The following is a 57,671-nucleotide window of genomic DNA, read 5'->3' as shown; positions in this document are numbered from 1 at the left end:
CGTGCTGGGCGGTGACGGTGATGGGCTCGTCCAACACCGTCGTTGCCGACACGGTGATCAACGACATCACCGTCTACGGTTGGGATCAGACGGTGTTCTTCAAGAACGGCGATCCGTTCATCTGGGATCGCGGCCGCGAACTGGGTATGGTCAACCGGCTCCAGCGAGTGGGCCCCTAAGGAATCGAGGAGCCTATGCGCGCTCATGTCCCCACCTCGCGGCTGTCCGCGATAGCTCTGACACTGGCCCTCGGTGCAACGGCCACCGGGCTGGCCGGCTGCAGCTCGACGGCCAATCCCCCGCCGGCCACCAGCAGCTCCGGAAAGCCCACAACCGCGACGAGCAGCGGAACGGCGGCGCCGTCCACGTCCAACGGGCCCCCGACGACCGCGTCGATCGAGATCGGCAACATGCTGAACTACGGATCGATCGGGACCACCGCCACCCTGGACTGCGCCGACGGCAAGTCACTGAATGTCGCCGGCTCGGAAAATACCCTCACCGTCAACGGCACCTGCTCGACGGTGACCATCGGCGGCACCAACAACAAGATCACCTTCGACAAGGTCGACCAGCAGCTGAGCGTGCTGGGACTCAACAACACCATCACCTACAAGAACGGTGACCCGCAAGTCGACAACATCGGATCGGGCAACACCATCAACAAGGGCGGCTGACCAGCCGCCGCCGTTCAGCTCACGCCGGCGCGCCGTGGCGGCCGGCACCTCCCGCGAAGCGTGCGGCCCCCGTCGAGGCCTCTGCCGCCACCCGGGAGATGCTGGCGAATTCCAGATCGACCGCCGCCGACTCCGGCAGTCCCCATTGGTGCAGCGCCGACAACCGATCCGACCGCAGACACTGCTGAGGTAGGGCGGCCAATTCGGCCGCCAACGCCTCGGCCGCCTGCCTCGCCTGCCCCTTGGGCACCACCCGATTGGCCAGTCCCATCGCCAGCGCCTCATCGGCCGCCACCGCCCGGCCGGTAAGGATCATGTCCATCGCCCGGCTGTGCCCGATCAGCCGCGGCAATCGCACCGTGCCGCCGTCGATCAGCGGTACTCCCCAGCGACGGCAGAACACCCCGAACACGGCATCCTCCTCGGCCACTCGCAGGTCACACCACAACGCCAATTCCAGACCACCGGCTACGGCGTAGCCACTGACAGCGGCGATCACCGGTTTGGACAGCACCATTCGCGACGGGCCCATCGGACCCGGGCCCGTGCGGTGCACGGCATTGGCCTCCGCTGTGCCGAAAGCCTTCAAATCGGCTCCGGCGCAGAAGGTTCCGCCGTTGCCGCACAACACCGCCACCGCAGCCGCGTCGTCACGGTCGAACTGCTCGAACGCCGAGTAGAGCGCGGCGGCCGTCGGGCCGTTGACCGCGTTGCGTGCCTCCGGCCGGTTGATGATCACCGTGGTCACCGGACCGGTGTGCTCCACATGCACCAGATCGCTCATGTCGCCTCCAGGAGTTGGGATGTGTCAAGGCGTTTCGCCAGCTCGGTGGCGAAGTCGTGGTATGCCTCGCGCAGCCGGGTCCCCGGCCAGTGAGCGGGCAGCAGTTCGGCGGGCAGCATCGGGTCGGTCAGCAGCTGACGGACCATGGCGGCGGCCACCACGAAGCGACCGGGAATGTCTGCGGCGTGGGTCAGTTGGGCCATTTCGTCGAGTAGGTGCTGGCCAGCGTCGACCCACTCGGGGAGATCCCATAGTCGCGCCGCCAACTCAGCGGGCGCCTCATCGCGCGTTGTCAACACCCGTACCCGGGCACGCATGTCAGGGGCCAGTTCCAGCTCGAGGTTGTCGGGACGAAGCCATACCCCTTCACGCAGTTCACCGAACCGCTTTTCCTGCAGTGTATTTCGCAATGCGGCGCGGGTGCGGGCGTCATCGCCGACACTGATGACGACGATCATGTGCCAGTAGCCGTGCCAGGCCCGTACCGGCGGACGCATGGCCTCATCCTGGCGCCGCTGGCGGGCCAGCAACCGATCCGAAAGCCGATACCCGTCGGCGGACCGGACCAGATCGCCGGCGCTCACCATGCGGGTCAGCGCCACCCGCAACGCCGTTTCCTTGATACCGAAATCGGCTGTAAGCCTGATTAATTCGCTGGCGCTGGCCCACGCGGGATGCGCGCCGAGCAGCACGCTGAGCACCACTGACCGGGCGGTCATGCGCGCCAGCGATTTCGACATGAAGCTACACTCCGGACGCTTTCCGGCCGTAGTCCCCGAACCGCTCGTCGCGGTGTTTCACCGCATCCCGGAAGCCGTGCTCGACCGCGTCGGCGACGAAGGCGTGTCCCTCGGGCGTGTGCCGGGCAATACCGTCGAACACCGTGCTGACCATCCTGCTGGTGGCCACACCCTGTTGCAGCAGAGCCGAATTGAGCGCCAGCTTGATCATGACCAGCTGATTGACCGGCAAGGCGGCAATCCGCTGCACCAGCCGCTCGGTGCGTTCGTCGAGGTCTTTCGGATCCGGCGCCTCGACGGCGAGGCCCCATTCGGCCGCTTGGGCGCCGGTGATGCAATCGCCGGTGAACAGCAGGCGTTTGGCACGCTGGTCGCCGAGCCGGTGTGCCCACAAGCCAGCCGCGGGTACACCCCAGACTCGGGTCGGCGGGTAGCCGATCTTGGCGTCGGCGGCGGCGATCACCTGATCGGCGTGCAGCGCGATGTCGGTGCCGCCGGCCACGCAGTAGCCATGGATCTTGACCACCGTCGGCTTGTCGGCATGCATCAGGCTGGAGAACCCGCGCACGAACCGGCTCATCATCTGGTAGTCGATCATCGGGTCCCAGGGCTGGTTGGGCAGGTGGTTGACGGCCTGGGTCTTACCATCCAGCACCGTGCCCTGGTATGCGCCGGTGCCGCCCGCCGAGCCGGTGCCGTCCGCGTAAGCGGACAGGTCGAAGCCGGCGCAGAAACCGTCGCCGCGTCCCGAGACCAGAATGACGTGCACGTTGGGATCGAGGTCGGCTCGCTCCACCAGCACCGACAACTCCAGCGGGGTATCCGCGACGATCGCGTTGCCCTTCTCGGGCCGGTTGAACGTGATCCGCGCTACCCGATCGGTGACCTCGTAGGTCATCGTTTTCAGATTGTCGAAATCGACCGGTCGGATCGCGTCTGTCATCCCTTGACTAAAGCACGTTCGAGGATGGGCGCCAGATCCAGTCCGGTCGGCAGGGTGCCGAAGGCCCCGCCCCACTGGCCGCCGAGCCGGGTGGCCAGGAACGCCTCGGCGACGGCCGGATGCCCGTGGCGCGCCAGCAGCGACCCCTGCAGCGCCAGGCAGATGTCCTCGGCTATCTTGCGGGCCCTGTATGGGATGGTGTCCAGATCGCTCAGCTGTTCCCGCAGCCGCTCGACATGGCCGTCCAGCCGGGCATCTTGTCCCGCGCTCTGCGCCAGGTCGTCGAACAGCACCTCGACGCATTCGGGCCGAGTGGCCATGGCGCGCAACGTGTCCAGTGCGCTGACATTGCCCGATCCCTCCCAGATGCCCATCAGCGGCGCCTCCCGGTACAGCCGGGGCATGCCGGAGTCCTCGACATAGCCGTTGCCGCCCAGGCATTCCAGCGCTTCGGCGGCGTGTGGGGTGGAGCGCTTGCATACCCAGTACTTGCTGGCCGCGAGGCCGATGCGGCGCAGCAGCGCTTCTTTCTGGTCGCCGCGTGCGGCGTTGTCGGTGGCCCCGGCCATCCGCATCGCGACGATGGTGGCGGCCTCGGCTTCGACCGCCAGATCGGCCAGTACGTTGCGCATCAGCGGCTGGTCGATCAGGTAGGCGCCGAACGCCTTTCGGTGCTGGGCGTGGTGGATTGCCCGGGTCAGACCGGTACGCATGCTGGTGGCGCTGCCCAGGGTGCAGTCCAGCCGGGTGAGGTTGACCATTTCGATGATGGTGGGGACTCCGCGGCCCTCCTCGCCGACCAGCCACGCGATGGCGCCGTCGTATTCGACCTCGCTGGAGGCGTTGGCGTGGTTGCCGAGCTTGTCCTTGAGGCGCTGCAAAAACATCCGGTTGCGGGTGCCGTCGGGCAGGATCCGCGGCAGCATGAAGCAGGACAACCCCTTTGGGGCCTGCGCGAGCACCAGAAAGATGTCGCACATCGGCGCGGAGGTGAACCACTTGTGGCCGGTCAGGCTATAGGTGCCATCAGCATTCGGGGTCGCCTCGGTGGTGCCGGCGCGCACGTCGGAGCCGCCCTGCTTCTCGGTCATCGACATGCCCGCGGTGATACCGCGTTTCGTGGTGGCGAGCTTGAGCTCCGGATCGTACTCGCGGCTGGTCAGCAGCGGCTCGTAAACGCTGGCCAGCTCGGGGTTGTGGCGCAGTGCCGGCACGATGGCGTAGGTCATCGAGATCGGACAGATGTGGCCGGGTTCGACGGTCCACACGGACGTCTTGGCGGCGCGCACCACGTGGGCTCCCGGCCGGTCGTCGGCCCAGGGGGCGGCGTGCAGCCCGTGGGCGATCGCGGTGCGCATCAGTTCGTGGTAAGCCGGGTCGTATTCGACCTCGTCGATGCGGTGGCCCACACGGTCATGGGTGTGCAGGACGGGCCGGTTGCGATCAGCCAGCTCACCCCAGCGCTGGGCTTCGTGGCCGCCGGAGATCGCCCCGAGCTCGTTCACCTCGTCCAGCCCCCACTGTCCACCCTCGCGGATCAGCGCTTCGACAAGCATCGGAGAGGTAGCGGGATTGTGGTTCTCCAGCGGCGGGACCTGATTGGTGACGACATGGGTGTCTGGCATGCCACCAATATTACATTTTCCCAACAACCGTACAAGTGGTGTAATAGTCTTGCTCAGCGGGGATGGGCGGCGAAGAACTCCCACAACATTTCGGTGGCCACCGATGGCCACTCATGGCCGCCGTCGTCAACGGTGACCAGCACCACGCTGCGGTTGTTCGGGCATGCGGCGTTCGACGTGGTAATCCGACCACTGGTCGTGGTGGCAGGGCGGACACATTGATCAACATTGCGCCAGAACGCATTCAGCTCCTCGACTGGGGGCCCGTCGATCTGGGCGAAGCCGGCCCCCGGCCCGCCGAAGTAGCGGACAAGCGGATCCCCGGTGCCGTGAATATGCATGACCGACACCGGATGCGGGGATGCGCACGGGTCCAGTTGCGTTCCCGAAACCGGGCCGATCGCGGCGAAGATCCCGGTGTTGCACGCCAGGGTATAGGCCATGATGGCACCGTTGCTCATCCCGGTGGCGTAGATCCTGGCCGGGTCGATGGGCACGTTCGCGGCGACGTCGGTAACCGCCGTGCTGACAAAGGCGACGTCGTCGACGCCTTCGCGTGCGGACCGGCCGCAGCAGCCGCCGCCGTTGGCGTTCCACGCTCTGTTCAGACCGTCGGGGTAGGCGACGACGAACTTCTCTGAATCGGCCAATTCGTCCCAGTCGTAAGATCTTTCAGCCTGTCGGGCGCTGCCGAAACCACCGTGCAGCATGACGACCAGCGGTGCCGACGAGGGCAGTCCCGCAGGCTTATAGAGCCGGTAGGAGCGCTGGACTCCGCCGACGTCGATGGTGTGGAAGCTGGTGCCGTTTCCGAAGCCGGCGGGCGGCGGCGCCGGAGCGTGCGCGCAGCCAACGAGCATCCCCACGACGCCCAGCAGGGTGACGAACCGGCGAACCATAGGTTAACGGTAGGCCCGTGACGCTTCCGTAACGAGCTTTAATGAGCCATGAAATCAGCCGTTGACTTTTTCCCGCAGGAACGCGATGTCGTCCTTGCGGCCCTCGTCGGCAGTTTCGCAGATCACCGGGGCATCGGCGGCCTTGACCACCGCGACGAGGTGGTCGGGATCGATCCGACCGTTGCCGATATTGGCGTGCCGGTCGGCACCTGACCCGGCGGCGTCCCGCGAGTCGTTGCAGTGCACCAGGTCGATGCGGCCAGTCAGGGCCTTGATCCGGTCGACCGCGTCGATCAGCTGCTCACCCGCGGCCCACGCGTGGCAGGTGTCCAGGCAGAAGCCGATTCCCTTGTCGCCGATACGATCCCACAGTCTGCCGATGGTGTCGAAGTAACGGGCCATCGCGTGGTCGCCGCCCGCGGTGTTTTCCAGGTACACCTGCACGTCTGTTTCGAGGTAATCCAGCGCCTTGACCCACCGCTCGAAGCCGGCCTCCATGTCGTTGTCGTCGGCGTGGCCGCCGTGCACGATCACCGCCGTGGCGTTGATTGCCGCGGCTGCGTCGCAGGTGTCCTGCAGGATCTTGCGCGACGGGATGCGGATGCGGTTGTTGGCCGATGCGACGTTGATCAGATACGGCGCGTGGACGTACAGCGGAATGGTCGACGCCTTCAGCGTCTCGGCGTCGTCCCGCGGCTTGGGCTTCTTCCAGCTCTGCGGGTTGCCGAGGAAGAATTGCACCACGTCAGCGCCGTCGGCCTGGGCGGCGGCCAGGGGATCGTCCGAGTGGACATGGGAACCTATCAGCACCCGGCCCAGTGTAATGGGCCGCCTTTCTGTGGCGAGCAGTCGCAAAAGTCCCCGACACGCCGGGCGTGGGGGCGCTTTTGCGACTGCTCGCCGCGCTACGCAGGTGGTAGTTGATTCGGTCCGCGAGACCCACGGGGTCGCCGCGGATGTCGTCGACCGTCATGGGGATACTGGTCCAGCCGCATTCCTGCAGCCGTGCGGTTTTCAGCCGGTCATGTACCAGGGCGTCGCGGCCGACGTGCCACTGGATGCTGTCGTACTCGGCGACGACCATCGCATCCGGCCATGCGAAGTCGACGCGCCAGACTTTGCCGTAGCGGTCCACGATGGCGTACTGCAGCTGCGGCATCGGTAATCTGCCGTCGACAAACACCAGCCGCGCCTCGCTCTCCATAGGGGACTCGGCACGACCGTCGGCGTAGCCGATCAACTCCCGGACGCTGACAATGCCGCGGCGGCCTCGGTGTTCGCGGATTACCGCGTCCAGTTCCGCTCTGGTGCACGCACCGACGTGCAGGGCCGCATCGAGGGTCGCCAACGCGCGGGGCCGGCGCAATACCCGCGCGACTTCGATCACCGTCCACGCCGGCGCTGTCGCAAGTCGGCCTGCTACCCGTCGCAATGGTGCACCGGTTCGTTGATGCACCATCAGGCCCGCCGACGGGCGCATCCGTATCCCTGGATCAAGAATGTGAACCCGCGACGTGTTCTCGGTGTCGAAGCCATACAGCGCGGCCGCGGTTCCCATACAGGCGACTATCGGCTTGCCCGCAAAAAGATCCAGGGCAGCCAGCTTTCCCAATACGTCGAGTTCGCTCGTCGCATAGACACCATGGCATACCCGAATCAGCTTCCCCGCGTTGACCAATCCGGCCAGGCGTTTGCGGCTGATGACGGCGAGCAGTTGTTGGGTGGTGGCCAAACCCCCGTTAGCTGCGATCAATTCGTCGACGGGCATGCACCGATGCTGTCCTGGGCCGGCCGGGAGCGAAAGTCAGCGCTGTGCATAGCTGCCGAGCAGACGTAAAAGCCCCCGACACGCCAGGCGTGCGGGGGCTTTTACGTCTGCTCGCGAAACTACCGGTAGTCGCTGTAGCCGTAGTCGTCCAGCGGAACCGCGGCTCCGGTGGCCTGGCCGAAGTCCGGGCTGTAGTACTGATCCTCGTACGACGGGATCGTGTACGCCGCCGCTCGGGCCTCCTCGGTCGGCTGCACCGCGATGTTGCGGTAACGGTTGATACCGGTACCGGCCGGGATCAGCTTGCCGATGATCACGTTCTCCTTCAGACCGTTGAGCTTGTCGCTGCGGCAGTTGATCGCCGCATCGGTCAGCACGCGCGTGGTCTCCTGGAACGACGCCGCACTCAGCCACGAGTCGGTGGCCAGCGACGCCTTGGTGATACCCATCAGCACCGGGCGACCGGCGGCGGGCTCGCCGCCCTCGGCCACCACCCGGCGGTTCTCCGCCTCGAACTCGGCACGGTCGATCAACGAACCGGGCAGGAACTCCGTCGAGCCCGAATCGATGATGGTGACCCGGCGCAGCATCTGGCGAACGATCACCTCGATGTGCTTGTCGTGGATCGACACACCCTGCGCGCGGTAGACCTCCTGGACCTCGCGGACCAGGTGGATCTGCACCTCGCGCGGTCCCTGCACACGCAACACCTCGTGCGGGTCGGCCGAGCCTTCCATCAGCTGCTGGCCCACCTCGACGTGATCGCCATCGGCGAGCACCCGTTCGGAACCATCCTCGTGCTTGAACACCCGCAGCCGTTGCCGCTTGGAGAGCTTGTCGTACACGACCTCCTCGCTGCCGTCGTCGGGCACGATGGTGATCTTGTAGAAACGCTCACCGTCTTCCAGCCGGACCCGGCCGGTGACGTCGGCGATCGGCGCCTTGCCGCGTGGCACGCGGGCCTCGAACAGCTCCTGCACCCGCGGCAGACCGCCGGTGATGTCCTCACCGACACCACCCTGGTGGAAGGTGCGCATGGTCAACTGGGTGCCCGGCTCACCGATGGACTGGGCGGCCACAATGCCGACCGCTTCACCGATGTCGACCAGCTTGCCGGTGGCCATCGAGCGCCCATAACACGTCGCGCACACGCCGGTGCCGGTGGTGCAGGTCAGCACCGAACGCACCTTCACCTGCGTGATCCCCGCGGCCAGCAGCGTATCGATCTCCGGGTCACCCAAATCCTCGCCGCGCGCGACCACCACGTTGCCCGCCTCGTCGACCGCGTCGATACCCAAAGTCCTTGCGTAGGCCGAGGTTTCGATGTACGGGTCGCGGATCAGCGTGGCCTGCCCATCAACCCCGGGCTGACGCTCGGCCAGCTCGACGACGATGCCGCGCTCGGTGCCGCAGTCGTGCTCGCGCACGATGACATCCTGGGACACGTCCACCAGACGACGGGTCAGGTAGCCCGAGTCGGCGGTACGCAACGCGGTGTCGGCCAAGCCCTTTCGAGCACCGTGGGTGTTGATGAAGTACTCCAGCACGGTCAGGCCCTCACGGAACGACGACTTGACCGGACGCGGGATGAACTCACCCTTGGGGTTGGTCACCAGACCCTTCATCCCGGCCAGCGTCCGGGTCTGGGTGAAGTTACCCGTGGCACCAGAGTCGACGATGGTGATGATCGGGTTGTCGCTGGGATAGTGCTCCCGCAGCGCCTGGCCCACCTCGTCGGTGGCTTCCTTCCAGATTTCCACCAAGGCCTCGTTGCGTTCGTCGTGGTTCAAAGCGCCACGCTGGAACTGCTTTTCGACCTTGTCGGCGCGATCCTCGTAGCGGTCGAGGATCTCCTTCTTGCGGGGCGGAACCAGCACGTCGGCCATCGAGACCGTGACACCGCTTCGGGTTGCCCAGTAGAACCCGGCGTCCTTGAGCTTGTCGACGGTCTGCGCCACCACAATCATCGGGTAGCGCTCGGCCAGGTCGTTGATGATGGCGGCCTGAACCTTCTTGTGCATCTGCTTGTTCACGAACGGATAGCCCGGCGGCAGCAACTCGTTGAACAGCACGCGGCCCAGCGTTGTCTCGGCAATCCAGGGCTCGCCCGGACGCCAGCCGTTGGCCCCGAACAGCTCGGCCTCGATCTCGGCCGACGGACGCAACTGGGTCAGCCGCACCTTGATCTTGGCCCGCACCGAGAGCACACCGCGGTCGGCCGCCATGATGGCTTCGGCCGGCGAGGAGTACACCCCCGTCTCGGGACGGTCGGCTGCGGCCGGCTGGTATTCGCCGGTGTCGCCGTCGACCTCGGTGGTCAAGTAGTACAACCCGGTCACCATGTCCAGACGCGGCATGGCCAACGGGCGACCGGAAGCCGGCGACAGGATGTTGTTGGACGACAGCATCAGGATGCGGGCTTCTGCCTGTGCCTCGGCGGACAGCGGCAGGTGCACGGCCATCTGGTCACCGTCGAAGTCGGCGTTGAACGCCTCACACACCAGCGGGTGCAGCTGAATCGCCTTGCCCTCGATCAGCATCGGCTCGAACGCCTGGATACCGAGCCGGTGCAGGGTGGGCGCCCGGTTCAGCAACACCGGGTGCTCGGCGATAACCTCCTCCAGCACATCCCACACCTGGGGACGCTGACGTTCAACCATCCGCTTGGCGCTCTTGATGTTCTGGGCGTGGTTGAGGTCGACCAGACGCTTCATCACGAACGGCTTGAACAGCTCCAGCGCCATCAGCTTGGGCAGACCGCACTGGTGCAGCTTGAGCTGCGGACCGACCACAATAACGGACCTGCCCGAGTAGTCGACACGCTTGCCGAGCAGGTTCTGCCGGAATCGGCCCTGCTTGCCCTTGAGCAGATCGCTCAGCGACTTGAGCGGACGGTTGCCCGGCCCGGTGACCGGTCGGCCGCGGCGGCCGTTGTCGAACAGCGCGTCGACCGACTCCTGCAGCATCCGCTTCTCGTTGTTGACGATGATCTCGGGTGCGCCGAGGTCGATCAGTCGCTTGAGCCGGTTGTTGCGGTTGATCACCCGGCGGTACAGGTCGTTGAGGTCGCTGGTGGCAAACCGGCCACCGTCGAGCTGCACCATCGGACGCAGCTCCGGCGGGATCACCGGGACGGCGTCGAGCACCATGCCCATCGGCGAGTTGCCGGACTGCTGGAAAGCGGCGACCACCTTCAGGCGCTTGAGGGCGCGCAGCTTCTTCTGCCCCTTGCCGCTTCGGATGACCTCACGCAGCGACTCGGCCTCGGCGTCGATGTCGAAGTTCTCGATGAGCTTCTGGATCGACTCCGCACCCATGGCGCCGGTGAAGTATTCGCCGTAGCGGTCCTGCAGCTCGCGGTAGAGGTTCTCATCGACGATCAGCTGCTTGGGCGCCAGCTTGGTGAAGGTGCTCCAGATGTCCTCCAGCCGGTCCAGCTCGCGCTGGGCACGGTCGCGGAGCTGGCGCATCTCGCGCTCGCCGCCATCGCGAACCTTGCGCCGGGCGTCGGCCTTGGCGCCCTCGGCCTCCAGCTGGGCCAGGTCGGCCTCCAGCTTTTGGGCACGCGCTTCCAAATCCGCGTCACGCTGGTCCTCAACGGCCTTGCGCTCCACCATCATTTCGGCCTCGAGCGTGGACAGCTCGTTGTGCCGCATCTCCTCGTCGACCGCGGTGATCACATAGGCGGCGAAGTAGATGATCTTCTCGAGGTCCTTGGGTGCCAGGTCCAGCAGGTAGCCCAGGCGCGACGGCACGCCCTTGAAGTACCAGATGTGGGTGACGGGTGCGGCCAACTCGATGTGGCCCATCCGTTCCCGGCGCACCTTGGCGCGGGTCACCTCGACACCGCAACGCTCGCAGATGATGCCCTTGAAGCGCACCCGCTTGTACTTGCCGCAGTAGCACTCCCAGTCGCGAGTCGGCCCGAAGATCTTCTCGCAGAACAAGCCATCCTTCTCCGGCTTGAGCGTGCGGTAGTTGATGGTCTCCGGCTTCTTGACCTCGCCGTAGGACCACTGCCGGATGTCCTCCGCGGTGGCCAGGCCGATGCGGAGTTCATCGAAGAAGTTGACGTCTAGCACGTAACTCCCTTTCCCCTTGCGGGTTTAGTTACTTCCAAGAAGGTTCAGGCCAAGTCCTCGACAGAGGCGGATTCGTTGCGGGACAAGTTGATTCCGAGATTCGCCGCCGCGCGCTCCAGGTCCTCGTCCTCGCCTTCGCGCAGCTCGATCGCCGCGCCGTCGGACGACAGCACCTCTACGTTGAGGCACAGCGACTGCAGCTCCTTGAGCAGCACCTTGAACGACTCGGGGATGCCCGGCTCGGGAATGTTCTCGCCCTTGACGATCGCTTCGTAGACCTTGACCCGGCCGACGGTGTCGTCGGACTTGATGGTCAACAGCTCCTGCAGCGTGTACGCCGCGCCGTAGGCCTGCATGGCCCAGCACTCCATCTCGCCGAACCGCTGGCCACCGAACTGCGCCTTACCGCCCAGCGGCTGCTGGGTGATCATCGAATACGGGCCGGTGGAGCGGGCGTGGATCTTGTCGTCCACCAGGTGGTGCAGCTTCATGATGTACATGTAGCCAACGGTCACCGGGTACGGGAACGGCTCGCCGCTACGGCCGTCGAAGAGGACCGCCTTGCCGTCGCCGTCGACCAGCACGTCGCCGTCACGGTTGGGCAATGTCGATGACAACAGCCCCTGCAGTTCGGCCTCCTGGGCGCCGTCGAACACCGGAGTCGACACGATCTGGTTCGGCTCGGCGCTGCGCAACGCCTCGGGCAGGTTGGCGGCCCAGTCGGGTGAACCCGCGATCTGCCACCCACTGTGCGCGCACCACCCCAGGTGGGTTTCCAGGATCTGGCCGATGTTCATCCGTCGCGGCACACCGTGGGTATTCAGGATGATGTCCACCGGGGTCCCGTCCGGAAGGAACGGCATGTCCTCTTGCGCCAGGATCTTGCCGATGACGCCCTTGTTGCCGTGCCGGCCGGCCAGCTTGTCGCCGTCGGAGATCTTGCGCTTTTGGGCCACGTAGACGCGGACCAGCTCGTTGACGCCGGCGGGAAGCTCGTCATCGTCCTCGCGGGAGAACACCCGGATGCCGATCACCTTGCCGGACTCGCCGTGCGGCACCTTCAGCGAGGTGTCGCGGACCTCACGGGCCTTTTCGCCGAAGATCGCCCGCAGCAGCCGCTCCTCGGGCGTCAGCTCCGTCTCCCCCTTCGGGGTGACCTTGCCGACCAGGATGTCGCCGTCGCGAACCTCCGCGCCGATGCGCACGATGCCGCGCTCATCCAGGTCCGCCAGCACCTCGTCGGAGACGTTCGGGATGTCCCGGGTGATCTCCTCGGCGCCCAGCTTGGTGTCGCGGGCGTCGATCTCGTGCTCCTCGATGTGGATCGAGGTGAGGATGTCCTCCTCGACGAGCCGGTTGGACAGGATGATGGCGTCCTCGTAGTTGTGGCCCTCCCATGGCATGATCGCCACCAGCAGGTTCTTGCCCAGCGCCATCTCGCCGTTCTGGGTACACGGACCGTCGGCGATGACCTGGCCGGCCTCCACCCGGTCTCCGGCGTCCACGATCGGAGACTGGTTGGCGCAGGTGCCGTGGTTGGAGCGGGCGAACTTGCGCATCCGGTAGGTGTGCCGGGTGCCGTCGTCGGCCATCACGGTGATGTAGTCGGCGGACACCTCCTCGATCACCCCCGACTTCTCGGCGACGACGACGTCGCCGGCGTCGATGGCCGCACGCAACTCCATGCCGGTGCCCACCAGCGGCGCCTCGCTGCGCACCAGCGGAACCGCCTGGCGCTGCATGTTGGCACCCATCAGAGCCCGGTTGGCGTCGTCGTGCTCGAGGAACGGGATCATGGCCGTGGCCACCGACACCATCTGGCGCGGCGAGACGTCCATGTAGTCCACCTCCGACGAGGCCACGTACTCGACCTCACCGGCCTTGCGGCGCACCAGCACGCGCGGCTCGACGAACCGGCCCTGAGCGTCGATCGGCGAGTTGGCCTGCGCCACGACGTGGCGGTCCTCCTCGTCGGCCGTCAAGTAGTGGATCTCATCGGTGACCAGCCCGTCGATCACCTTGCGGTACGGCGTCTCGATGAAGCCGAACGGGTTGACCCGTGCGTACACCGACAGCGAGCCGATCAGACCGATGTTGGGACCCTCCGGGGTCTCGATCGGGCACATCCGGCCGTAGTGCGACGGGTGCACGTCACGCACCTCCAGGCCGGCACGCTCACGGGACAGACCGCCCGGCCCCAGCGCGGAAAGCCGACGCTTGTGGGTCAGGCCCGACAGCGGGTTGTTCTGGTCCATGAACTGGGAGAGCTGGCTGGTGCCGAAGAACTCTTTGATGGCGGCGACCACCGGACGGATGTTGATCAGGGTCTGCGGCGTGATGGCCTCGACGTCCTGAGTGGTCATCCGTTCCCGGACCACCCGCTCCATCCTCGACATGCCGACCCTGATCTGGTTCTGGATCAGCTCGCCGACGGTACGCAACCGGCGGTTGCCGAAGTGGTCGATGTCGTCGGTTTCCACCGGCACCTCGACCCCGCCCGGTACGGTCATCGTGGCCTGGCCCTCGTGCAGGCGGACCAGATACTCGATGGTGGCCACGACGTCTTCTTCGGTCAGCGTCGTCGTGGTGATCGGATGATCGGTGTTCAGGCCCAGCTTCTTGTTGACCTTGTATCGGCCGACACGGGCCAGGTCGTAGCGCTTTTCCTTGAAGAACAGGTTCTCCAGCAGGGTCTGGGCGGACTCCTTGGTCGGCGGCTCGCCCGGGCGCAGCTTGCGGTAGATGTCCAGCAGCGCTTCGTCGGTGCCGGCGGTGTTGTCCTTTTCCAGCGTCGACATCATGATCTCGGAGAACCCGAACCGCTCGGTGATCCGCTCGCTGGTCCAGCCGAGGGCCTTGAGCAGCACGGTGACCGGCTGCCGGCGCTTGCGGTCGATGCGCACGCCGACGGTGTCACGCTTGTCGACGTCGAACTCCAGCCAGGCCCCCCGACTGGGGATCACCTTGACGCTGTGCAGCGTCTTGTCGGTGGACTTGTCGATGGTCTCGTCGAAGTAGACACCGGGCGACCGGACGAGTTGGCTGACCACCACGCGCTCGGTGCCGTTGATGATGAACGTGCCCTTCTCGGTCATCATCGGGAAATCACCCATGAACACCGTCTGGCTCTTGATCTCGCCGGTGTTGTTGTTGATGAATTCGGCCGTCACGAACAACGGGGCCGCGTAGGTCATGTCCTTGTCTTTGCACTCGTCGACCGGTGCCTTGACCTCGTCGAAGCGGGGGTCGGAGAAAGACAGCGACATCGACCCGGAGAAGTCCTCGATCGGCGAGAGCTCGTCGAGCACCTCTTCCAGGCCGCCGATCGGGTTCATCCCACGTGCGCCCTCGCCTCGGGCGATAGCGGAGTCCCGCCAGCGCTGGGAGCCGATCAGCCACTCGAACGAGTCGGTCTGCACGTCAAGCAGCCCCGGAACCTCCAGCGGTTCGCGGAGCTTGGCGAAGGAAACCCGATTAGGCGCTCCGGGCACGGAGCTGTTTGAAGAACTTTGCGGGCGACTCTGAGCGGGACTAGCGTCTGTTTTGCTTTGGCGGAAATCAGCCAAGATGCGTCCTTCCAGCACCTCGTGCGACTACCTGGAGCCGGCGGTCACCGGACCTGTTCGCCGCAGATAATTGTGTCGGTTAGGCCGGCGAACGAACTGTCCGGATCTCACGCACGCAACCAAACAACTGAGCCGGAAACTGGGCTCAGGCTTAGACCACGATGTCAAGTGGCGGGTGAGGTGGGCAGGAGGTAGCCAGCGCAACGTCCTACACTAGCGCAGGACGGCGCATTCCTCAAATAGCTACCGATATGTGTCCCCGGGAAGCGGCGCTGGCTGGCATTTCGACTTGCCCTGGTACAGGTACAACACATGCTGCCCAACAGATTGACCCGTTTACGCCCCGTCGTCAAGGGGACGGGCGGCAAGTTAGCGTAAGTTAGCGTGAATTCTTGCACACCGGCCGCCCGCGGACACGGCCACTGTTAGTTACGTCACCGTGCATGAGATTGACCGAACAGCCGCCGTCACCTGCGAGGTGCGGGCGCTTCGGCGCCGCCCCCCGCAAGTGACGCCAGCGCTAGCCGCCGAACTCGCTCGCGTGATACTTGTGCGTGCCCTCGAGATCGTCGAGGATCGCTTCCTGGGCCTTCTTCGGCAAGGTGTGCAGCATCGCCCGCACTCGGGCCTGACGCCGCGCCACCGCTTTGCGCTCCGGCATGCCCGGCGTCGCGATGATCTGCGGCGGCACGCCCTCGATCTCCTCGACGCCGCCCGCCTGGTGACCGGCGTCGAGCAGGGCCTGCTCTTCGGCCATGGTGGCCTCGTCCTTCTCCTCGGACATGCCGATCGGCCCGATGCGCCGGCCGTTGAGGAACTGTCGCACCACCGGCTCGTCGCTGGTCAGCAGCACTTCGCGGGGTCCGAACATGACCAGGTGCTTGCGGAACAACATGCCCATGTTGTCGGGCACCGTACGGGCGATGTTGATGTTGTGGGTCACGATGAGGATGGTCGCGTCAATCTGGGCATTGATGTCCATGATCAGCTGGCTCAGGTACGCCGTACGGACGGGGTCCAGACCAGAGTCGGGCTCGTCGCACAGAATGATCTGCGGATCGAGAACCAGCGCCCGGGCCAGGCCGGCACGCTTGCGCATACCGCCGGAGATCTCGCCGGGGAACTTCTTCTCGTCACCGCCCAAGCCGACCAGCGCTAGCTTCTCCATGACGATGTCACGGATCTCTTTTTCCTTTTTCTTGGTGTGCTCGCGCAGCGGGAAAGCGGTGTTGTCGAAAAGGTTCATCGACCCGAACAGCGCACCGTCCTGGAAAAGCACACCGAACAACGTCCGGATCTCGTAGAGCTCCTTGGCCGAGCACTCGATGATGTCGGTGCCGTCGATGACGATCGAGCCGCGTTCGGGCCGAAGCAGGCCGATGAGGGATTTCAGGAACACGGACTTGCCGGTACCCGACGGTCCCAGCAACACGCTGACCTCGCCGGCGGGAATCGTGAGCGCGACGTCCTCCCAGATCCTCGAGGAACCGAAGGACTTCGTGAGTCCGTTGACCTCGATAGCGACGCCCATGGGAAATCCTTTCGACGCTCAACATTTGCACGATGCCCGCCACCTGCCACTTTATGTGGCTTGAGTCACTGTAGCGCACCGCTGGGGCGCGGCATCAGGGTTGGATACATAACAATCCTCGCCGAGGCCGGCCGGCGGTGTCGGGTCGCCTCAAGGAGTCGCCGGCGCCCAGTTGCCATGGAAGCCCATCGGGACCCGCTGCGGCAGGTGCACAGTGGCCATCAATTCGCACGTCTGGGCGTCCAGCAACAACAGCTGGCCCTCGTCGCGGTCGCGGTGGTAGCCGTACCCCATGAGGATGCCGTCGTCCTCCGCCCTTTCCCCGGAGGCACCCGGTGGGTTCGGGACGAAGCACATCTCGCCGATCAGCAAGGCAGCATCCAGCGGGGCGACCTGGCAGGATCGGGTATCGTAGTCGTGCTTGTACAGCGACGTGGACATTTCCGTGGTTCCGCCGGTGAGGTAGCCGCCGTCCACGCCGAGGGTGTAGCCGAACCGATGCCGACCGCCCAGCAAGCTCTCGTTGATCCGGGGAAACTCCTGCGGCCGGTCGTCGCGACATTCGGTGGTGACGGCACCGGTGGCCAGGTTGATGGTCCAGCGATCCAATGACGGACGGGTGTCGCCGGGGCCGTGCCGGTCGTGGTCGAACATTCGCGCATAACGCACCACGTCGAGTATCAGCAGCTCGGACCCGTCTCGGGTTTCGGTGTAGGCGTTGAGTGGGTGGTAGACGTAGCAGGGTTCGATGTCGAACCACCGGACGTCCTCATTACCACCGTCTCGGGGCATGACTCCGATGCGGGCCGGATAGTCGGCGTTCCAGGCGTAGGGCATCCGATCAGACGGCTTGGGGTTGCGGTTCATCATCGCGGCGATCGGGCCGGGGACCCGGACGTGACCGATCACCGCCTGCATTACCAGTTGCGCGGGCAAACTCAGCCAGCGCGGCAGCTTCGCGGGTAGCACCTGTGACGCGTCGAAGGTGACCGGCAGGTCGTAGATCACCACGTACTTGTCGGTCAAGGAGAAGTCGTGCATCATCGGCGACCCGGCCACCTCGATATCTACGGTGCGCCGGGCCCGCCCTTGGGCGTCGATCACGGAGTACTGCACGGTCCGTCCGCGAGCAAACGAGTACGACACGGCGTGCAGTTCGCCGGTCCGCGGGTCGCGGTGCGGGTGGGCGGTGTAGCCGCCGGTCAGAGTGCCGTCGAAGTCGCATGTCCCGACGGTGTCGAGGTCCTCGGTGAGCTCGTAGTTGGCGACGCCGCCCTCGACGAGCGCCAGGGTTCGTCCGGCGTGGGTCAGCACGCTGGTGTTGGCGCCCAGGGACAACATGCCCGCCCGGGGATCGAGCCTGCTCGGCGCCGGCTCTCCGAGGGCCGCGCATACCGGCAGGCTGCGCACCCAGCGGTTGCGATACCAGCTGGCTCGCCCTTGACGAAGGGCGACCCCGTGGACCATCCCGTCACCGCTGAACCAGTGATAGACAGCGGGATCGACCTCGGCGACGGGGTTGGGCCCATTGCGCAGATACCGTCCGTCGAGATGCTCCGGGATCTGGCCGGTGACCTTCAGGTCGGTCGCGGTCACCTCGTGGCGCACCGGCGCCAGCAGACCTTCGAGATATGGGTTCCCGGATTGGGCAGTTCGCATTGTCGTCACGGCCGAACTCCTATAACGTCGTTATTTCAGTGTTATTCGGACCGTACGCCTGCGATGAGACGACGGCAAGGGATGACGAGGAATGACTGACCAAGCCCAACACGGCATTCGCAGAGTTCGCGAGGAGATGGTGCATGCTGCCGTCGCCCTGCTCGACGAGCAGGGGCCCGATGCCCTGCAAACCCGCAGGGTGTCCGGGGCAGCCGGGACCTCGACGATGTCGGTCTACACCCATTTCGGGGGAATGCGGGAACTTATCGCCGAGGTGGCCGAGGAGGGATTGCGGCAGTTCGACGCCGCGCTCGCGGTGGCACCGACGACTGATCCCGTTGCCGATCTATTGGCCATCGGAGCGGCGTATCGACGCTATGCCATCGAGCGGCCGCACATGTATCGGCTGATGTTCGGCAGTACCAGCGCACACGGCATCAAGGCACCGGCCCGCGATGTCCTGACGCTGACGGTCGTAGAGATCGAGCAGCACCACCCCAGCTTCGCGCACCTGGTGCGCGCGGTGCACCGCTCGATGCTGGCGGGACGAATCACCGTGGGTTCGACGGGCGACGGCGACGTCCCCGACCAGGTGGTCGTTTCCACTGCCGCCCAGTTCTGGGCGTTGGTCCACGGCTTCGTGATGCTCGAACTGGCCGGCTTCTTCGGCGAGGAGAGCGCGACGGTCCCACCGGTGCTGGCCGCGATGACCACAAACCTGCTCGTGGCGCTGGGCGATGCACCCGAGCGGGTGCGGCTGTCGCAGCGCTCCGCGTTCGGCTGAGCGCACCAAGCCCCCGGTTTCGGTAACGGGGGCTTGGGCGTGCGGACTTACTTGACGGTGACGGTGGCGCCGGCAGCCTCGAGCTTGGCCTTGGCCTCGTCGGCGGCCTCCTTGGCAACCTTTTCGAGCAGCGGCTTGGGCGCGCTGTCGACGAGGTCCTTGGCCTCCTTGAGGCCCAGACCGGACACGATCTCGCGGACAACCTTGATGACGCCGATCTTCTTCTCGCCGGCGGCCTCGAGGATCACGTCGAACTCGGACTGCTCCTCGGCGGCCTCGGCCGGCGCGCCACCGGCGGCAGGACCGGCCGCGGCGACGGCGACCGGTGCGGCCGCGGTGACCTCGAAGGTCTCCTCGAACTTCTTGACGAAGTCGGAGAGCTCCAACAGGGTCATTTCCTTGAACGCGTCAAGCAGTTCGTCTGTCGAGAGCTTGGCCATGGTGTGGGTCCTTCCTGGTTTCGGGTAGTGGGGTTATTCGGCTGATGCTGGTTCTGGAGCCGGGGTTTCAGGGGTGGCGGGCGGTGCGTCTGCGGCAGGTTCTGCCGCGGCCCGCTTCTCCTGCAGCGCCGCCGCCAACCGAGCAACCTGCGAGGCGGGCGCGTTGAACAGCCCGGCGGCCTTGGCGAGGTTGCCCTTCATCGCGCCGGCAAGCTTGGCCAGCAGCACCTCGCGCGACTCCAGGTCGGCGATCCGCTCCACCTCGGCGACGGTCAACGGGTGGCCGTCCATGTAGCCGCCCTTGATGACCAGCGCCTTGTGTTCCCTGGCGAAGGTCTTGAGGGCCTTGGCCGCGTCGACCGGTTCACCGGTGACGAACGCGATCGCCGTCGGGCCCGCGAACAGCTCATCGAGGCCGTCGATACCGGCCTCGGAGGCCGCTCGCTTGATGAGGGTGTTCTTGGCCACGGCGTAGGTGGCCGACTCGCCCAGCGATCGGCGCAGCTGGGCCAGGTTGGCCACCGTCAAGCCCCGGTATTCGGTGATGACGGTCGCGGTCGAGGCCTTGAAGCGCTCTGCGATGTCTGCAACGGCGGTGGCCTTGTCAGCCCTGGCCATGCATACCTCCTACAAGTGTGCGACGTGGCGTCTGCGGCCACCTCGGAACGTCGAAGAACGTTGAAAGAACGTCTAAGAACGACGAACGCCCCGGCGCAGGAAGCGGCACGGGGCGTAACTGATGCACCGACGCTCGCGCCGGCGCTGATGCCTCGTCCTCCTGCGTGGGCCGCCGGGCTGTTCCCGGACCTTCAACCGATTGCTCGGTGACCGACGGTCTTCGGTGGATCGGCAACAACAATAGCGTTACCGGTTCGATCAGCCAAAACCGCGTGGAGCCGGCGCACCGGCGGCATCGAGTGTGCTCCCGCGGCTCCGGATGAGCATGCCGGGCGGCGACACGCCGACGTCGCCGACCAGGTTCTACAGTCGAAGCCAACGACTCGCGCTCGACGGACATTTGGCGTGCAACGGCCGAACCTGGTCCGTCACGGCGCCCGGGCTAGCCGGGCCCCACCAGCCGGGCCGCGCCGACCAGCCCGGCCGCACCGCCGAGCTGGGCCGGCACCACCCGCAGCCCGGCCAGGAAATCCAGCCGGGCATAGTCGGCCAGCGCCGCGCGCAGCGGGTCGAACAGCAGGCGCCCCGATTTGGCCACTCCCCCGCCGATGACCACGAGGTCCAGATCGCACACCGCGCCGACGGATGAGATCATCGCCGCCAGAGCGGTGGCGCCCCGGCGGAAAGCGGCCAGCGCCACCGCATTTCCGGCCACCGCTGCCTCGGCGAGCTCCTTGGCGCCGGCGCCGCGCGGCGCGGACCAGCCGTTGTCGCGGGCCCAACGCACCATCGACGGGCCGGACGCGATGGTCTCCACGCAACCGCGGCCACCGCACGCACACCGGGCGCCGTCCTGGTCGACCACGACGTGACCGACGTGACCGGCGTTTCCGGTGCGGCCGGGATATGGAGCACCGTTGAGCACCAATCCGCCGCCGACACCAGTGGACACCACCATCCCCAGCAGGAATCGGGCGCCCCGTCCGGCGCCGAGCCAGTGCTCGCCCAACGCCATACACACGCCGTCGCCGCCCAGCTCCACCGGCGCGCCGGGCACCACCGCCGAAACCCGGTCGCGCACCGGAAACCCCCGCCACGACGGGATGTTGATCGGGCTGACGGTTCCGCTGTGCCGGTCGATCGGACCGGCTGACGCGATGCCCACACCACGAACGGCGCCACCGGCGACGAGCAATGCATCGGCGATCATCGCGGCGACCACGTCCCAAATCCGTTCGGCTCCTTCGGCTGCCGGGGTCGGACGTTCGGCGGCGTGCACCAGGGAGCCGCCTGGGTCGGCAAGGCCTACGGCGATCTTGGTGCCGCCAATGTCAAGGCAGAGGGTATGCATCAGTGCCGGTGGGTGTTGTCGGGCTGTCGCGGGTCGGCGGGATGCTCATACCCCGGGGCCAACCGCACCGATGCGGCCCGGCGGGCATCCAGCCAGATTCGAAACGCGCGCCGCCGGGCGGCGGCCAGCAGATGCCCGGTGATCGCCGGGCGCACCTGCTCCAGCGGCGGACCGGCAACCGCGGGAATGCGCCAGCCGTGACCACCGGGACGCGGCGGGGCGAACCGCAGCGGGTTGCGCCGATGGTAGTCGGCAACCTGGTCGTCGGTGACCACGACCGCGGCGGTGACGTCGGCGAACAGCGCCCGCGCGTACGGATCGGCCAGCACCGCCGCGGCGACGCTGCCGATCTCCAATCGCGCCGCCACGTCGGGCAGCAACTCGACCTCGGTCGGAGCGGCTGCCGCGGTGAGGTCGCACGCGGCTACCTCGGCGGCGATTACGCGCTCGGTGACGATCAGTTGAGTCAGCCAGCGCCGCAGCTGGCGTCCCTCGCTGGTGTCGCTCGGCGGCAGGGCGGCCGCACGCGGACCGTTGCGTAACCATGCTTCCCGCGCGTCGACCTCGCCGACGTGGACGGGAACGCCGGCGACCGTCGCGACCGGGTCGGCACTCATGTCACCGTCACCTTCACCGCCGGCGAGTAGACCAGCCCACCGGCGCAGCCGACCCGCACCAGCGCCCACCACTGGCCGGGTTCCAGCCACGGCGGCGGGATTACGTCGAATGCAAGCTCGACCGTGCCGCCGGCGGGCAAGACAGCAGCTCGTACGGCCGGACCGAGCCACTCCCAGGTGCCCCAGGGGCTGATCAGGTGGGCCTCGACTGCCACGTCGGCTCCGGCACGGCTGCCGAGGGTGACGGTGAGGCGAGCCGAGCCGCCGGCGGCCACGTCGACGTCAGCCGGCCCGTCGAGGAGGTAGGCCAGCTCCTGCTGAGGTGTCCCGACCGCGACGACGCACACGTCCTCGACCACCTGCCGCCACGCGGCCGGCGCCTCCCGGTCGGTGACGGCCAGCCGGGCCCGGACCGGATACAGCCCCTGAGGCGTGTCGGCCGGGATCATCACAACGACATCGGCTTCCAGGTATTCACCGGCGCCCAAGGTGAACGGCAGCCGGGCCGGCGCCACCGACCAGCCGCCGGGACACACCACATCCACCGTGCCGCCCAATGCGGAGTCGCTGCAGTCGCTGGCGGCGGTGAGGCGCAACACCACCTGGTCTCCCGCCTCGGCGTTGACCAGCCGGGGATGTAGGTGGGCGACGGCCGGCAGTCCGCCCAGCGGAGCCGGGCCGCGGTTGTGCAGCCAGTAACGGGCATACAGCGGCTGCGCCGTTTCGGCTTGCGGCGCGAGCTCGGGGTTGCCGAGGGTCCCGCTGATGTCGAGCCGGGCCACCACGGTCGCGACCTGGTAGCCGTGCAGGTCGATTGATCGCTTGCGCTGCTGCGGGGCTTCCAGCAGGTCGGCCATCCGGAATCCGGCTACCTTACCGACGTCGGAGCCGATCCGGACGCGGGTGGCGGCCCCGGTGGTCTCCACCAGCCGCAGCGCCACCACCGCGGGATCGACGCGCCGGGCGCTGCCGGCCGTCAACGGGTTGCCCGCCGCTTTAAGCGCTCCCAGGTGAACCGCATCGGCGGGGTCGACCCGCAGCAGCGAGCCGGCCGACGGCAGCGTTGCCGCCGATTCTCGCGGGGTCACCGCGATGAGGGGATGCGAGAACTGCGCGCTGCTCGTGGGCAGGCCGGCCCGGCGCCAGTCGCCGTCTGCGCAGACCAGGGCGTAGTCGAAATCGTGTGTCCAGTGCTGGAGTTGGAAGTTGGAGCCGTCGGGCGCGGTGCGGCGCGGTTCGTCGATCCAGACACCGGACGGCCAGCCGGTGCAGGAGCGCATCAGCGCGGTATGCAAGGTGCCCTCGGTGTCGACGGCGAAGCTGGGCACCCCGCGGTTGAGCAGCGCCACGGTGCGGGCCTCGAACGGTTGCATCGCAGGCGGTGCCTGTTGACTGACCTCGATCTCGGCGTCGCCTAGGTCGGCGATCACCGAGGTGATCGCCGCGGCGAGGTTGGCGTCGTCGCAGCCGTCGATCACCAGCACCGGCAGCGCGCCCGGCGCGCGCAGGTCCGCCCCGTTCACCCAGACCGCCGGCAACGGCGCCGCGGCCGGCACCCACACCCTGGCCTGGCCGGTCTCGGTCAGCTGCCGCCGGAGTTCGGCGGTGTATGCCGGGTCGGCCTCGGCCAACACCGCCTTGGTGAACACATTGCGGTCGGGCCCGCCCAGCGCGATCCGGGTATCCGGCAGGTTGGAGTCCACGTCGAGGTTGCCGTAGCGCGGTTTGTCGGCGCCGCTGCAGGTGGCCGTGACGCCGGCGCGAACCAGCGCGACCATCAGCTCGCGAGCCATCGGGCCCGATATCTTCTCACCGGGCGACACCACCTCGGCGACCGATACCGCCCGGACGGCGTTACTGCCGGCGCGGACCCGCGCCGCCGACGACAAGCCGAACCAGCCGTAGGCCGGGTTGTCCAGCGTCCACGGGTGGTCTGCGGTGTCGACCGAGCGGTGCCCCGATTCACCGGCGCTGTGCAGCAGCGCGAAACCACGCCCGACCACGGCATCGCCCACCTCGCTCACCGGCATGGCGCCCGGAACCGGGCACGGCCAGCGCAGCCGCAGCAAGCGGTCTTCGCCGGTGAACTCGTCGACCGTGGTGCGGCAGTCGACGCGGGGCACGCCGTTCCACAGGGTCAGGGTTTGGGTGTAGCGCAAGACCGTGCCGATCCGGCCGCGCACCACCAGTCGCTGGCCCAGCGGGCACCGGTAGGCCCGCACCTGCGCCGGGGATTCCGACGAGCAGACCACCGGCCCCTTGGGCAGCAGGTGCCACGGACCCTCACCCTGCGTCGGGTGCGCGGGGTATTCCTCGTAGACGGCAAGCTCGTTGCCCACCCGGCCGTCGGCGATGAGCTGACGACTGTCCTGAACCAGCGAGGCCACCGCTCCGCCGCGCGCGGGATCGACGGTCAAGCGGTAATGCTCGTTGACGATCGCCGTACCTGCCGCCGGTTGCCAGCCGGCCGGGCCGTCGGTCGCGTCCAGTCGGTAGCACCGCCAGCCCAGCGACGGCACATCCCGCGCCAGCCAGGTGACCGTCCGCCCGTCGTGCTCGACGAGTGCGGGAACCTCGGCGCCCTCGGAGTCACGGACGCGCACCCCGGCGAACTGCGGCGCTTCGAGCCGCACCGTGACGATGTCGGTGCGCCGGTGGGTCAGCGGATTCCACACGACGACGGCGCCCTCGGCAGCATCGACCAGGCCGGAAATCGCTGTCAGCGCGTTGTCGCGGGCGGTGCGGCCCAGTTCCCACGCGTCACGCCAGCCGGTCAGCAGATCGAGGTAAACCTGGTCGGATTCCGACCCGGTGATCGCGTCGTGGTGAGCGCCATAAGCCAATTGCACCCAGGCTTTGGCCAACGCCGCCTGCGGATACCGGGCGCCGGTCAACACCGCGGCGAACACGGCGAATCGTTCGGCGTCCAACACCGCGTTCTCGGCGGCCCGATTGGCTTGCTTGGTGTCGATGTACGAGACGTCCTTGCCGGTGTAGATCGGGTTCATGTCGCGGGTCTGCGGCGACGGCACGGCACCGCGCTCGGCGAGTTCGGCGCGCACCGCCGCGAAGAACTCCCGCGGCAGCCCGCACACGAACCGCGGCCAGGTGTAGCGCGCGGCCCAGTCGCGGTGGATCTCGGTCACCCACTTGTTCGGCGGGGTGTAATCGGTGCCGACCGGCAGCAGCACATTGCGGGTCAGCGCAACGCTTTTGAGCTGGTCGAAAAGCGCGTACGTGGCCTCCTCGGCCTCGGCCAGCGAGGTCGACGAGTCCATCCACCAGCCCGCCGAATAATGCACCGGCATGTAGTGGGTGAGCAATCCGCGGCCCGACGGCGAAATCCACTCGAACTCGCTGGAAAACTGCATCCGGTCGACCGGGCCGCCTTGGGCCGGGCCCCATTGATGGTGTGGCCCACGAGCCCAAGAACTCGACGTCAGCCCCGCGTCGGCGGCCATCCCGGGAAATTGCGGGTCGTGTCCGAACACGTCGAGCTGCCAGGCGGTGGCCGGATCGGCGCCCAGTACGTGACGTTGAAACCCACTGCCGTGCACCAGATTTCGAATTGTCGTCTCGGGACCGGTGAGATTGGTGTTGGGCTCGTTATACGTGCCGCCCATCACCTCGACACGGGCCTCGGCGAGGAACCGGCGCAGGTCGGCACGGTCCTCGGGGTGGGTGTCCCAGTACGGCTTGAGGTAGTCGACTTCGGCGAGCACGAACTTGTAGTCGGGATCGCGGCGTGCCAGCTCCAGATGGGCGCGCACGAGCTCGAAGCCGTTGGCCTGTCGGGCTCTCCCCGGCGGGTCTTCACGCCACTGGCTGGTGTAGCCGCCCTGGGTGTTCCACCACACCGGGTCGTAGTGGAAGTGGCTGACCATGTACATGGTCCAGCCCGGCTCGGCCACAACGAACTCGAAAGCCAGGCCGGCCCTAGGGGCGCGCACCCGCGCGGGCAGCCGCGCCCCCACCACCGGCCGGTCCACCGAGACCGCGATCTCGACCACCTCTTCGCCGGAAGCCACGACCGCCTCCCCGCGCAGGCCGTCACCGTCGACGCGCAGCGGTGTCGGCTCGGCGCATCCGGCGACAGCGACGCGTACCAGTTGCAGCGGCTGGTCGGGCGGGCCTACGAACAGCTCGGTCGATGCCGCCGAAACCAGTTGCATGACCGCACCTTACGGTGCCTTACCCGCACGACGAAGACGTTTGCCCACCGCACCCGCCGCCGCCTGCACCTCCGCCGGCTCCAGCACCTCGAACTCGGCACCCACCGTCGCGAAGTACAACACCATCCGGTGGGGATCGTCGCCGCCTGCCGTGACCACGCAGGCCTCGTCGCCGTCGGGTTCGACCGTCATCGATTGCGGCGAGAAGTGGCGCGCGACGACGGATGCGGGCACCTGGTAACGCACCCGCGCCACGTAGCGGTAGGGCGCGGCGCTGATCGCGTGCCGCAGACAGACCGCCACCGCCACCGCCTCATCCGGATCGAGCAGCAGCGGCGGCAACGTCGCGCCTGTGCCGAGCCGGTAGCCACCGGCGGGGCCCTTGCTCGCTTCCACCGGATAACCAAGCTCGCGCAGGCGCTCGACGTCGCGCGGCACACTGCGGCCGGTCACCGACAGCTGTTGAGCCAGCTCCTGCCCAGTCCACACCCGACGCGACTGCAGCAACCCCAGCAGCTGCAGCACCCGACTCGCGGTCGCCGACATGTCAGCAAGCCTGCCGCACTTTGAGGACCGATCCTGTCCGCTATTGCTGCAAGGCTCGCAGTCATGGCAGATCCGACCACTCAACAGGCCGATCAACTCGACTGGCACTGGCACACCCAGCTGCGCCCGCGCCTGGACGACCTGATCGACGACGAATACTTCTGGCAGCCGGTGCCGGACTGCTGGACCGTGCATCCGGACGGCTCGGTGGATTTCGTGCATCCGACTCCCAGCCCGACGCCGTTCACCACCATCGCCTGGCGGCTGGCTCACGTCATCGTCGGAGTGTTCGCCATGCGCAACCACCATCACTTCGGGAGTCCGCCCGCGGGCTACCAGAATTGGCAGTACGCCACCCACGCCGCGACCGCCCTGCGGCAACTAGACGAGGAGTACGCGACCTGGATCACCGGTGTGCGGGCGCTGTCCGCCACCGGCCTGAACCGACCATGCGGTCCGGCTGAAGGACCCTACGCCCAGTGCGCACTGAGTGAATTGATCCTGCACGTCAACCGGGAGGCGATCCATCACGGCGCTGAAATCGCATGTCTGCGAGACCTTTACCTGCACAACCACTTGCACGACCGAAAGGATTGACAATGCCGGCCCTTGCCGCTCCGGTCACCGATGAGCGCAGCGCGCTGCGCGAGTTCCTGAGCTATCACCAGAGCGCCTATTTCGCGGTGTCTTACGGCCTAACCGACGACCAAGCGCGATCGGCGCCGTCGGCCAGCGCGCTGTCCATCGGCGGTCTGATCAAGCACGTCACCGGTATGCAAAGGGTATGGATGGCAAGGGTGGCCGCCGCGCCGGACGCCCTGCAGGAGGATCCGCGGCCGTTAGAGCAACGCACCGCCGAACACGCGAACGAATTTGTGATGCGGCCCGAGGAAACCCTTGCCGGTTTACTCGAGGCATTTGCCGCGCAGAACGCGGAAGCGCTGCGGCTGGCCAGCACCGCTGACCTCGATGCCGCCGTGCCAGTGCCGCGGGACGCGCCGTGGTTTCCCAAGGACGTCCGCGCCTGGTCAGTGCGCTGGGTCATCCTGCACGTGATCAACGAACTGGCCCGCCACGCCGGGCACGCCGACATCGTCCGGGAAAGCATCGACGGGGCCACCATGTACGAATTGATCGCCGGCCTGGAGAAGTGGCAGCCGCAGCCGTGGCTGACACCCTGGCAACCCAAATAGACCGCCGTACCCGCATCGTTGGCCGCTTTTGCCGCGGGTGAGGCGGCGCACGCAAATTGTGAGTCGGCTCCACCAATTTGGCACACTGCACAGATGAGTTCCACCAAACACCGCGACGTGGCCAAGCTCGACCGGGTGCCGTTGCCGGTCGAAGCGGCCCGGGTCGCCACCACTGGTTGGCAGGTCACCCGCACCGCTGCTCGGGTGCTCGCCAGGCTGCCGGCTCGGGGCCCGTGGCAGCAGAAGATCATCAAGGAAATCCCGCAGACCTTTGCCGATCTGGGGCCCACTTATGTGAAGTTCGGCCAAATCATCGCCTCCAGCCCAGGGGCGTTCGGCGAGTCGTTGTCGCGTGAATTCCGCACCCTGCTGGACCAGGTGCCGCCGGCCGACACCGACGAGGTGCACCGGCTTTTCGTCGAGGAACTCGGCGACGATCCGGCCAAGCTGTTCGCCACGTTCGAAGAAGAGCCGTTCGCCTCCGCGTCGATCGCCCAGGTGCACTACGCGACCCTGAAGACCGGCGAGGACGTCGTGGTCAAGATCCAGCGGCCGGGCATCCGCCGCCGGGTGGCCGCCGACCTGCAGATCTTGAAGCGTTTCGCGCAGGCCGTCGAACTGGCCAAGCTGGGCCGCCGGCTCTCGGCCCAAGACGTGGTGGCCGATTTCTCCGACAACCTGGCCGAGGAGTTGGACTTCCGGCTGGAAGCGCAATCGATGGAGGCGTGGGTCTCGCACCTGCACACCTCCCCGCTGGGCAAGAACATCCGGGTGCCGCACGTGCACTGGGACTTCACCAGCGAGCGGGTTCTGACCATGGAGAAGGTGCAGGGCATCCGCATCGACAACGTCGCCGCCATCCGCAAGGCCGGATTCGACGGCACCGAACTCGTCAAGGCGCTGCTGTTCAGCGTGTTCGAGGGCGGACTGCGGCACGGACTGTTCCACGGCGACCTGCACGCGGGCAACCTGTACGTCGACGACCAGGGCCGCATCGTGTTCTTCGACTTCGGGATCATGGGCCGCATCGATCCCCGTACCCGCTGGCTGCTGCGCGAGCTGGTCTACGCCCTGCTGGTCAAGAAGGACCACGCCGCCGCCGGCAAGATCGTCGTGTTGATGGGCGCCGTCGGGACCATGAAACCCGAGGCCCAGGCCGCCAAAGACCTGGAGAAGTTCGCCGCCCCGCTTACCATGCAATCGCTAGGCGAGATGTCGTATGCCGATATCGGCCGGCAGCTGTCGGCGCTGGCCGACGCCTACGACGTCAAGCTGCCCCGCGAGCTGGTGCTGATCGGCAAGCAGTTCTTGTACGTCGAGCGGTACATGAAGCTGCTGGCGCCGAAGTGGCAGATGATGTCGGACCCGCAGCTCACCGGGTACTTCGCCAACTTTATGGTCGAGGTCAGCCGCGAGCATCAGTCGGACGTCGAAGTCCAGTAGAGGTCTAGCGGAGGTCTGGTGGAGGTTCGCAGCGGCACCGCGGTCGCGGGGCAGGTGAAGCTGTACTACGAGGACATGGGTGACCCCGACGACCCACCCGTGCTGCTGATCATGGGTCTGGGTGCCCAACTGCTACTGTGGCGGACCGCCTTCTGCGAAAAGCTCGTCGCCCAAGGTCTGCGCGTCATCCGTTACGACAACCGCGACGTCGGCCTGTCCAGCAGGACCGACCACGCCGACCCCGGCCAGTCGATGCCCGCGCGGCTGCTGCGCTTCTGGTTCGGCCTGCGCAGCCAGGCCGCCTACACGCTGGAGGACATGACCGACGACGCGGCCGCTCTGCTGGACCACCTGGATATCGAGCACGCCCACATCGTTGGCGCGTCGATGGGCGGCATGATCGCCCAGGTCTTCGCGGCACGGTTCCCCGAGCGGACAAAGGCCCTGGCGATCATCTTCTCCAGCAACAACCGAGCGTGCTTGCGGCCGCCGGCACTACGCGCCTTGCGGGCCATGCTCAACGGCCCACCGCCGGGCTCGCCGCGCGAGATGGTAGTCGACAACGTCGTGCGGGTCACCAGGATCACGGGCAGTCCCGGCTATCGCCTGCCTGAGGAACGCGTCCGGGCCGACGCGGCCGAGAACTATGATCGCAGCTTCGACCCGTTGGGGGTCAGCCGACAGTTCAATGCGGTCCTGGGCAGTGGCAGCCTGCTCCACTACAACCGGCGCATCACGGCGCCGACGGTGGTGATCCACGGCCGAAAGGACATAATGGTTCGGCCGTCCAATGGCCGCGCGGTCGCCCGCGCGATCGATGACGCTCGACTGGTGTTGTTCGACAGGATGGGCCACGATCTGCCCGAGCCGTTATGGGACGGGGTGATCAGCGTGCTGATGAGCAACTTTGCCAGGGCCGGCTGAGTCTTGAACGAGGGTTGTAGGGTTTGCAAAAGGAGGTTGTCTCAAGTGGCCGAGCTGACACCGTATTACGAGGACTCGCAAGCGGCGTACGACATTTCGGACGACTTTTTCGGGCTTTTCCTTGATCCGACGTGGGTCTACACCTGCGCCTACTTCGAGCGCGACGACATGACCCTCCAAGAGGCGCAACTAGCCAAGCTCGACCTGGCGTTGGACAAGCTGAACCTCGAGCCCGGGATGACGCTGCTGGACGTCGGGTGCGGCTGGGGCGGCGCGCTGGTCCGGGCCGTCGAGAAGTACGACGTCAACGTCATCGGCCTGACGCTGAGCAAGAACCACTGTCAACGCAGCCAGGACCGGCTCGCCGCCATTCCCACCCAGCGGCGGGCCGAGGCGCGGTTGCAGGGCTGGGAAGAGTTCGACGAGAAGGTGGACCGGATCGTCTCCTTCGAAGCGTTCGACGCCTTTCACAAGGAGCGCTACGGCGCGTTCTTCGAACGCGCATACGAGATCATGCCCGACGACGGGCGGATGCTGCTGCACAGTCTGTTCACCTATGACCGCAGGTGGCTGCACGAACAGGGCATCGCGCTCACCATGAGCGACCTGCGATTTCTCAAGTTCCTGCGCGAATCGATCTTCCCGGGCGGCGAACTGCCTTCCGAACCCGACATTGTCGACAATGCGCGTGCTGCGGGTTTCTCCGTCGAACAGATCCAATTGATGCAACAGCATTACGCCCGCACCCTGGACATGTGGGCCGCCAACTTGGCGAACGCCCGCGAACGTGCCATCGGGATCCAGTCCGAAGCGGTCTATGACAACTTCATGCACTACCTGACCGGATGCGCCGAGCGGTTCCGTCGCCGCTTGATCAACGTCGCCCAGTTCACCCTGGCGAAATAGCCCCACACCGGCCCTGGCCTGGGCAGATTCGGTCGTGATTTAGTGCTGCGGCGCCAAATCGGTTAACATTCCCGAGCACTTGGGGGAGCGTTTTTCGGTGCAACTTATGTGAGCACCGTAGGGCCGGTCCTGGCCCGGAAAGGCATTCATAAGGTCATGGCTGAACAACTGACGCCGCATTTCGACGACGTGCAGGCGCACTACGACTTGTCCGACGACTTCTTCCGGCTGTTTCTGGACCCGACCCAGACCTACAGCTGCGCCTACTTCGAGCGCGACGACATGACCCTGGAAGAGGCCCAGATCGCCAAGATCGACCTGGCGCTGGGCAAGCTGGGTCTGCAACCCGGGATGACGCTGCTCGACGTGGGCTGCGGCTGGGGCGCCACCATGCGCCGGGCCATCGAGAAGTACGACGTCAACGTCATCGGCCTGACCTTGTCGAAGAACCAGGCCGCCCACGTCCAGAAGACCTTCGACGATATGGACACCGCTCGCAGCAGGACGGTGTTACTGAAGGGCTGGGAACAGTTCGACGAGCCCGTCGACCGGATCGTGTCCATTGGCGCCTTCGAGCACTTCGGCCACGACCGCTACGACGACTTCTTCGCCATGGCACACCGGGTTCTACCGCCCGACGGCGTGATGCTGTTGCACACCATCACCGGGCTCACCGGACCGCAGATCGTCGAGCGCGGCATGCCGATGACCTTCGAGATGGCGCGCTTCATCAAGTTCATCGTGACCGAGATCTTCCCCGGTGGCCGGTTGCCGTCGATCGAGAAGGTCGAGGAGCACGCGGGCAAGGCCGGCTTCACCCTGACTCGGCGGCAGTCGCTGCAGCCCCACTACGCGCGGACCCTGGACCTGTGGGCCGAGGCGCTGGAGGCGCACCAGGACGAGGCCATCGCGATCCAGTCCGAAGAGGTCTACGAGCGCTACATGAAGTACCTGACCGGTTGCGCCAATGCGTTCCGCATCGGCTATATCGACGTCAACCAGTTCACTCTGGAGAAGTAGTGAATGCGATGGCCGCAGCTCACAGCCGAGAAAGACGGGCCTCGGCGACGTTGGATACGCAGGATGCGCCCTTCCGGGTGTAGGGTGCCGGGAAATGGTCACCTCGTGGGGGTGTCCATCCCGTTCGGGAGAGGACATATGGCTGGAAAGACAACAGGTGCCGTGAGCACCCGGTCCAATTTGGACGACGTCCAGGCGCATTACGACTTATCCAACGAGTTTTTCGCGCTGTTTGTCGATCCCACCCGCACCTACAGCTGCGCGTACTTCGAACGCGACGACATGGCCCTGCACGAAGCACAGCTCGCCAAGATCGACCTGACGCTGGACAAGCTGGGACTGCGGCCGGGGATGACGCTGCTCGACATCGGGTGCGGCTGGGGCTCGGTGCTCAAGCGCGCCGTCGAGAAGTACGACGTCAACGTCGTAGGGCTGACGCTTTCGAAAAACCAGCACGCCTACTGCCAGCAGGTGCTCGACCAGGTCGACAGCAACCGCTCGCGTCGGGTGCTGCTGCGCGACTGGGCCGAGTTCACCGAACCGGTGGACCGCATCGTCACGATCGAAGCGTTGGAGCACTTCGGCTTCCACCGTTACGATGACTTCTTCAAGTTCGTCTACCGGGTCTTGCCGGCCGACGGCGTGATGCTGTTGCATTCGATCACTGGGTTGCATGTCAAGCAGGTCATGGAACGCGGCATACCGTTGACCATGGAGATGGCCAAGTTCATCAGGTTCATCGTGACCGACATCTTCCCGGGCGGCCGGCTGCCGATGATCGAGACCGTCGAGGAGCACGCGCAGAAGGTCGGTTTCACGGTGACCCGCCGCCAGTCGCTGCAGCTGGACTTCGCCAAGACTCTGGACTTTTGGGCGGAGGCGCTTCAGGCGCGCAAGGACGAGGCGATCGCCATCCAGTCCGAGGAGGTCTACGAGCGCTACATGAAGTACCTGACCGGCTGTGCCAAGGCATTTCGGATGGGCTACATCGACTGCAACCAGTTCACCCTGGCCAAGTAGACTCTGGTGCCACAGAGCGGCTATGGGTGCACACGCTCGCGTCGATAGGTAACGTCTCGGGGATTCGTCGGGCGGTTGCACAGGTCAAACCGAGGCTTCGCGTGCGTTCGGGCAACGAATACTATCCAGGAGAACAGGACGACAATGGCTGAAAAGGCGCCGACACAGACGACGACGCGGACGCGCTCGGAAGACATCCAGGCACACTACGACGTCTCCGACGATTTCTTCGCCTTGTTCCAGGACCCGACCCGGACCTACAGCTGCGCCTACTTCGAGCGCGACGACATGACGCTCGAAGAAGCTCAGTACGCCAAGATCGACCTCAACCTGGACAAGTTGGACCTCAAGCCGGGTATGACACTGCTCGACATCGGCTGCGGTTGGGGTACCACGATGAGGCGGGCCGTCGAGCGCTTCGACGTCAACGTTATCGGCCTTACCCTGTCCAAGAACCAGCACGCCCGCTGTGAGCAGGTGCTGGCCTCCGTCGACAGCAACCGCTCGCGTCAGGTGCGGCTGCAAGGCTGGGAGGACTTCACCGAGCCCGTCGACCGGATCGTCTCCATCGAGGCCTTCGAGCATTTCGGACACGAGAACTACGACGACTTCTTCAAACGGTGTTTCGACATCATGCCCGACGACGGGCGGATGACCGTCCAGAGCAGCGTCGGCTATCACCCGTTCGACATGGCCGCCCGCGGCAAGAAGCTGAGCTTCGAGACGGCGCGCTTCATCAAGTTCATCATCACCGAGATCTTTCCCGGCGGCCGGCTGCCGTCGACCGAGATGATGGTCGAACATGGCGAGAAGGCCGGTTTCGTCGTCCCCGAACCACTTTCGCTGCGCCCGCATTACATCAAGACGTTGCGGATCTGGGGTGACACGCTGGAGTCGAATCGGGAGAAGGCCATCGAGGTCACCTCCGAAGAGGTCTACAACCGGTACATGAAGTACCTGCGCGGCTGCGAGCACTACTTCACCGACGAGATGCTCGACTGCAGCCTGGTCACCTACCTCAAGCCGGGAGCCGTCGCCGCCTAGCTAGTTGGTGTCGGATTGGGGCTGCGCGGTTCGTCTAACAGGTAGAGAGTGGAGCACAGGGCTTCGCTCACTGTCGGATGAGGTGACCACGATGCAGTACTTCGCCCTATTGATCAGCCAGGAGCGCGACCGCACGCCCGACGAGTAGGCCAGCGAGATGGCGGCCTACGAGGCCTTTCACACCAGGGCGGCTTCGGCGATCCGCGGAGGTGACGCGCTGCTGCCGGCGGCGACCGCCGTGCGCATCACCGGCGGGCCCGACGCGCCCATCGTCACCGACGGCCCATTCGCCGAGGCCGCGGAGGTGGCCGGCGGCTACTACGTGTTCGAAGCCGGAAACCTTGATGAGGCACTGGCTTTGGCGCGCGACATCCCCGCCCCAAGCACGGCGCGGTGGAGGTCTGGCCGATGTTCGGCAGCTTCGAACCGACCCGGCGGGAAGGCAGCCACTGGCTGGCACTGCTGCTGGAACCGCCATCGAACGCGGTCGCGCCGGGCAGCCCCGAATGGCAGGCGTTGGCCGCACCGCACCACGAATTCATGGCCGTAGCCGGCGATCACATCACCGGCGGAGCCGCCCTGCATGAACCGTCCACCGCGACCACCGTGCGGGTGCGTGACGGCGAGGTCCTCATCACCGACGGGCCCTACGCCGAGGGCACCGAGGCGGCCAACGGCTTCTATGTGCTCAGCGCAGCCGACCGCGACGAGGCCGTCAAGCTCGCGTCGATGATCCCTGCCTCCGCCGTGCAGCTACGTCAGCAGGCCGGTGTATCCGGACTCTAGCGATCTGCCGATGGTCAACCTGGACGGCGTCTTCCGTCGCGAATGGGGTCCGGCCGTCGCCGCGATCGCCCGGTGGTCCGGCGACCTCACCATTGCCGAAGACGCCGTCCAGGAGGCCTGCGCGGAAGCGCTTCGCACCTGGCCGCGTGACGGACTGCCGGATCGCCCCGGGGGGTGGCTGGTAACGGTCGCCCGCAACCGCGTCCGGGACCGGGACCGCCTTCGCCGCGAATCTGCGCGCCCTGGAAAGGAAATGGCGGCCGTGATAGACGAGATTTGGGCGCGTACCGATGCCACCGACCCACATCCGGTTCGCGACGACGAGCTACGGATGATATTCACCTGCGCCCACCCGGCATTGGACCGGCAGTCGCAGCTGGCGCTCACGCTGCGGCTGGTGTCCGGGCTGGCCGTCGCGGAGATCGCTCGCGCGCTGCCGCAGACCGAGACGGCGGTCGGTCAGCGAATCACCCGCGCCAAGAACAAGGTTCGCCGTGCCAACATCCCGCTGCGGGTGCCGCCCGCCGAGCTGCTGGCCGAGCGGACTCCGCATGTGCTCGGCTGCATCTACTCGGTGTTCACCGAGGGCTATTGGTCCACGGCAGGTCCGTCGGCGATTCGTGACGAACTGTGCGACGAGGGAATCCGGCTGGCCGGCGCACTGTGTGCGCTGATGCCGAATGAACTGGACGCACATGCACTGGCAGCCGTTGTGCTGCTGCATGATTCGCGGCGAGCGACGCGGGTGGACGCCTCCGGGGCGCTGGTGGCGCTGGAGGAACAGGACCGTCACCGCTGGGACCGCGGCCGCATCGCATGCGGCCTTGACCGGCTCCGGCAGGCCCGCGGATCGACCGGACCGTACCCCGCCGCAGGCGGTCATCGCGGCATTGCATGCGACGACACCATCGTGGGAACAGACCGACTGGACCGCGATCTGCGCGGCCTACGACCGGCTACTGCAGCTGACGGTGCTGGCCAACCGAGCGCTGGCGGTTGGTTTCCGCGACGGCCCCGGCGCCGGGCTGGCGGCACTGGAAAAAGTGGCCCACGACCCGCGACTGGCCCGTTCGCAACCTGGTCGCGTCGGTGCGTGCCGACCTGCTGCGACGCGCCGGACGCCAATCCGAAGCCCTAATCTGGTACCGAAAGGCGTTGGACGCCAACGGCTCCGAACCGGGCCAGGCATTCCTGCGGCGCCGCATCGCCGAGTGCGGCGGATAATCCGCCAACGGTGTTCGCCGGGCCTCGCCCGGCCAGCAGACACAGAATCGCATCGCTCCAGCGATTGTTGTGCGATTCCGCGTCTGCTCGCCGGGAGAAATTAGGCCTCGGCGAAGTGGCGGGTGATGGACGGGTCGACCGGAATGCCGGGGCCGGTCGTCGTCGACACGGTGATCTTCTTCAGATAACGGCCCTTCGATGCCGACGGCTTGAGCCGCAGCACCTCGTCGATAGCGGCGCCGTAGTTCTCGGCCAGCCGCTTCTCGTCGAACGACGCCTTGCCGATGACGAAGTGCAGGTTTGCTTGCTTGTCCACCCGGAAGTTGATTTTGCCGCCCTTGATGTCGGCGATGGCCTTGGCGACATCGGGCGTGACAGTGCCGGTCTTCGGGTTGGGCATCAGGCCGCGCGGGCCCAGCACCCGGGCGATACGACCGACCTTGGCCATCTGGTCGGGCGTCGCGATCGCGGCGTCGAAGTCCAAGAACCCGCCTTGAATCTTCTCGATCAGGTCGTCACTGCCGACAACATCGGCTCCCGCGGCGACGGCGGCATCGGCCTTTTCCCCTACCGCGAAGACGGCGACTCGGGCGGTCTTGCCGGTGCCGTGTGGCAGGTTGACGGTGCCGCGGACCATCTGATCGGCCTTGCGCGGGTCAACGCCGAGCCGAATCGCCACCTCGACGGTCGCGTCCTGCTTGGTCGACGACGTCTCCTTGGCGAGCTTGGCCGCCTCCAGCGGGGTATAAAGCTTGCTGCGATCCACCTTCTCGGCGGCGGCGCGGTATGCCTTGCTGGTCTTGCTCATATCCGATATCCAATCTGGTGTTGGGTCGTGGTTTCCAAACGGGCCGAAGCGAGCCCTCCCACAGGGGTTTGATCCCGGTCTATACGAGGCGATGCTGTCCTATTCGACGGTGATGCCCATCGACCGGGCGGTGCCGGCGATGATCTTGGCTGCAGCGTCGATGTCGTTGGCGTTGAGGTCGGTCTTCTTGGTCTCGGCGATCTCGCGGACCTGATCCCAGGTGACCTTGGCGACCTTGTTCTTGTGCGGCTCCGCCGAACCCTTGGCCACACCTGCGGCCTTGAGCAGCAGCTTGGCGGCGGGCGGCGTCTTCAGCGCGAAAGTGAAGCTGCGGTCCTCGTAGACCGTGATCTCCACCGGGATGACCTGGCCGCGCTGGTTCTCCGTTGCGGCGTTGTACGCCTTGCAGAACTCCATGATGTTGACGCCGTGCTGACCGAGCGCAGGGCCAACCGGCGGCGCAGGGTTGGCCTGACCCGCCACGATCTGCAGCTTGATCAGCCCGGCGACCTTCTTCTTCTTCGGGGGCATGGCGACTCGATTGTTCCTTCCTGGTTAAACCTGGTTAATGCGCTGTGCTTGACTGTCCGGCCGGCTCCGGCCGGCGGGGGCGGGACCCCCACCTGCGGCGGGCAGGCTAGATCTTGGAGACCTGGCTGAAGGTCAGCTCCACCGGTGTCTCCCGGCCGAAGATCGAGACCAGCACCTTGAGCTTCTGCTGTTCTGCATTGACCTCGTTGATGGTGGCCGGCAACGTGGCGAACGGCCCGTCCATGACGGTGACCGATTCGCCCACCTCGTAGTCGACCTCGACAACCGGACGTTCCAGCCCTCCCGCTTCGGTGACGGCGGCGGTGCTGGCCGCACCCTTCGCCGCCTTCTTCGCCGCTCCCCGGGGCAGCAGGAACTTCACCACGTCGTCGAGGGAGAGCGCCGATGGGCGCGAGGTTGCCCCGACGAATCCGGTGACCCCGGGCGTGTTGCGCACCGCTGCCCAGGAGTCGTCGGTCAGGTCCATGCGCACCAGGATGTAGCCGGGCAGCACCTTGCGGTTGACCTGCTTGCGTTGGCCGTTCTTGATCTCGGTGACCTCTTCGGTGGGCACCTCCACCTGGAAGATGTAGTCACCGACGTCGAGGTTCTGCACCCGGGTTTCCAGGTTGGCTTTGACCTTGTTCTCGTAACCCGCGTAGGAGTGGATGACGTACCAGTCGCCGGGCTTGCTGCGCAGTTCCGCCTTGAGCGCAGCGGCCGGGTCGACCTCTTCAGCGGGGGTTTCTATTTCCTGGGCGGTAGTGGCCTCTTGCAGGTCCACCGCCTCACCCGCGGACGTGTCACCGTCGAAGGTAGTCACGGTTTTCAGTCCTCTCTGTCACTGCCAAGTCTCAGCCGAACACCAGCATCACGAGCTTGCCCAGGCCGAGATCGGTGCCGCCCACCAGCGCCACCATGAAGGCAAGAAATACCAGCACCACCGACGTGTACGTGATCATCTGCCTGCGGTTAGGCCAGATCACCTTCCGCATCTCGGCCACAACCTGCTTCATGTAGTTGTAGACGAATATGAACGGGTTGGCCGAGCGTGCGGCCGGTCTGCCGGCCTTCGTGGTTTTCTTGGCCTTAGCTGACTTCTTAGCTGACTTCTTAGCCGACTTCGATGTGTCTTTCTTGGCCAAGCCCTTCGTCGAGACCTCGGTCGCGGTTGATGACTCCGTGTCCTCAGCGTCCTCGTCGGCCTCTACCGCACGCTGCCGGGACCGCTTGCCGGTGGGTCGTTGCGGCCGCACCACGGACTTCGTCACCACGGCCGTGCGACCACCGCTGTCGCTGCCGTCCTCGGTTGCGCCGCCGTCGCTTCCGGCGCCGTCGGCGGCGTCGCGCTCGTCGCTCACCGCGTGCTCCTTTGTTCGCTAACTATCCCGCCAGCCGGCCCGCTAAGACTGGAGATCCTCCCAGTGTCCAGCATGGCATGTCTTTGCCTTCAGCAGGGGCGACAGGACTTGAACCTGCAACCTGCGGTTTTGGAGACCGCTGCTCTGCCAGTTGAGCTACGCCCCTTCGCGGTTGGCAGGCCAACCTACTCGTGCCGGGGCTTACATGACACGCGCGCACCCAGTCGGTGGTCACGAACCGAAGTGAGACAATTGGCTCGTCTCGCTCCCGTCGCCGGCTTCGCTGGACCGACTCACGGAAAAGTGCGCTGATGTTGGGAAACCCCGGGGTCCGAGTGTACTAGAGTCTACCCAGGCGCCGGTGCCAGATACTAATTACGCAGTCCTGATGACCTGCCCGGATTCCTTGTCCCATTTGAGTTTGGCGGAGCCGTCGCCCTGCTGACCCATCACGGTGGTGTAGGCCTCCAGCACCAGCTCGCCATCGTCGTTGTGGCAGGTGTTCTTCGTGATGACGATGTCGGCGCCGAAACGCTCGTCCACGGAGTGGATCTCCATCCGGGCCCACAGCTTGTCCCCGGCGAGCACGGGCTTATAGAACACGAACCGCTGGTCGACCTGGACGATCTGCATGGTCTCCATGCCGATGTCGACGTTTCGGAAGAAATCGAGCTGCACCAGCTTGGCCAGGATTGTCACGAAGGTCATGGGCGCGACGATCGCGTCATAGCCCAGTTCGGCGGCCGCGTCCTCTTCGAAGTAGGCCGGGTGGTCGCACTTAATGGCTTGGGCAAACTGGCGCAGTTGCTCGCGGCCCACGACGAAGTAGTCGGGGTAGCGCCAGATCATCCCACGGATATCGGTCTTCAAGGCCACGGCTACGCCAATTTCGCAGACGCGATCGCCCGCCCGAAGATTTTCTTGCCGCCGGTGGTCGCAGTGAGCGCGATGGTGACCGACTTGCTGTCAGGATCCACCGACTTCACCCGGCCGCTGAACACGAGCTCGGCGCCCTTGCCGTCGTTGGGCACCGGTACCGCCGCGGTGAACCGCACGTTGTACTCGGTGATCGCACCCGGATCTCCGACCCACGACGTGACGTAGCCACCGCCGATGCCCATCGTCAGCATGCCGTGGGCAATCGCGGTATCCAGCCCGACGACCTTGGCGATGTCGTCGTCCCAGTGAATCGGGTTCAAGTCACCCGACACGCCGGCGTAGTTCACCAGATCCTGGCGGGTCAGCGGATAGGTCCGCTCCGGAAGCTGGTCTCCAACCTTGACCGAACTGAACTCACGCAACGCCATCTGAAAATCCCACTTCCCCATCCTCGCCGGCACGACCCGCCAGGGTCGTGTAGGTCTCCTGAACGATGTCACCGTCTTCGTTGGTGATGATGTTCTTGGTCACGATGATCTGGGTGCCGTGCGCCTCACGCATCGAATCCACGTAGACGTCGCAGTAGAGCTTGTCACCGGCAACGATCGGCTTGGAGAACTTCAGCACCTGGTCGACCTGGACAACCTGCGCGTCCTGGACAGCGATGTTCGCGTGCTTGAAAAACGCCGATTGCGCCTTGTAGCCGAACACACAGATGAACGTCAACGGGGCCAATAGTCCGCCGTAGCCGAGTTCTGCGGAGGCTTTCTCGTCGAAAAAGAAGGCGTCGTCGTTTTGCACGGCCTGCGCGTGCTCGCGGATTTTCTCGCGCTCTACCTCGTAATGGTCGGGGTGGCGGTAATGCATCCCGACAATGCTGGTTGTCAGTGGCACGGCTATCGAATCTACCGAATCAGTTTGCGTACCGTATGCGGTCACCGCGTCTCGCGGTGCGCTTGGTGCTTGCCGCAGTTCGGACAGAACTTCTTCAGCTCCAGGCGGTCCGGGTCATTGCGGCGATTCTTTTTGGTGATGTAGTTGCGGTGCTTGCACACCTCGCATGCCAAAGTGATCTTCGGCCGCACGTCGGTACTGGAAGCCATGACGGTTCTCTCTCGAATCTGGTGTCAAACGTCTCGATGTTGTGTTGTAGCGATGGCCGGACTCGAACCGGCGACCTAACGATTATGAGTCGTTCGCTCTAACCGACTGAGCTACATCGCCTCTGGACCGCCCCGCCTTGGTTCAGGGCTGCCCGCCTGCTCGGCGTCCGCCGAGCCCCCTAACGGAATCGAACCGTTGACCTTTTCCTTACCATGGAAACGCTCTACCGACTGAGCTAAGGGGGCCGCTCACCCGAAACGGCCAGTCGTGCCCCGGGCAAAAAGAGGGTACAGCCTTGCGCGCGGCGTCACCAAACCACGTAAGCGACCCGATGCGTCAACGGGCAGCCCAGACACGCTGGACGACCGGGGCCACGACGACGATGTGGATCAGCCGCTGCGGTTGCCCCGATGCGGATCGAGCACACTGAGATCGCTGAACTCGTCGTATTCCTCCTCGTCGGGCTCGCCGCTACCGCCCTCGGCTAGAAGAGTCCGCAACGCGAGATGGACCGCTTCGCGCGCATCAGCCAGACCGTACCGACGGATCGCTTCCTGGACCAGATCGTCGTCGAGCTCGATCTCGACCTTCTTCCGCATGCGCCAACAATACCCACCGGCTTCGCCTGGGGAATCACAGAAGGCCCGCATTTCGCATCCGGGCCATCGTGGTGTCAAGGCCGCCAGGATTGGACCGACCTCGGATCAGTCATAGTCTGGTGACGTGTCAGATTCGGACCGGCTGTATTTCCGGCAATTGCTCTCCGGTCGCGACTTTGCGGTCGGCGACATGATCGCCGCGCAAATGCGCAACTTCGCGTACCTGATCGGCGACCGTCAGACCGGCGACTGCGTGGTGGTCGACCCCGCCTACGCCGCCGGCGATCTCGTCGACACGCTGGAAGCTGACGACATGCACCTGTCGGGAGTGTTGGTGACGCATCATCACCCGGACCATGTCGGCGGCTCGATGATGGGCTTCGAGCTCAAGGGATTGGCCGAGTTGCTGGAGCGGGCCACCGTACCGGTGCACGTGAACACCCATGAGGCATTGTGGGTTTCCCGGGTGACCGGGATTCCGATGAGTGACTTGACCACCCATGAGCACCGCGACAAGGTCGCAGTCGGCGACATCGAGATCGAGTTGCTGCACACTCCGGGCCACACGCCGGGCAGTCAATGTTTCCTACTCGACGGCCGGCTGGTCGCCGGTGACACGCTGTTCCTGGAGGGCTGCGGGCGCACCGATTTCCCCGGCGGGGATTCCGACGAGATCTATCGCAGCCTGCAACAGCTCGCCGCGCTACCCGGTGATCCGACGGTATTTCCCGGGCACTGGTATTCGGCCGAACGCAGTGCGCCACTCTCGGAGGTCAAGCGGTCGAACTACGTCTATCGCGCCGCCGATCTGGGTCAGTGGCGCATGCTGATGGGCGGCTGAGCACCGGGCCGGATCCGGGTTGATCCCCGCCACCTGCCCGCCGCCGCGATGCGGGGGTCACATCTAGGATCGTGCGCTACTCAATTTCGCCGGCGGATCGGTGTGGTGGTATAAGCGGAGGGTGGATTCCATGGGGTGGGTCCAGAACAGCTGGCATGGGGTCACCGATGTCGAGTCCGGCACCTGGTTCGCGGCGGCCGCGTGGGCGGCGCTGGCGCTCGGCGTTATCGCACTGATCGTGATGAACTATCAGATTCGCCGCAACCGCGAACTGACGTTCGAGCAGACGCGACCGTATGTGTCGATGCTGATGGAGCCCCACGTTGCGGACTGGCATGTGATCGAACTCGTGGTCCGAAACTTCGGTCGCACCGCGGCCTATGACATCCGGTTCTCGTTTCCCAATCCGCCGACCGTGGCCGAATACGAGAACGCCTCGGACGGTTACGCCGACGTCGTCGAATTACAGTTGCCCCGCGAACTGCCGACGCTGGCGCCCGGTCAGGAATGGCGGATGGTGTGGGATTCGGCACTCGACCGCGCCGAGATCGGCCATGGCGTCGAATCCCGGTTCGAGGGGACGGTGACCTACTACGACCGCCCCGAGCAGCGGCCCGGCTGGCGGTTCTGGCGCCGGGGGCGGCGTCCGCTGGAGACAAGAGTGGTGCTGGACTGGGATGCCCTGCCGCCGGTTCAGCGGATCGAGCTGATGACGACCCACGACCTGGCGAAGCGGGAAAAACAGAAGCTGGAGCTGTTACGCAGCGTGCTGACGTATTTTCACTACGCAAGCAAGGAAACGCGGCCCGACGTTTTCCGCAGCGAGATCGACCGGATCAACCGCGCCGTCCAGGAGACCCAGGACAGGTGGCGAACCCGCCAACTCGACGAGCCCACCGACGTCAGCCTGCGCTGGGGTGACGCGGAAGGCGAGCTGGGCAAGCATCGTAGTCAGCGGGTCTGAGAGCGCGCTGCGACCGGGCAAGCGGTGCGCGGCGATGGTGATCTGATTCAATCGACGTCCCTACCGAAGGAGTAATCCCATGAGCGGCCCGGTCACCTATACCCACGACGAAACCATCGCGGTGATCCGGATGGACGACGGCAAGGTCAACGTGATCGGCCCCGCCATGCAGCAGGCCCTCAACGAGGCGATTGACCAAGCCGACCGGGACAACGTCGGTGCGCTGGTCATCGCCGGCAACCACCGGGTGTTCAGCGGCGGTTTCGACCTCAAGGTCCTGACCTCCGGCGAGGTGCAGCCCGCGATCGACATGCTGCGCGGCGGCTTCGAGTTGGCCTACCGGCTGTTGTCCTATCCCAAGCCGGTGGTGATGGCCTGCACCGGTCATGCGATCGCGATGGGCGCGTTCCTGTTGTCCTCCGGCGACCACCGCGTGGCCGCGCATGCCTACAACATTCAGGCCAACGAAGTCGCGATCGGCATGACCATTCCCTACGCCGCCCTGGAAATCATGAAACTGCGGCTGACTCCGTCGGCCTACCAGCAAGCCGCCGGGCTGGCCAAGACATTCTTCGGTGAAACCGCGCTGGCGGCCGGCTTTATCGACGAGATCGCGTTGCCCGAAGTGGTGCTCAGCCGCGCCGAGGAAGCCGCACGTGAATTCGCCGGTCTCAATCAGCAAGCCCACGCCGCGACCAAATTACGCGCCCGAGCCGACGCCCTGAAAGCGATGCGCGCCGCGATTGACGGAATAGAAGCGGAATTCGGGGTGTAGCGGCGGCGAAAGCCGGTAAAAGCCGGTAAAAGGCCGTAAAGGCCGTAACAACCGCCGCGTTTCGAATTCTTTCCGCCGGGTAATCCGCCCATGGTTACGCCGGACCGGATCGCCCAGCCCTGGGGAACCAGGACGCCCTACGGAGCAGGCCAAGACTGGCCGCAGCGCATCGACCAATACCTCGCTGACGGCCTGAACCCGGAATCGGTGGATCAGTGGGTGCAGTCGGCTGCGGTGCTGCCCTTAAACGGTGACGGTCTGGACATCGCCGTCAAAGATGGGCGCATCGTCGGCGTCCGCGGGCGCGCCGTCGACCGGGTGAATCACGGGCGCCTCGACCCCAAAGACCTGTTCGGCTGGCAGGCCAATGCGTCGCCGGACCGCCTCACCACACCGCTGATCCGCCGCGACGGCCAGTTGCGGCCGTGTGACTGGGACACGGCCATGGACGCGATCGTGCAGCACAGCCGGGAGCTGCTGGACAAGCAGGGGCCCAGCGCGATCGGGTTTTATACCTCCGGGCAGCTGTTCCTCGAGGAGTACTACATCCAGGCCATCGTCGCGCACGGCGCTATCGGCACCAACCACGTCGACGGCAACACCCGGCTCTGCACGGCGACGGCTGCCGAGGCGCTGAAGGAGATATTCGGCTGCGACGGGCAGCCCGGGTCGTATACCGATGTCGACCATGCCGACGTGATCGCGCTGTTCGGGCACAATCTGGCCGAGACGCAGACCGTGCTGTGGGCGCGGATGCTCGACCGGCTGGCCGGCGACACGCCCCCCGCCAACGTGTGCGTCGATCCCCGTCTCACCCCGGTGGCCCGGCAGGCCACGGTTCACCTGGCGCCGCTGCCGGGCACGAATGTGGCGCTGATGAACGGGTTGCTGCACGAGATCATCGCGCATGACTGGTCGACCGCGACTACATCGACGCGCACACCGTCGGTTTCGACGAGCTGCGCAACCGGGTGGCGGAGTTCCCCCCACCGCGCGCTGCCGCGATCTGCGGCGTCGACGCCGACGACATCCGCTGCGCGGCAAGGCTTCTCGGCACCGCCGAGCGATTGCTGTCCACCGTGCTGCAGGGCTTCTACCAGTCCCATCAAGCCACCGCGGCAGCCGTCCAGGTCAACAACATTCACCTGGTGCTCGGCATGCTCGGTAAACCGGGCTGCGGCATCTTGCAGATGAACGGGCAACCGACGGCAGAAAACACTCGCGAGTGCGGCGCCGACGGGGATCTGCCCGGCTTCCGCAACTGGCCCAACGACGACCACATTGCCGACTTGGCCCGGGTGTGGAACCTTGAGCCACGACAGATCCCGCACTATGCGCCGCCCACGCACGCGATACAGATGTTCCGCTATGCCGAAGAAGGTACGCTTCGGATGCTGTGAGTTACCGCCACCAATCCGGCGGTATCGCTGCCCGAACTGTCGCGGATCCGGGACATCTTGACCCAGAAGCGACTGTTCCTCGTCGTCGAAGACATCTTCATGACGGAGACGGCCGAGTTGGCCGACGTAGTGTTGCCGGCCGCCGCGTGGGGTGAGAAAACGGGAACATTCACCAACGCCGACCGCACCGTGCACCTATCCGAAACGGCCGTCGAGCCGCCAGGTTTCGCGCGCAGCGACCTGGACATCTTTCTCGATTATGCGCGGCGCATGGATTTTCGCGATAGGGACGGCCAACCGCTGGTGTGGTGGACCGATGCGGAATCGGCGTTCGAGGCGTGGAAGAAGTGCAGCGCCGGGCGGCCCTGCGACTACACCGGTCTGAGCTACGACAAGCTACGCGGCGACAGCGGCATCCAATGACCCTGTAACGCTGAGCATCCCGACGGTACCTAGCGGCTGTACATCGACGCCGGATTCTCGGCGCATCCCGACTACTGCGAGGCTTACGGCAAGGATCTGATCACCGGCGCTGGAGCCCACCGAATACCGCGCGATGAACGCCTACGGCAAAGCCATTATCAAAGCGGCCGAATATATTCCGCCGCACCAGCCGACCACCGCCGAGTTCCCGTTCGCGTTGATCACCGGCCGCACCCTTTACCATTTCCACACCCGCACCAAAACGGCTCGGGCACCGCAACTTCAAGACGCCGCGCCCGAGGTGTGGGTGGAAATCTCGCAGCGCGACGCGGGCCGTCTCGGCATCGCGGAAGGCGATACCGTCGAGGTGAGCACCCCGCGCGGCAGCCTCCGCTGCGCCGCCCGGATCAGCGGCATCCGCGACGGCGCGGTGCCCGATACGGTGGGCGGAGCGGCAGCCCGCGCGGCCGAAGCCCTGGTCAGTGGAGGTGCGTCGTGAAGCTCAAACTCGCCATTCGCGAATTGCATCGCTCCGAGCGCAAACTCGCCCACCGACTCAACGTGATGGCTGCACGCCACCGCAGCGACCAGGACATCTATCACCTGGCGCACGACCAGGCCGGCTGGTCGCAGCATCACCTCGAAGAGCTGGCCAAACATGGCCGCCACTACAGGCTGCGGCTGTCCGCCGACCCGCATACCGGCGCGTTGACCGGCTTTGCGCAGACTCGGATGAGCGGCATGCTGCGGCACCGCCCGCAACCTGCCCTGTTGCTGCTGGCCGATCTGCGGCGAATACACCGGATGGCCGCGGGCGCATCCCTGGACTGGGAGCTGCTGGGCCAGGCCGCGCAGGCGGCGGAGGATCTCGAACTGCTGGACCTGACGTCCCGCTGCCATCCGCAGACACTGCGCCAGATGCGCTGGGCCAACGCGATGCTCAAAGAACTCTCGCCACAGGTGCTCACCAGCTGATCCGCCAGCGGCATCAGCTCTGCGCCGAAACCCATTGGTAGGGAAGGAATTTCCCGTCGAGGGTCACCACCACCCGGTCTCCCGATGAATGTGTCTGCCGCTGCACGTCGATGCTGAAGTTGATGGCACTCATGATGCCGTCGCCGAACTTCTCGTGGATCAGCTCCTTGATGGCGCCGCCGTAGACCTGCAGCGCTTCGTAGAAGCGGTAGATGGTGGGGTCGGTGGGCACCGCGGTGGGCAGGCCGCCGCGCATCGGCGGGGCGGCCAGCACCGGCACCACCGACCTGTCGAGACCCAGCATCTCCACCAGGACGTTGCCGAGTTCGACCGGAATGGGGTGCTGTCCGAGGAGCGCCGCGGTCGTCCACACCACCGGCCTGCCGATGGCGTCGGCCAGCTGCTGCCAGGTGAGCCCCTTCGCCAGGCGGGCCAGCACGATCTTTTCGGTGATCTGGTTTCTGTTCATCAGCCCAGCATGCACGGCCGCCGCCGGTCACAGTGTCCCTGGTGCCAGCGGCCGGACAGCTTGATTCGTCGGGAGTCGCCCAGCTGCATGCCGCCGGCCGCTATGGTGGCCCGCGATGGCACTTCATCTCCACCGTGCCGAGCGCACCGACCTCCTTGCCGACGGACTCGGTGCCCTGCTGGCCGACCCGCTGCCCGACCCGTTCGCATCGGAGCTGGTGCTGGTCGCGGCCCGCGGCATGGAACGCTGGTTGAGCCAGCACCTGTCCCAGGTGTTGGGCAGCCGCGGCGCCCGCGGCGACGGAGTGTGCGCCGGCGTCGCATTCCGCAGCCCGCAATCGCTGATCGCCGAGATCGCCGGGACCGCCAACACCGACCCGTGGTCGCCGGAGGCCATGACGTGGCCGCTGCTGGAGGTGATCGACACCGTCCTCGACGAACCGTGGTGCCGCTCACTGGCAACGCATTTGGGCCACTTCGACACCGACGCCGTCGAGGCCGAGTTGCGCCGCGGTCGCCGCTATTCGGTGGCGCGCCGCCTGGCCGGGCTGTTCGCCTCCTACGCGCGGCAGCGTCCTGCGTTGCTGGCCGGCTGGCTGGACGGGCACCTCGACGACGTGGACGCCGACCTGGCGTGGCAACCCGAATTGTGGCGGGCATTGGTAGCCGCCGTCCCGGCCGATCCGCCGCACATCCGGCACGAACGGACCGTGGCCCGGCTGACCGCGGGCCCGGCCGACCTGCCGGCGCGGCTGTCGCTTTTCGGGCACACCCGGCTGGCGGGCACCGACGTGCAACTGCTCGGCGCGCTGGCCACTCATCACGATCTGCACCTGTGGCTGCCCCACCCCAGTGACGATCTGTGGCGAGCGCTCGCCGGTGTCCACGGCGCGGTGCCGCGACGTCAGGACACCAGCGGGCACGCTGCCCGGCATCCGCTGCTGCAAACCCTCGGGCGCGACCTGCGGGAGCTGCAACGGGCGCTGCCGGCCGCTCCGGCGACCGATGAATTCCTCGGCGGGGCAACCAAACCCGACACGTTGCTGGGCTGGCTGCAAACCGACATCGCCGCCAACGCGACGCGCCCGGACGGGCGGCGGCTGGCCCTCGGCGACCGCTCGGTCCAGGTCCACGCCTGTCACGGGCCGGCCAGGCAGGTCGACGTGCTGCGCGAGGTGCTGCTGGGCCTGCTGGAGGACGACCCGACCCTGGAACCGCGCGACGTGGTGGTGATGTGTCCCGATATCGAGACCTACGCGCCGCTGATCGTGGCCGGCTTCGGGCTGGGTGAGGTCGCCGGTACCGGGCATCCGGCGCACCGGCTTCGGGTCAGGCTCGCCGACCGCGCGCTCACCCAGACCAATCCGCTGCTCGGCGTCACCGCCGAACTGCTCGGCATTGCGGGCGCTCGGGCCACCGCCAGCCAGGTGCTCAACCTCGCGCAGGCCGCCCCGGTGCGCGCCCGCTTCGGTTTCAGCGACGACGATCTCGACGTGATCACCGACTGGGTGCGCCAATCCAACATCCGGTGGGGATTCGACCGGCACCATCGCCGGCCGTACGGGCTGGAGCGTTTCCTGCACAACACCTGGCGGTTCGGCATCGACCGCATCCTGACCGGCGTGGCCATGTCGGACGACTCGCGGGCGTGGCTGGACACCGCGCTGCCCCTCGACGATGTCGGCAGCAACCGGGTGGACTTGGCGGGACGCCTGGCCGAGTACGTCGCGCGGTTGCATCAGGTGGTCGAACGACTCAGTGGCGCAATGCCGTTGACCGACTGGCTGGATGCGTTGACGGACGGGGTCGGCTTGCTCACCCGCTGCGATGAGGATTGGCAGCAGGCGCAGCTGCAGCGGGAATTCGCCGACCTGCGCGCGCAAGCCGGCGCCCGCGCGTCCACCCTGCTGCGGCTGCCCGACGTGTCGGCGTTACTGGACACATCGCTGGCCGGACGTCCCACCCGGGCCAACTTTCGCACCGGCACCCTGACCGTGTGCACCATGGTGCCGATGCGATCGGTGCCGCATCGGGTGGTGTGCCTGGTCGGGCTCGACGACGGCATCTTCCCGCGGCACAGCGCGCCCGACGGTGACGACATGCTGGCGCGGGCACCGATGACCGGTGAGCGTGACGTCCGCTCCGAGGATCGGCAGTTGCTGCTTGACGCGATCGGTTCGGCCACCGAGACATTGGTGATCACCTACACCGGCGCCGACGAGCACACCGGGCAGCCGCGTCCGCCGGCCGTGCCGCTGGCCGAGCTGCTCGACGCGCTGGATCGCACGACGGTAGCGCCGGTTCGCCCGCAGATCCTCACCAGACATCCGTTGCAGCCCTTCGACCGCAAGAACGTCACACCCGGGGCACTGGTGCCCGCCACACCCTTCACCTTTGACCCTGCTGCGCTCGCGGCCGCCGAAGCGGCCACCGGAACGCGCCGTGCGCCTGCGGCTTTCATTGGCGACAGGCTGCCTGAGCCGCCCGCTGGCGACGTGACGCTGGCCGACCTGCTGGACTTCTTCAAGAACCCGGTCAAAGGATTCTTCCGGGCACTCGACGTCACCCTGCCCTGGGACGTCGACACCGTCGAGGACGAAATGCCCGTCGAGATCGACGCCCTGCAGGCGTGGACGGTCGGCGACCGGATACTGCACGACATCCTGCGCGGCATGCATCCGGATGCGGCCGCCAACGCCGAATGGCGCCGCGGAACCCTGCCGCCCGGGCGGATTGGCGTGCGCAAGACGAAGGAAATCCTCGACTGTGCGTGCCAGCTGGCCCGGGCCGCGCTGCCACACATGGCGGCCGACGGCGACGCCTACGACATTGACATCGATCTCGGTACCGGCCGCCGGCTCAGCGGGACCGTCACGCCCGTCTACGGCGAGCATCTGGTGTCGGTGACGTACTCGAAGCTAGCGCCGAAGCATGTGCTGACGTCATGGATCGGGCTGGTCGCATTGGCCGCTCAAGTTCCGGGCCGCGATTGGGCGGCGCTGTGCATCGGCCGCGGAACCAGCAGGAACCGCACCGCCAGAAGGGAATTCGCGCCCCCGCCGGACCCGGTGGCCGTCCTGCGTGATCTGGTGTCGCTCTACGACGCGGGCCGGCGTGAGCCGTTGCCGCTGCCATTGAAGACGTCGTACGCGTGGGCGCAGGCCCGCCGGGACGGCGACGAGCCCGCAGCGGCCGCGCGAGAAAGGTGGGCGTCCAACAGATTTCGCGACGGAGACGACCGTGAGCCTGCGCACCTACGGGTCTGGGGCGACAAGCCCGCCTTCGGTGTGCTGCTGGGCGCGCCCCGCCCGGGCGAGGAGATGGCCGGCGAGGGCACCCGCCTGGGTGCGCTGGCGGCCCGGTTGTGGCTGCCGCTGCTCAACGCCGAGAGGACCGGCTGATGGACCGCTTCGACCTGCTGGGGCCGCTGCCCGAGCACGGCGCCACCATTGTGCTGGAGGCCAGCGCGGGCACCGGCAAGACATTCGCGCTGGCCGGTCTGGTGACCCGCTACCTCGCCGAGACCGACGTCACCCTCGACGAGATGCTGCTGATCACGTTCAACCGCGCGGCCAGCCGCGAGCTTCGCGAACGCGTCCGCGACCAGATCGTGGCGGCGGTGGCCGCTCTGGACGGCCGGATGCCGCCCGACACTGATCTGGTCAGGCACCTGCTGTGTAGCGAGGCCGAGCGCGCCGTACGGCTGGCTCGGCTGCGTGACGCGCTGGCCAACTTCGATGCCGCCACCATCGCCACCACGCACGAGTTCTGCGGCTCGGTCCTGAGATCCCTTGGCGTGGCGGGTGACAGCGATTCCGGCTGCACCTTGCAGGAGAGCCTCGACGACCTGGTGGCCGAGATCGTCGACGACTGCTACCTGGCGCGCTTCGCCAACAGCGACACCGATCCGACGCTGACGTATGCGCAGGCGCTCGACCTGGCCCGCTGCGTCGTCGCCGACCCGTACGCGCAGCGGCGCCCGCTGGATCCCGACCCGGACAGCGTGGCCGGCGTCCGGTTGGACTTCGCCGAGCGGGTGCTCGACGAGCTCGAACGGCGTAAGCGCCGGCTACGAATTGTCGGCTACGACGACCTGCTGCTGCGGCTGTCGAAAGCCCTTGCGGCAGTGGACTCGCCGGCTCGCGACCGGATGCGGCGGCGGTGGCGAATCGTGTTGGTGGACGAATTCCAGGACACCGATCCGATCCAGTGGCAGGTGCTGGAACGTGCCTTTCGAGGCGTGTCGACGCTGATCCTGATCGGCGACCCGAAGCAGGCCATTTACGGCTTTCGCGGCGGCGACATCTACACCTACCTCAAGGCGGCCCGCACCGCCGATGCCCGCTACACCTTGGGAGTCAACTGGCGCAGTGACGCGGTGCTCGTCGAGAGCCTGCAGACGGTGCTGCGGGGCGCCGCACTGGGTCATCCGGAGATCGTGGTGCACGACATCGAGGCGCACCACGACGGCCATCGTCTGGCGGGGGCGCCGCGCGGCGCGCCATTTCGGCTGCGCGTCGTCAAGCGGCGGTCGGTCGGCTACGACGGTACCGCCAATGTGCCAATCGGCCTGTTGCGCGAGCATATTCCCGCCGACCTGGCCGGGGACATCGCGTCCCTGCTGTCCAGCGGCGCCAGGTTCGCCGGACGGCCGGTCGCGGCCGGGGACATCGCGGTGATCGTCGAACATCACCGAGACGCCCGGGCCTGCCGGGACGCCTTGGCAAGGGCGGGTATCCCGGCGGTCTACACCGGCGACACCGATGTGTTCGCGTCGCGGGCGGCCAAAGACTGGCTGTGCCTGTTGGAGGCCTTCGACGCGCCGCAGCGCAGCGGGCTGGTCCGCGCCGCCGCCTGCACCATGTTTTTCGGTGAGACCGCGGAAACGCTTGCCGCTGAAGGTGATGAGCTGACCGACCGGGTGGCCGCGACGCTGCGTGAGTGGACGGACCAGGCCCGGCTGCGGGGCGTGGCGGCGGTGTTCGAGGCCGCACAGCTGGCCGGTATGGGGCGCCGGGTGTTGGGCCAACGCGGCGGCGAGCGACACATGACCGACCTGGCGCATCTCGCCCAGCTGTTGCACGAGACGGCTCATCGGCAGCGCTATGGCCTTCCGGCCCTTCGTGATTGGCTGCGCAGGCAATGCGACGACACCACCCGCGCCGCCGAGCAGAACCGGCGACTGGACAGCGACGCCGCAGCGGTGCAGATCATGACGGTGTTCGTGGCCAAGGGTCTGCAGTTTCCGATCGTGTACGTGCCGTTCATGTTCAACCGGAACGTCCGGCGTGACGACATCCTGCTCTATCACGACGACACCGATACCCGCTGCCTTTATCTCGGCGGCGACCACAGCCGACCGGTTGAGGAGTTGAACCGTGCCGAGGCGGCCCGCGACAACATCCGGCTCACCTATGTCGCGCTCACCCGGGCCCAGTCTCAGGTGGTGGCCTGGTGGGCGCCGACCATCGACGAAGTCAACGGCGGGCTGTCGCGGCTACTGCGCGGTCGTGGCACCGGTGACCCGCTGGTGCCGGATAGGTGCACACCGCGGATCTGCGACGACGACGCGTGGGCGGTGTTCACGCGCTGGCAGGAAGCCGGCGGACCGTCGGTCGAGGAATCGACGATCGTTCCCCCCGCCGCCACCGAAACCAGCTCGCCGGCTGACGGTTTCGCGGTCCGGCATTTCCACCGCCAGATCGACACCAGCTGGCGGCGCACGTCGTATTCGGCGCTCGTGCGCGCCGCAGATGCGATTGCGACGTCCGGCGTGACCAGCGAACCCGAGGTCGACGTGCGCGACGACGAGGTGGACGCGGTGGTCGTCAGCGAACCGGGTGCGGGTGCCGACCTCGACACGCCGCTGGCCGCCATGCCGTCCGGTGCGGCGTTCGGGTCGCTGGTGCATGCGGTGCTGGAAACGGCCGACCCGCAGGCCGCCGACTTGGCTGGCGAACTCGAGGAGCAGGTGCGGCGGCACGCGCCGTGGTGGCCGGTCGACACCGATGCCGCCGAGCTGGCGACGGCGCTGGTGCCGATGCACGATTCGCCGCTGGGCCCGCTGGCCGGCGGCTTGACGTTGCGCCAGATCGGGGTACGGGATCGGCTGCGGGAGCTGGACTTCGAGATACCGTTGGCGGGTGGTGATCTGCGCTCTCGCGCGCCGCGGGTGTCTCGGGTGTCACTGTCGGATGTGGGTGAGTTGCTGCGGGTACACCTGCCCCGCAGTGACCCGTTCTGGTCCTACGCCGATCGGTTGACGTCGCCTGGTTTGGGCGGTCAGTCGTTGCGGGGGTATCTGTCCGGGTCGATAGATGTGGTGTTGCGATTGCCGGACCAGCGATACCTGGTGGTGGACTACAAGACCAACCACTTGGGCGACACCGCCGCCGACTACGATTTCGCCCGCTTGACCGATGCCATGCTGCATTCCGACTACCCCTTGCAGGCGCTGCTGTACGTGGTTGTGCTGCATAGGTTTCTGCGGTGGCGGCAGTCCGGATACGATCCGCGGCGGCATCTGGGCGGGGTGCTGTACTTGTTCGTGCGGGGAATGTGTGGTGCCGGAACGCCGATCCGGGACGGGCATCCGGCCGGTGTGTTCGGGTGGCGCGCGCCGGCCGACTTGGTGGTGGCGCTGTCGGATCTTCTGGATGACGGGAGACGTGTCGCGTGAGCGTTGTCGACGTCGAGACCGCCGTTACCGCGGCGGGCCTGCTGCACAGCTTCAACGACGCCGGGGTGCTCGATCTCGCGGACGTCCACGTGGCACAGCGCCTTTGCACGCTGGGCAGGGAGCCGGATGACCGGGTGGCGCTGGCCGCGGCGCTGGCGGTGCGGGCGCTGCGCGGCGGGTCGGTGTGCGTGGATTTGTCGACGGTCACCCGGGCCGCTGACGGCCTACCGTGGCCGGACCTCGAGCAGTGGCTGGCCGCGGTGCGGGCCAGCGCGCTGCTCGCGGATCCGCCGGTGCTGCATCTCTACGACGACCGGCTGCTGTACCTCGACCGGTACTGGCGCGAGGAACAGCAGGTGTGTCACGACTTGGTGGCCATGCTGGTTCCCCGACCGTCCGGGCCCGCCGCCGAAGTGCCCGCCTTCGAGCGGCTCTTCCCGTCGGGCTTCGAAGAGCAGCGCAGCGCGGCGGAAATCGCTGTGTCGCAGGGCGTGACGGTACTCACCGGCGGGCCGGGGACCGGCAAGACCACCACGGTGGCGCGCCTGCTGGCGGCGCTGGCCGAACAGGCCGAACTGGCCGGCCGGTCGCGGCCCCGCATCGCGCTGGCAGCGCCGACCGGCAAGGCGGCGGCGCGGCTGGCCGAGGCGGTGCGACACGAGGTGACCCGTCTCGATGCGGCCGATCGCATGAGACTCGGCCGGTTGCAGGCGGTTACGCTGCATCGTCTGCTCGGTAGCAGGCCCGACACGTCGTCGCGGTTTCGGCACGATCGCGGCAATCGGTTGCCGCACGACGTGATCGTGGTCGACGAGACGTCGATGGTGTCGCTGACGCTGATGGCGCGGCTACTGGAAGCGATTCGTCCGGGCGCGCGGCTGATTCTGGTGGGCGATGCCGATCAGCTGGCGTCGGTGGAAGCCGGTGCGGTGCTGGCGGATCTGGTGGACGGGCTCGCGGCGCGAGACGACGTGCGGGTGGCCGCGCTGCACACTTCGCATAGGTTCGGCAAATCGATTGGGACCCTGGCTGATGCGATTCGCGGCGGCGATGCGGACCGGGTGCTTGCGCTGCTGCGATCGGGCGACGAGCACATCGAGTTCATCGACGACGAGGACCCGACGCCACGGTTGCGCGCGGTGTTGGTGCCGCACGCGTTGCGGCTGCGCGAGGCGGCGCTGCTGGGAGCCGTGGACGCCGCGTTGGGCACACTCGACGAGCACCGGATGCTGTGCGCGCACCGGCGCGGGCCCTTCGGGGTCGGGCACTGGAACCGACAGGTGGAGGCCTGGCTGGGCGAAGAAACGGGCCAGCCGCCCTGGTCGCAGTGGTATGCCGGGCGTCCGCTGCTGGTGACGGCGAACGACTACGGGTTACGGGTGTACAACGGCGACACCGGTGTGGCCGTCGTCGGCCCGGACGGTCTGCGCGCCGTCCTGGCCGGTGCGGCCGGGACGCTCGACTTCGCCACGGGCCGGTTGTCCGACGTCGAAACCATGCACGCCATGACCATCCACAAGAGCCAGGGCAGCCAGGCCGATGTGGTGACAGTTCTGCTGCCGGAACAGGATTCGCGATTGCTGACGCGTGAGCTCTTCTACACCGCGGTCACCCGGGCCAAGGGGAAGGTGCGGGTGGTCGGTTCCGAGGCGTCGGTGCGGGCCGCGGTCGAGCGACGCGCGGTGCGGGCGTCCGGGTTGCGAATGCGGTTGCAGCGTCGGTGATTTCGACTGATGGTGGTCAGACAGCCGTCTCATCTTAGTGCCGACGTGTGTACTACGAATTCCTAGTACCATCGTCCGAAGTGCCGGTGCGCGAATGGAACCAGAACACCGCCGGGGTACTCGCCCGGGTCAAACGCGGTGAGCACGTCGACATCACCGAACGCGGAACCGTGATAGCTCATTTGGTTCCGGCCCAGGAGAATCCCCTAGCCGAGATGATCAGCTCCGGAAAGCTTCACCCCGCCACCATCACCGGACCGGCGCCACGTTTGACCGGACCCATCAAGACTGAGCACGAGGCCGGCCAGGTGCTGCGCGAGTTGCGCGACAACGAGCGTTACTGATGCTCTACCTCGACACGTCGGCCCTGATCAAACTGATCCGGCGGGAACCGGAAAGCGATGCTCTGGCGGAGTGGCTTGACACCCAGGCGCCCGCGGCATGGGTGTCGCCGACGCTGACGGAAGTGGAGCTGCCTCGCGCCCTGCGGTGCGTCGAATCCGGATTGCTCACAAATGTTCCTGGATTGTTGGCCCGCGTAGCACGATACGGGGTCGACGAGGTGGTACGGGCGGCGGCGGCCGGGTATCCCGACGCGGCACTTCACTCCCTCGATGCGATCCACCCTGCAACCGCACACGCGGTTTTCAGTTCATGGCTCGTTGCATTCGTTGCCTATGACGAACGCCTGCTCGCCGCTGCGGCTGCAGTCGGTTTGCCGACGCCCTCTCCCGGCCGCCATCAGTCATAGCGGCTCGGGTCATGTCGGTAACTTGAGCAACAGCAGTTTAGGTTTGACTGTCGTCGCGGGAGAACCGGTGGCGGGTGGTTTAGGCTGACCACGCACACCTTGGCTCTGTTTCCGGCACGCCGATACCGCACCGTCGCTCAAACCTCTTGTGATGGCAGGCGTTCGGGGAGGTCGCACGTGCTCACCAATCGGCTGTCATGCCGCCGCATCGAGTGTGCAGTGACGGCTTTGACTGTGTATGTAGGGCGCGAACCGCCGCGATCGGCCGCCCTGACGGCATACTCGGCGCCGCCAGCACACACTCGGCGCCGTTAGCCGCCTACCCAACCGCACCAGCGCGCGATTTCCATCTCCCCACACCGGGGGTCCGACACCGTAGGCGGCGCGCAGGGCTGCGCGAGCGCCTTGCAAGCGACGAGTACCAACATCGTGGTCGGATCCTCGTGGGCGATGGGCCGGCAGGGCCTGGGCCTGCACCATTCTCACTGTGGTGGGGTGGCGGCGGTAGCGTTCGCGCAGGTCGGCCGCGGCGGTGACGAGGAGGTCTTTGATCTGCTGGATGGCTGCCGGTGCGGGATTTGACCCCGGTTGAAAAGAATCAATGTCGGTGGGCCGGGATAGCATTCGAACATGTGTTCGGATCGGGAGTCGGTGGTGGCGTCGTTCGACGCGCTGCAGGTAGCTGTGTCACAGCTGCAGGACCTGTCCTTTGACGCCTTGACCACCCCTGAACGCATGGCCCTGCTGGAGCGTTGCGAAACAGTTCGGCGCCAGCTGCCCAGCATCGAACATGCCCTGATCAATCAGATCGCCGAGCAGTCCAGCGAGGAGGAGCTGGGTGGCAAGCTGCCCGCGGCGCTGGCTAACCGGTTGCGGATCACGCGTGCCGAGGCCAGCCGGCGGGTAGCCGAGGCTGCCGAATTGGGGCAGCGCCGCGCCCTGACGGGGCAGCCGCTGGCTCCGCAATTGAGCGCCACCGCGGCCGCCCAGCGTGACGGGCGCCTCGGCGAACGCCAGGTGCGGGTGA

48 protein-coding genes, 3 tRNA genes and 4 pseudogenes (1 of these 55 running past the window's edge) are annotated in these 57,671 nt (G+C 66.5%); 25 read left to right on the top strand and 30 right to left on the bottom strand.

Annotation, left to right across the window (positions count from 1 at the left end; all coding sequences use genetic code 11):
* Both EET03_RS03930 and EET03_RS03925 read left to right on the top strand, forming a co-directional pair.
* Nucleotides 1-179: the 3' portion of a DUF3060 domain-containing protein gene (locus EET03_RS03930; protein WP_075542339.1), read on the top strand. It extends 217 nt beyond the left edge of the window; only the last 179 of its 396 coding nucleotides appear in the window; the start codon falls outside the window, past its left edge; its stop codon occupies nucleotides 177-179.
* A gap of 15 nt (nucleotides 180-194) precedes the next feature.
* A complete protein-coding gene (locus EET03_RS03925; RefSeq protein ID WP_075542338.1) occupies nucleotides 195-677 on the top strand; it encodes a DUF3060 domain-containing protein in 483 nt (160 codons plus the stop codon).
* A gap of 19 nt (nucleotides 678-696) precedes the next feature.
* On the opposite strand, the gene EET03_RS03920 is transcribed toward EET03_RS03925, so the two are convergent.
* The 11 genes and pseudogenes from EET03_RS03920 to EET03_RS03870 all read right to left on the bottom strand — a co-directional run bounded on the left by EET03_RS03920 (nucleotide 697) and on the right by EET03_RS03870 (nucleotide 18,283).
* Nucleotides 697-1,461: a crotonase/enoyl-CoA hydratase family protein gene (locus tag EET03_RS03920; protein WP_063469923.1), complete on the bottom strand. Its 765-nt coding sequence runs from the start codon at nucleotides 1,459-1,461 to the stop codon at nucleotides 697-699.
* Nucleotides 1,458-2,189 carry a PaaX family transcriptional regulator C-terminal domain-containing protein gene (locus tag EET03_RS03915; protein ID WP_099194323.1) on the bottom strand — a complete coding sequence of 244 codons (732 nt, stop codon included), beginning with the start codon at nucleotides 2,187-2,189 and terminating at the stop codon, nucleotides 1,458-1,460. Before EET03_RS03915 ends, EET03_RS03920 begins: the two co-directional genes overlap by 4 nt.
* A 16-nt stretch (nucleotides 2,190-2,205) precedes the next feature.
* Nucleotides 2,206-3,144: a crotonase/enoyl-CoA hydratase family protein gene (locus tag EET03_RS03910; RefSeq protein ID WP_075542336.1), complete on the bottom strand. Its 939-nt coding sequence runs from the start codon at nucleotides 3,142-3,144 to the stop codon at nucleotides 2,206-2,208.
* Nucleotides 3,141-4,769 (bottom strand): acyl-CoA dehydrogenase family protein, encoded by a 1,629-nt coding sequence (locus EET03_RS03905; protein WP_075542335.1) that lies wholly within the window; start codon nucleotides 4,767-4,769, stop codon nucleotides 3,141-3,143. The genes EET03_RS03910 and EET03_RS03905 overlap by 4 nt, the downstream gene beginning before the upstream one ends.
* 53 nt (nucleotides 4,770-4,822) lie before the next feature.
* On the bottom strand, nucleotides 4,823-5,668 hold the full coding sequence (locus tag EET03_RS03900; RefSeq protein WP_063469919.1) for an extracellular catalytic domain type 1 short-chain-length polyhydroxyalkanoate depolymerase: 846 nt from the start codon (nucleotides 5,666-5,668) through the stop codon (nucleotides 4,823-4,825).
* A 54-nt stretch (nucleotides 5,669-5,722) separates the two neighbouring features.
* Complete coding sequence (locus EET03_RS03895; RefSeq protein WP_075542334.1) at nucleotides 5,723-6,478, bottom strand: deoxyribonuclease IV; 756 nt, start codon at nucleotides 6,476-6,478, stop codon at nucleotides 5,723-5,725.
* 100 nt (nucleotides 6,479-6,578) lie between these two features.
* Nucleotides 6,579-7,436 (bottom strand): annotated as a pseudogene (locus EET03_RS03890) (type IV toxin-antitoxin system AbiEi family antitoxin domain-containing protein); the annotation flags it as partial.
* Nucleotides 7,437-7,555: 119 nt separating this feature from the next.
* Entirely contained in the window at nucleotides 7,556-11,518 is a 3,963-nt protein-coding gene (locus EET03_RS03885) for a DNA-directed RNA polymerase subunit beta' (protein ID WP_075542333.1), read from the bottom strand.
* Nucleotides 11,519-11,562: 44 nt separating this feature from the next.
* Nucleotides 11,563-15,084, bottom strand: coding sequence for a DNA-directed RNA polymerase subunit beta (gene rpoB, locus EET03_RS03880; RefSeq protein ID WP_122508727.1), 3,522 nt, complete (start codon nucleotides 15,082-15,084; stop codon nucleotides 11,563-11,565).
* A 520-nt stretch (nucleotides 15,085-15,604) separates the two neighbouring features.
* Nucleotides 15,605-16,615 (bottom strand): ABC transporter ATP-binding protein, encoded by a 1,011-nt coding sequence (locus tag EET03_RS03875; protein ID WP_063469915.1) that lies wholly within the window; start codon nucleotides 16,613-16,615, stop codon nucleotides 15,605-15,607.
* Between the two features lie 150 nt (nucleotides 16,616-16,765).
* Nucleotides 16,766-18,283, bottom strand: a complete 1,518-nt coding sequence (locus EET03_RS03870; protein ID WP_075542331.1) for a carotenoid oxygenase family protein — start codon at nucleotides 18,281-18,283, stop codon at nucleotides 16,766-16,768.
* An 82-nt stretch (nucleotides 18,284-18,365) separates the two neighbouring features.
* Here EET03_RS03870 and EET03_RS03865 point away from each other — a divergent pair, with 82 nt between their 5' ends.
* Nucleotides 18,366-19,058, top strand: coding sequence for a TetR/AcrR family transcriptional regulator (locus EET03_RS03865; protein ID WP_075542330.1), 693 nt, complete (start codon nucleotides 18,366-18,368; stop codon nucleotides 19,056-19,058).
* A 47-nt stretch (nucleotides 19,059-19,105) separates the two neighbouring features.
* Here EET03_RS03865 and rplL read toward each other — a convergent pair whose 3' ends face one another.
* The 6 genes from rplL to EET03_RS03835 all read right to left on the bottom strand — a co-directional run bounded on the left by rplL (nucleotide 19,106) and on the right by EET03_RS03835 (nucleotide 26,802).
* Entirely contained in the window at nucleotides 19,106-19,498 is a 393-nt protein-coding gene (rplL, locus tag EET03_RS03860; protein ID WP_036398434.1) for a 50S ribosomal protein L7/L12, read from the bottom strand.
* A 33-nt stretch (nucleotides 19,499-19,531) separates the two neighbouring features.
* Nucleotides 19,532-20,116: a 50S ribosomal protein L10 gene (rplJ, locus tag EET03_RS03855; protein ID WP_063469912.1), complete on the bottom strand. Its 585-nt coding sequence runs from the start codon at nucleotides 20,114-20,116 to the stop codon at nucleotides 19,532-19,534.
* A 442-nt stretch (nucleotides 20,117-20,558) separates the two neighbouring features.
* On the bottom strand, nucleotides 20,559-21,467 hold the full coding sequence (locus tag EET03_RS03850; protein ID WP_063469911.1) for an ROK family protein: 909 nt from the start codon (nucleotides 21,465-21,467) through the stop codon (nucleotides 20,559-20,561).
* The gene (locus tag EET03_RS03845; RefSeq protein ID WP_075542345.1) at nucleotides 21,467-22,084 is read right to left on the bottom strand and encodes a DUF7158 domain-containing protein; all 618 of its coding nucleotides are present in this window, start codon (nucleotides 22,082-22,084) and stop codon (nucleotides 21,467-21,469) included. The genes EET03_RS03850 and EET03_RS03845 overlap by 1 nt, the downstream gene beginning before the upstream one ends.
* Nucleotides 22,081-26,256 carry a glycoside hydrolase family 38 N-terminal domain-containing protein gene (locus EET03_RS03840; protein ID WP_075542327.1) on the bottom strand — a complete coding sequence of 1,392 codons (4,176 nt, stop codon included), beginning with the start codon at nucleotides 26,254-26,256 and terminating at the stop codon, nucleotides 22,081-22,083. Before EET03_RS03840 ends, EET03_RS03845 begins: the two co-directional genes overlap by 4 nt.
* A 9-nt stretch (nucleotides 26,257-26,265) precedes the next feature.
* Nucleotides 26,266-26,802 carry an HTH domain-containing protein gene (locus EET03_RS03835; RefSeq protein ID WP_075542326.1) on the bottom strand — a complete coding sequence of 179 codons (537 nt, stop codon included), beginning with the start codon at nucleotides 26,800-26,802 and terminating at the stop codon, nucleotides 26,266-26,268.
* A 63-nt stretch (nucleotides 26,803-26,865) separates the two neighbouring features.
* On the opposite strand from EET03_RS03835, the gene EET03_RS03830 reads away from it, so the two are divergent.
* The 10 genes and pseudogenes from EET03_RS03830 to EET03_RS03785 all read left to right on the top strand — a co-directional run bounded on the left by EET03_RS03830 (nucleotide 26,866) and on the right by EET03_RS03785 (nucleotide 36,362).
* Nucleotides 26,866-27,399, top strand: coding sequence for a DinB family protein (locus EET03_RS03830; protein WP_075542325.1), 534 nt, complete (start codon nucleotides 26,866-26,868; stop codon nucleotides 27,397-27,399).
* A 2-nt stretch (nucleotides 27,400-27,401) separates the two neighbouring features.
* Nucleotides 27,402-27,995, top strand: coding sequence for a DinB family protein (locus EET03_RS03825; protein ID WP_063469909.1), 594 nt, complete (start codon nucleotides 27,402-27,404; stop codon nucleotides 27,993-27,995).
* Nucleotides 27,996-28,088: 93 nt separating this feature from the next.
* Nucleotides 28,089-29,438 (top strand): ABC1 kinase family protein, encoded by a 1,350-nt coding sequence (locus EET03_RS03820; protein ID WP_063469908.1) that lies wholly within the window; start codon nucleotides 28,089-28,091, stop codon nucleotides 29,436-29,438.
* 15 nt (nucleotides 29,439-29,453) lie between these two features.
* Entirely contained in the window at nucleotides 29,454-30,362 is a 909-nt protein-coding gene (locus tag EET03_RS03815) for an alpha/beta hydrolase (protein ID WP_279637605.1), read from the top strand.
* Between the two features lie 45 nt (nucleotides 30,363-30,407).
* The gene (gene mmaA1, locus EET03_RS03810; protein ID WP_063469906.1) at nucleotides 30,408-31,268 is read left to right on the top strand and encodes a mycolic acid methyltransferase MmaA1; all 861 of its coding nucleotides are present in this window, start codon (nucleotides 30,408-30,410) and stop codon (nucleotides 31,266-31,268) included.
* Between the two features lie 156 nt (nucleotides 31,269-31,424).
* Nucleotides 31,425-32,288 carry a cyclopropane mycolic acid synthase MmaA2 gene (gene mmaA2 / locus EET03_RS03805; protein WP_075542344.1) on the top strand — a complete coding sequence of 288 codons (864 nt, stop codon included), beginning with the start codon at nucleotides 31,425-31,427 and terminating at the stop codon, nucleotides 32,286-32,288.
* Between the two features lie 138 nt (nucleotides 32,289-32,426).
* A complete protein-coding gene (mmaA3, locus tag EET03_RS03800) occupies nucleotides 32,427-33,308 on the top strand; it encodes a methoxy mycolic acid synthase MmaA3 (protein WP_075542324.1) in 882 nt (293 codons plus the stop codon).
* 144 nt (nucleotides 33,309-33,452) lie between these two features.
* Nucleotides 33,453-34,352 carry a hydroxymycolate synthase MmaA4 gene (gene mmaA4 / locus EET03_RS03795; RefSeq protein WP_063469771.1) on the top strand — a complete coding sequence of 300 codons (900 nt, stop codon included), beginning with the start codon at nucleotides 33,453-33,455 and terminating at the stop codon, nucleotides 34,350-34,352.
* A gap of 157 nt (nucleotides 34,353-34,509) precedes the next feature.
* Nucleotides 34,510-35,138: pseudogene (locus EET03_RS03790) on the top strand (YciI family protein).
* Between the two features lie 10 nt (nucleotides 35,139-35,148).
* A pseudogene (locus tag EET03_RS03785) lies at nucleotides 35,149-36,362 on the top strand (RNA polymerase sigma factor).
* Nucleotides 36,363-36,462: 100 nt separating this feature from the next.
* Here the strand turns inward: EET03_RS03785 and rplA are convergent.
* The 12 genes from rplA to EET03_RS03725 form a co-directional block, all read right to left on the bottom strand.
* The gene (gene rplA, locus EET03_RS03780) at nucleotides 36,463-37,170 is read right to left on the bottom strand and encodes a 50S ribosomal protein L1 (RefSeq protein ID WP_099193962.1); all 708 of its coding nucleotides are present in this window, start codon (nucleotides 37,168-37,170) and stop codon (nucleotides 36,463-36,465) included.
* A 99-nt stretch (nucleotides 37,171-37,269) separates the two neighbouring features.
* Nucleotides 37,270-37,701 carry a 50S ribosomal protein L11 gene (gene rplK / locus EET03_RS03775; protein ID WP_036398447.1) on the bottom strand — a complete coding sequence of 144 codons (432 nt, stop codon included), beginning with the start codon at nucleotides 37,699-37,701 and terminating at the stop codon, nucleotides 37,270-37,272.
* A 106-nt stretch (nucleotides 37,702-37,807) separates the two neighbouring features.
* Nucleotides 37,808-38,524 (bottom strand): transcription termination/antitermination protein NusG, encoded by a 717-nt coding sequence (nusG, locus tag EET03_RS03770; protein ID WP_075542322.1) that lies wholly within the window; start codon nucleotides 38,522-38,524, stop codon nucleotides 37,808-37,810.
* Between the two features lie 31 nt (nucleotides 38,525-38,555).
* Nucleotides 38,556-39,062, bottom strand: a complete 507-nt coding sequence (gene secE / locus EET03_RS03765) for a preprotein translocase subunit SecE (protein ID WP_075542321.1) — start codon at nucleotides 39,060-39,062, stop codon at nucleotides 38,556-38,558.
* A 93-nt stretch (nucleotides 39,063-39,155) separates the two neighbouring features.
* Nucleotides 39,156-39,228, bottom strand: a tRNA-Trp gene (locus EET03_RS03760).
* A 209-nt stretch (nucleotides 39,229-39,437) separates the two neighbouring features.
* Nucleotides 39,438-39,938: a (3R)-hydroxyacyl-ACP dehydratase subunit HadC gene (gene hadC, locus EET03_RS03755; protein WP_063472944.1), complete on the bottom strand. Its 501-nt coding sequence runs from the start codon at nucleotides 39,936-39,938 to the stop codon at nucleotides 39,438-39,440.
* Nucleotides 39,939-39,940: 2 nt separating this feature from the next.
* A complete protein-coding gene (gene hadB / locus EET03_RS03750; RefSeq protein WP_075542320.1) occupies nucleotides 39,941-40,369 on the bottom strand; it encodes a (3R)-hydroxyacyl-ACP dehydratase subunit HadB in 429 nt (142 codons plus the stop codon).
* A complete protein-coding gene (hadA, locus tag EET03_RS03745; protein ID WP_425271497.1) occupies nucleotides 40,356-40,808 on the bottom strand; it encodes a (3R)-hydroxyacyl-ACP dehydratase subunit HadA in 453 nt (150 codons plus the stop codon). Before hadA ends, hadB begins: the two co-directional genes overlap by 14 nt.
* 68 nt (nucleotides 40,809-40,876) lie before the next feature.
* The gene (gene rpmG, locus EET03_RS03740; protein WP_003898538.1) at nucleotides 40,877-41,044 is read right to left on the bottom strand and encodes a 50S ribosomal protein L33; all 168 of its coding nucleotides are present in this window, start codon (nucleotides 41,042-41,044) and stop codon (nucleotides 40,877-40,879) included.
* Between the two features lie 47 nt (nucleotides 41,045-41,091).
* Nucleotides 41,092-41,165 (bottom strand) — tRNA-Met (locus EET03_RS03735).
* Nucleotides 41,166-41,217: 52 nt separating this feature from the next.
* Nucleotides 41,218-41,290, bottom strand: a tRNA-Thr gene (locus EET03_RS03730).
* A 144-nt stretch (nucleotides 41,291-41,434) separates the two neighbouring features.
* Nucleotides 41,435-41,644, bottom strand: a complete 210-nt coding sequence (locus tag EET03_RS03725) for a type II toxin-antitoxin system VapB family antitoxin (protein WP_063472947.1) — start codon at nucleotides 41,642-41,644, stop codon at nucleotides 41,435-41,437.
* 124 nt (nucleotides 41,645-41,768) lie between these two features.
* Here EET03_RS03725 and EET03_RS03720 point away from each other — a divergent pair, with 124 nt between their 5' ends.
* The 5 genes and pseudogenes from EET03_RS03720 (at nucleotide 41,769) to EET03_RS03700 (ending at nucleotide 47,022) form a co-directional block, all read left to right on the top strand.
* Nucleotides 41,769-42,485, top strand: a complete 717-nt coding sequence (locus EET03_RS03720) for an MBL fold metallo-hydrolase (protein WP_063472948.1) — start codon at nucleotides 41,769-41,771, stop codon at nucleotides 42,483-42,485.
* Nucleotides 42,486-42,615: 130 nt separating this feature from the next.
* A complete protein-coding gene (locus EET03_RS03715; RefSeq protein ID WP_099193961.1) occupies nucleotides 42,616-43,449 on the top strand; it encodes a hypothetical protein in 834 nt (277 codons plus the stop codon).
* A 79-nt stretch (nucleotides 43,450-43,528) separates the two neighbouring features.
* A complete protein-coding gene (locus tag EET03_RS03710; protein WP_075542317.1) occupies nucleotides 43,529-44,224 on the top strand; it encodes a crotonase/enoyl-CoA hydratase family protein in 696 nt (231 codons plus the stop codon).
* 90 nt (nucleotides 44,225-44,314) lie between these two features.
* Nucleotides 44,315-46,525, top strand: a pseudogene (locus tag EET03_RS03705) (molybdopterin oxidoreductase family protein); the annotation flags it as partial.
* 17 nt (nucleotides 46,526-46,542) lie between these two features.
* A complete protein-coding gene (locus EET03_RS03700) occupies nucleotides 46,543-47,022 on the top strand; it encodes a hypothetical protein (protein WP_075542316.1) in 480 nt (159 codons plus the stop codon).
* A gap of 13 nt (nucleotides 47,023-47,035) precedes the next feature.
* On the opposite strand, the gene cynS is transcribed toward EET03_RS03700, so the two are convergent.
* Nucleotides 47,036-47,491, bottom strand: coding sequence for a cyanase (cynS, locus tag EET03_RS03695; protein WP_075542315.1), 456 nt, complete (start codon nucleotides 47,489-47,491; stop codon nucleotides 47,036-47,038).
* A 115-nt stretch (nucleotides 47,492-47,606) separates the two neighbouring features.
* Between cynS and recC the strand changes: the two genes are divergently transcribed.
* The 7 genes from recC to EET03_RS03660 form a co-directional block, all read left to right on the top strand.
* Complete coding sequence (gene recC / locus EET03_RS03690) at nucleotides 47,607-50,891, top strand: exodeoxyribonuclease V subunit gamma (protein WP_075542314.1); 3,285 nt, start codon at nucleotides 47,607-47,609, stop codon at nucleotides 50,889-50,891.
* The gene (recB, locus tag EET03_RS03685; protein WP_099193960.1) at nucleotides 50,891-54,169 is read left to right on the top strand and encodes an exodeoxyribonuclease V subunit beta; all 3,279 of its coding nucleotides are present in this window, start codon (nucleotides 50,891-50,893) and stop codon (nucleotides 54,167-54,169) included. Before recC ends, recB begins: the two co-directional genes overlap by 1 nt.
* Nucleotides 54,166-55,893: an exodeoxyribonuclease V subunit alpha gene (gene recD / locus EET03_RS03680; RefSeq protein WP_075542312.1), complete on the top strand. Its 1,728-nt coding sequence runs from the start codon at nucleotides 54,166-54,168 to the stop codon at nucleotides 55,891-55,893. The genes recB and recD overlap by 4 nt, the downstream gene beginning before the upstream one ends.
* Before the next feature lie 80 nt (nucleotides 55,894-55,973).
* Entirely contained in the window at nucleotides 55,974-56,237 is a 264-nt protein-coding gene (locus tag EET03_RS03675; RefSeq protein ID WP_244232227.1) for a type II toxin-antitoxin system Phd/YefM family antitoxin, read from the top strand.
* Nucleotides 56,237-56,644, top strand: coding sequence for a type II toxin-antitoxin system VapC family toxin (locus EET03_RS03670; protein WP_075542311.1), 408 nt, complete (start codon nucleotides 56,237-56,239; stop codon nucleotides 56,642-56,644). The genes EET03_RS03675 and EET03_RS03670 overlap by 1 nt, the downstream gene beginning before the upstream one ends.
* 405 nt (nucleotides 56,645-57,049) lie before the next feature.
* Nucleotides 57,050-57,226, top strand: a complete 177-nt coding sequence (locus EET03_RS30025; RefSeq protein WP_167470577.1) for a hypothetical protein — start codon at nucleotides 57,050-57,052, stop codon at nucleotides 57,224-57,226.
* A 48-nt stretch (nucleotides 57,227-57,274) separates the two neighbouring features.
* A partial coding sequence (locus EET03_RS03660; protein WP_122508725.1) for a DUF222 domain-containing protein occupies nucleotides 57,275-57,671 on the top strand: 397 nt, incomplete at its 3' end.

This window comes from Mycobacterium innocens, from assembly GCF_900566055.1.
In the GTDB taxonomy this organism is placed as follows: Bacteria; Actinomycetota; Actinomycetes; order Mycobacteriales; family Mycobacteriaceae; genus Mycobacterium; species Mycobacterium innocens.
This window is presented reverse-complemented; position numbering and strand designations above follow the sequence as displayed.

Bases quoted from the DNA above. Each gene is read 5' to 3' on its own strand.
- EET03_RS03925 (WP_075542338.1), top strand. From the start codon at position 195: ATGCGCGCTCATGTCCCCACCTCGCGGCTGTCCGCGATAGCTCTGACA.
- EET03_RS03920 (WP_063469923.1), bottom strand. From the start codon at position 1,461: ATGAGCGATCTGGTGCATGTGGAGCACACCGGTCCGGTGACCACGGTG.
- EET03_RS03910 (WP_075542336.1), bottom strand. From the start codon at position 3,144: ATGACAGACGCGATCCGACCGGTCGATTTCGACAATCTGAAAACGATG.
- EET03_RS03905 (WP_075542335.1), bottom strand. From the start codon at position 4,769: ATGCCAGACACCCATGTCGTCACCAATCAGGTCCCGCCGCTGGAGAAC.
- EET03_RS03900 (WP_063469919.1), bottom strand. From the start codon at position 5,668: ATGGTTCGCCGGTTCGTCACCCTGCTGGGCGTCGTGGGGATGCTCGTT.
- EET03_RS03875 (WP_063469915.1), bottom strand. From the start codon at position 16,615: ATGGGCGTCGCTATCGAGGTCAACGGACTCACGAAGTCCTTCGGTTCC.
- EET03_RS03865 (WP_075542330.1), top strand. From the start codon at position 18,366: ATGACTGACCAAGCCCAACACGGCATTCGCAGAGTTCGCGAGGAGATG.
- rplL (WP_036398434.1), bottom strand. From the start codon at position 19,498: ATGGCCAAGCTCTCGACAGACGAACTGCTTGACGCGTTCAAGGAAATG.
- rplJ (WP_063469912.1), bottom strand. From the start codon at position 20,116: ATGGCCAGGGCTGACAAGGCCACCGCCGTTGCAGACATCGCAGAGCGC.
- EET03_RS03850 (WP_063469911.1), bottom strand. From the start codon at position 21,467: ATGCATACCCTCTGCCTTGACATTGGCGGCACCAAGATCGCCGTAGGC.
- EET03_RS03845 (WP_075542345.1), bottom strand. From the start codon at position 22,084: ATGAGTGCCGACCCGGTCGCGACGGTCGCCGGCGTTCCCGTCCACGTC.
- EET03_RS03840 (WP_075542327.1), bottom strand. From the start codon at position 26,256: ATGCAACTGGTTTCGGCGGCATCGACCGAGCTGTTCGTAGGCCCGCCC.
- EET03_RS03835 (WP_075542326.1), bottom strand. From the start codon at position 26,802: ATGTCGGCGACCGCGAGTCGGGTGCTGCAGCTGCTGGGGTTGCTGCAG.
- EET03_RS03830 (WP_075542325.1), top strand. From the start codon at position 26,866: ATGGCAGATCCGACCACTCAACAGGCCGATCAACTCGACTGGCACTGG.
- EET03_RS03825 (WP_063469909.1), top strand. From the start codon at position 27,402: ATGCCGGCCCTTGCCGCTCCGGTCACCGATGAGCGCAGCGCGCTGCGC.
- EET03_RS03820 (WP_063469908.1), top strand. From the start codon at position 28,089: ATGAGTTCCACCAAACACCGCGACGTGGCCAAGCTCGACCGGGTGCCG.
- mmaA2 (WP_075542344.1), top strand. From the start codon at position 31,425: ATGGCTGAACAACTGACGCCGCATTTCGACGACGTGCAGGCGCACTAC.
- mmaA3 (WP_075542324.1), top strand. From the start codon at position 32,427: ATGGCTGGAAAGACAACAGGTGCCGTGAGCACCCGGTCCAATTTGGAC.
- mmaA4 (WP_063469771.1), top strand. From the start codon at position 33,453: ATGGCTGAAAAGGCGCCGACACAGACGACGACGCGGACGCGCTCGGAA.
- rplA (WP_099193962.1), bottom strand. From the start codon at position 37,170: ATGAGCAAGACCAGCAAGGCATACCGCGCCGCCGCCGAGAAGGTGGAT.
- rplK (WP_036398447.1), bottom strand. From the start codon at position 37,701: ATGCCCCCGAAGAAGAAGAAGGTCGCCGGGCTGATCAAGCTGCAGATC.
- hadB (WP_075542320.1), bottom strand. From the start codon at position 40,369: ATGGCGTTGCGTGAGTTCAGTTCGGTCAAGGTTGGAGACCAGCTTCCG.
- hadA (WP_425271497.1), bottom strand. From the start codon at position 40,808: ATGCATTACCGCCACCCCGACCATTACGAGGTAGAGCGCGAGAAAATC.
- rpmG (WP_003898538.1), bottom strand. From the start codon at position 41,044: ATGGCTTCCAGTACCGACGTGCGGCCGAAGATCACTTTGGCATGCGAG.
- EET03_RS03725 (WP_063472947.1), bottom strand. From the start codon at position 41,644: ATGCGGAAGAAGGTCGAGATCGAGCTCGACGACGATCTGGTCCAGGAA.
- EET03_RS03715 (WP_099193961.1), top strand. From the start codon at position 42,616: ATGGGGTGGGTCCAGAACAGCTGGCATGGGGTCACCGATGTCGAGTCC.
- EET03_RS03710 (WP_075542317.1), top strand. From the start codon at position 43,529: ATGAGCGGCCCGGTCACCTATACCCACGACGAAACCATCGCGGTGATC.
- cynS (WP_075542315.1), bottom strand. From the start codon at position 47,491: ATGAACAGAAACCAGATCACCGAAAAGATCGTGCTGGCCCGCCTGGCG.
- recC (WP_075542314.1), top strand. From the start codon at position 47,607: ATGGCACTTCATCTCCACCGTGCCGAGCGCACCGACCTCCTTGCCGAC.
- recB (WP_099193960.1), top strand. From the start codon at position 50,891: ATGGACCGCTTCGACCTGCTGGGGCCGCTGCCCGAGCACGGCGCCACC.
- EET03_RS03670 (WP_075542311.1), top strand. From the start codon at position 56,237: ATGCTCTACCTCGACACGTCGGCCCTGATCAAACTGATCCGGCGGGAA.